49 protein-coding genes, 2 pseudogenes and 1 riboswitch (2 of these 52 cut by a window edge) are annotated in these 55,313 nt (G+C 64.3%); of the genes and pseudogenes, 20 read left to right on the top strand and 31 right to left on the bottom strand.

Annotation, left to right across the window (positions count from 1 at the left end; genetic code table 11):
• A protein-coding gene (locus tag ACFSQT_RS00575; RefSeq protein ID WP_379016517.1) for a 3'(2'),5'-bisphosphate nucleotidase CysQ crosses the window boundary here: on the bottom strand, window positions 1-34 show its 5' end (the start). 776 nt of this gene lie to the left of the window's left edge; 34 of the gene's 810 nt are visible here — the first part of the coding sequence; its start codon is at window positions 32-34; the stop codon falls past the left edge of the window.
• Window positions 21-1,364 carry a TldD/PmbA family protein gene (locus ACFSQT_RS00570; protein WP_379016515.1) on the bottom strand — a complete coding sequence of 448 codons (1,344 nt, stop codon included), beginning with the start codon at window positions 1,362-1,364 and terminating at the stop codon, window positions 21-23. Before ACFSQT_RS00570 ends, ACFSQT_RS00575 begins: the two co-directional genes overlap by 14 nt.
• 189 nt (window positions 1,365-1,553) lie before the next feature.
• On the opposite strand from ACFSQT_RS00570, the pseudogene ACFSQT_RS00565 reads away from it, so the two are divergent.
• Window positions 1,554-1,969: pseudogene (locus tag ACFSQT_RS00565) on the top strand (VOC family protein).
• 27 nt (window positions 1,970-1,996) lie between these two features.
• On the opposite strand, the gene ACFSQT_RS00560 reads toward ACFSQT_RS00565, so the two are convergent.
• Both ACFSQT_RS00560 and ACFSQT_RS00555 read right to left on the bottom strand, forming a co-directional pair.
• Window positions 1,997-3,250 carry an NAD(P)/FAD-dependent oxidoreductase gene (locus ACFSQT_RS00560; RefSeq protein WP_379016514.1) on the bottom strand — a complete coding sequence of 418 codons (1,254 nt, stop codon included), beginning with the start codon at window positions 3,248-3,250 and terminating at the stop codon, window positions 1,997-1,999.
• 10 nt (window positions 3,251-3,260) lie between these two features.
• Window positions 3,261-4,649, bottom strand: coding sequence for an aminotransferase-like domain-containing protein (locus ACFSQT_RS00555; RefSeq protein ID WP_379016513.1), 1,389 nt, complete (start codon window positions 4,647-4,649; stop codon window positions 3,261-3,263).
• A gap of 306 nt (window positions 4,650-4,955) precedes the next feature.
• Between ACFSQT_RS00555 and ACFSQT_RS00550 the strand changes: the two genes are divergently transcribed.
• The 4 genes from ACFSQT_RS00550 to ACFSQT_RS00535 are packed head-to-tail and all read left to right on the top strand — an operon-like array spanning window position 4,956 to window position 9,300.
• Complete coding sequence (locus ACFSQT_RS00550) at window positions 4,956-6,128, top strand: ABC transporter ATP-binding protein (RefSeq protein ID WP_379016512.1); 1,173 nt, start codon at window positions 4,956-4,958, stop codon at window positions 6,126-6,128.
• 6 nt (window positions 6,129-6,134) lie between these two features.
• Window positions 6,135-7,187 carry an ABC transporter substrate-binding protein gene (locus ACFSQT_RS00545; protein ID WP_379016510.1) on the top strand — a complete coding sequence of 351 codons (1,053 nt, stop codon included), beginning with the start codon at window positions 6,135-6,137 and terminating at the stop codon, window positions 7,185-7,187.
• Window positions 7,188-7,189: 2 nt separating this feature from the next.
• Window positions 7,190-8,470 carry an ABC transporter permease gene (locus tag ACFSQT_RS00540; protein WP_379016508.1) on the top strand — a complete coding sequence of 427 codons (1,281 nt, stop codon included), beginning with the start codon at window positions 7,190-7,192 and terminating at the stop codon, window positions 8,468-8,470.
• A gap of 2 nt (window positions 8,471-8,472) precedes the next feature.
• Entirely contained in the window at window positions 8,473-9,300 is an 828-nt protein-coding gene (locus tag ACFSQT_RS00535; protein WP_379016507.1) for an ABC transporter permease, read from the top strand.
• A 21-nt stretch (window positions 9,301-9,321) separates the two neighbouring features.
• On the opposite strand, the gene epmA is transcribed toward ACFSQT_RS00535, so the two are convergent.
• Window positions 9,322-10,374: an EF-P lysine aminoacylase EpmA gene (gene epmA, locus ACFSQT_RS00530; RefSeq protein WP_379016506.1), complete on the bottom strand. Its 1,053-nt coding sequence runs from the start codon at window positions 10,372-10,374 to the stop codon at window positions 9,322-9,324.
• Between the two features lie 113 nt (window positions 10,375-10,487).
• Between epmA and efp the strand changes: the two genes are divergently transcribed.
• Window positions 10,488-11,057: an elongation factor P gene (gene efp / locus ACFSQT_RS00525; protein ID WP_379016505.1), complete on the top strand. Its 570-nt coding sequence runs from the start codon at window positions 10,488-10,490 to the stop codon at window positions 11,055-11,057.
• A gap of 67 nt (window positions 11,058-11,124) precedes the next feature.
• Here the strand turns inward: efp and ACFSQT_RS00520 are convergent.
• A pseudogene (locus ACFSQT_RS00520) lies at window positions 11,125-12,023 on the bottom strand (HNH endonuclease).
• A 219-nt stretch (window positions 12,024-12,242) separates the two neighbouring features.
• Between ACFSQT_RS00520 and ACFSQT_RS00515 the strand changes: the two are divergent.
• A complete protein-coding gene (locus ACFSQT_RS00515) occupies window positions 12,243-12,785 on the top strand; it encodes a dihydrofolate reductase family protein (RefSeq protein WP_379016503.1) in 543 nt (180 codons plus the stop codon).
• Between the two features lie 70 nt (window positions 12,786-12,855).
• Here the strand turns inward: ACFSQT_RS00515 and ACFSQT_RS00510 are convergent, their stop codons facing one another.
• From ACFSQT_RS00510 to ACFSQT_RS00490, 5 genes are all read right to left on the bottom strand, one after another.
• Window positions 12,856-13,737, bottom strand: coding sequence for a patatin-like phospholipase family protein (locus ACFSQT_RS00510; RefSeq protein ID WP_379016502.1), 882 nt, complete (start codon window positions 13,735-13,737; stop codon window positions 12,856-12,858).
• Window positions 13,734-15,143, bottom strand: coding sequence for a M16 family metallopeptidase (locus ACFSQT_RS00505; RefSeq protein ID WP_379016501.1), 1,410 nt, complete (start codon window positions 15,141-15,143; stop codon window positions 13,734-13,736). The genes ACFSQT_RS00510 and ACFSQT_RS00505 overlap by 4 nt, the downstream gene beginning before the upstream one ends.
• Before the next feature lie 149 nt (window positions 15,144-15,292).
• Window positions 15,293-16,681, bottom strand: coding sequence for a M16 family metallopeptidase (locus ACFSQT_RS00500; protein WP_379016500.1), 1,389 nt, complete (start codon window positions 16,679-16,681; stop codon window positions 15,293-15,295).
• Window positions 16,682-16,800: 119 nt separating this feature from the next.
• Complete coding sequence (gene rsmD / locus ACFSQT_RS00495; RefSeq protein ID WP_379016499.1) at window positions 16,801-17,355, bottom strand: 16S rRNA (guanine(966)-N(2))-methyltransferase RsmD; 555 nt, start codon at window positions 17,353-17,355, stop codon at window positions 16,801-16,803.
• 30 nt (window positions 17,356-17,385) lie between these two features.
• On the bottom strand, window positions 17,386-19,521 hold the full coding sequence (locus ACFSQT_RS00490) for a pseudouridine synthase (protein WP_379016498.1): 2,136 nt from the start codon (window positions 19,519-19,521) through the stop codon (window positions 17,386-17,388).
• A gap of 241 nt (window positions 19,522-19,762) precedes the next feature.
• On the opposite strand from ACFSQT_RS00490, the gene ACFSQT_RS00485 reads away from it, so the two are divergent.
• Window positions 19,763-20,212: a nucleoside deaminase gene (locus ACFSQT_RS00485; protein ID WP_379016497.1), complete on the top strand. Its 450-nt coding sequence runs from the start codon at window positions 19,763-19,765 to the stop codon at window positions 20,210-20,212.
• A gap of 49 nt (window positions 20,213-20,261) precedes the next feature.
• Here the strand turns inward: ACFSQT_RS00485 and ACFSQT_RS00480 are convergent, their stop codons facing one another.
• From ACFSQT_RS00480 to ACFSQT_RS00470, 3 genes are all read right to left on the bottom strand, one after another.
• Window positions 20,262-20,942, bottom strand: a complete 681-nt coding sequence (locus ACFSQT_RS00480) for a hypothetical protein (RefSeq protein ID WP_379016496.1) — start codon at window positions 20,940-20,942, stop codon at window positions 20,262-20,264.
• Window positions 20,943-21,158: 216 nt separating this feature from the next.
• Window positions 21,159-24,137: an isoleucine--tRNA ligase gene (gene ileS, locus ACFSQT_RS00475; RefSeq protein ID WP_379016494.1), complete on the bottom strand. Its 2,979-nt coding sequence runs from the start codon at window positions 24,135-24,137 to the stop codon at window positions 21,159-21,161.
• 288 nt (window positions 24,138-24,425) lie between these two features.
• Entirely contained in the window at window positions 24,426-25,232 is an 807-nt protein-coding gene (locus ACFSQT_RS00470) for a MipA/OmpV family protein (protein WP_379016493.1), read from the bottom strand.
• 195 nt (window positions 25,233-25,427) lie between these two features.
• Here ACFSQT_RS00470 and ACFSQT_RS00465 point away from each other — a divergent pair, with 195 nt between their 5' ends.
• Window positions 25,428-25,982 (top strand): HdeD family acid-resistance protein, encoded by a 555-nt coding sequence (locus ACFSQT_RS00465; RefSeq protein ID WP_379016492.1) that lies wholly within the window; start codon window positions 25,428-25,430, stop codon window positions 25,980-25,982.
• 6 nt (window positions 25,983-25,988) lie between these two features.
• Here ACFSQT_RS00465 and ACFSQT_RS00460 read toward each other — a convergent pair whose 3' ends face one another.
• Window positions 25,989-26,969 (bottom strand): bifunctional riboflavin kinase/FAD synthetase, encoded by a 981-nt coding sequence (locus ACFSQT_RS00460; protein WP_379016490.1) that lies wholly within the window; start codon window positions 26,967-26,969, stop codon window positions 25,989-25,991.
• A gap of 6 nt (window positions 26,970-26,975) precedes the next feature.
• The gene (locus tag ACFSQT_RS00455; RefSeq protein ID WP_379016489.1) at window positions 26,976-27,836 is read right to left on the bottom strand and encodes a TIGR01459 family HAD-type hydrolase; all 861 of its coding nucleotides are present in this window, start codon (window positions 27,834-27,836) and stop codon (window positions 26,976-26,978) included.
• Window positions 27,837-28,148: 312 nt separating this feature from the next.
• Between ACFSQT_RS00455 and ACFSQT_RS00450 the strand changes: the two genes are divergently transcribed.
• On the top strand, window positions 28,149-30,134 hold the full coding sequence (locus ACFSQT_RS00450; RefSeq protein ID WP_379016488.1) for a TadE/TadG family type IV pilus assembly protein: 1,986 nt from the start codon (window positions 28,149-28,151) through the stop codon (window positions 30,132-30,134).
• Between the two features lie 117 nt (window positions 30,135-30,251).
• Window positions 30,252-30,884, top strand: a complete 633-nt coding sequence (locus ACFSQT_RS00445; protein WP_379016486.1) for a LysE family translocator — start codon at window positions 30,252-30,254, stop codon at window positions 30,882-30,884.
• Window positions 30,885-30,894: 10 nt separating this feature from the next.
• Here ACFSQT_RS00445 and ACFSQT_RS00440 read toward each other — a convergent pair whose 3' ends face one another.
• On the bottom strand, window positions 30,895-31,719 hold the full coding sequence (locus ACFSQT_RS00440) for a DUF2189 domain-containing protein (protein ID WP_379016485.1): 825 nt from the start codon (window positions 31,717-31,719) through the stop codon (window positions 30,895-30,897).
• Between the two features lie 323 nt (window positions 31,720-32,042).
• Between ACFSQT_RS00440 and ACFSQT_RS00435 the strand changes: the two genes are divergently transcribed.
• The gene (locus ACFSQT_RS00435; protein ID WP_379016484.1) at window positions 32,043-33,266 is read left to right on the top strand and encodes a TadE/TadG family type IV pilus assembly protein; all 1,224 of its coding nucleotides are present in this window, start codon (window positions 32,043-32,045) and stop codon (window positions 33,264-33,266) included.
• A gap of 217 nt (window positions 33,267-33,483) precedes the next feature.
• Window positions 33,484-33,996 (top strand): CAP domain-containing protein, encoded by a 513-nt coding sequence (locus tag ACFSQT_RS00430; RefSeq protein ID WP_379016483.1) that lies wholly within the window; start codon window positions 33,484-33,486, stop codon window positions 33,994-33,996.
• Between the two features lie 67 nt (window positions 33,997-34,063).
• Here ACFSQT_RS00430 and ACFSQT_RS00425 read toward each other — a convergent pair whose 3' ends face one another.
• The 3 genes from ACFSQT_RS00425 to ACFSQT_RS00415 all read right to left on the bottom strand — a co-directional run bounded on the left by ACFSQT_RS00425 (window position 34,064) and on the right by ACFSQT_RS00415 (window position 37,565).
• Window positions 34,064-35,596, bottom strand: a complete 1,533-nt coding sequence (locus ACFSQT_RS00425) for a DHA2 family efflux MFS transporter permease subunit (RefSeq protein WP_379016481.1) — start codon at window positions 35,594-35,596, stop codon at window positions 34,064-34,066.
• 311 nt (window positions 35,597-35,907) lie between these two features.
• Window positions 35,908-37,089: an HlyD family secretion protein gene (locus tag ACFSQT_RS00420; protein WP_379016480.1), complete on the bottom strand. Its 1,182-nt coding sequence runs from the start codon at window positions 37,087-37,089 to the stop codon at window positions 35,908-35,910.
• Window positions 37,086-37,565 (bottom strand): MarR family winged helix-turn-helix transcriptional regulator, encoded by a 480-nt coding sequence (locus ACFSQT_RS00415; protein ID WP_379016539.1) that lies wholly within the window; start codon window positions 37,563-37,565, stop codon window positions 37,086-37,088. Before ACFSQT_RS00415 ends, ACFSQT_RS00420 begins: the two co-directional genes overlap by 4 nt.
• Before the next feature lie 259 nt (window positions 37,566-37,824).
• Between ACFSQT_RS00415 and ACFSQT_RS00410 the strand changes: the two genes are divergently transcribed.
• From ACFSQT_RS00410 to ACFSQT_RS00385, 6 genes are read left to right on the top strand one after another with little or no spacing between them, the layout of a single operon-like run.
• A complete protein-coding gene (locus tag ACFSQT_RS00410) occupies window positions 37,825-38,433 on the top strand; it encodes a CDP-alcohol phosphatidyltransferase family protein (protein WP_379016479.1) in 609 nt (202 codons plus the stop codon).
• Window positions 38,434-38,473: 40 nt separating this feature from the next.
• Window positions 38,474-40,258, top strand: a complete 1,785-nt coding sequence (locus ACFSQT_RS00405; RefSeq protein WP_379016537.1) for a bifunctional alpha/beta hydrolase/class I SAM-dependent methyltransferase — start codon at window positions 38,474-38,476, stop codon at window positions 40,256-40,258.
• 5 nt (window positions 40,259-40,263) lie between these two features.
• On the top strand, window positions 40,264-41,589 hold the full coding sequence (locus ACFSQT_RS00400; RefSeq protein WP_379016535.1) for a phosphatase PAP2/dual specificity phosphatase family protein: 1,326 nt from the start codon (window positions 40,264-40,266) through the stop codon (window positions 41,587-41,589).
• Window positions 41,586-42,029, top strand: a complete 444-nt coding sequence (locus tag ACFSQT_RS00395; protein ID WP_379016478.1) for a hypothetical protein — start codon at window positions 41,586-41,588, stop codon at window positions 42,027-42,029. Before ACFSQT_RS00400 ends, ACFSQT_RS00395 begins: the two co-directional genes overlap by 4 nt.
• Window positions 42,026-42,688 (top strand): lysophospholipid acyltransferase family protein, encoded by a 663-nt coding sequence (locus tag ACFSQT_RS00390; RefSeq protein ID WP_379016477.1) that lies wholly within the window; start codon window positions 42,026-42,028, stop codon window positions 42,686-42,688. The genes ACFSQT_RS00395 and ACFSQT_RS00390 overlap by 4 nt, the downstream gene beginning before the upstream one ends.
• Entirely contained in the window at window positions 42,688-43,623 is a 936-nt protein-coding gene (locus ACFSQT_RS00385; protein ID WP_379016476.1) for a phosphatidate cytidylyltransferase, read from the top strand. The genes ACFSQT_RS00390 and ACFSQT_RS00385 overlap by 1 nt, the downstream gene beginning before the upstream one ends.
• A gap of 186 nt (window positions 43,624-43,809) precedes the next feature.
• Here the strand turns inward: ACFSQT_RS00385 and ACFSQT_RS00380 are convergent, their stop codons facing one another.
• The 8 genes from ACFSQT_RS00380 to ACFSQT_RS00345 all read right to left on the bottom strand — a co-directional run bounded on the left by ACFSQT_RS00380 (window position 43,810) and on the right by ACFSQT_RS00345 (window position 51,816).
• Window positions 43,810-44,856, bottom strand: a complete 1,047-nt coding sequence (locus tag ACFSQT_RS00380; RefSeq protein WP_379016475.1) for a FecCD family ABC transporter permease — start codon at window positions 44,854-44,856, stop codon at window positions 43,810-43,812.
• A 71-nt stretch (window positions 44,857-44,927) separates the two neighbouring features.
• Window positions 44,928-46,097 (bottom strand): ATP-binding cassette domain-containing protein, encoded by a 1,170-nt coding sequence (locus tag ACFSQT_RS00375; protein WP_379016474.1) that lies wholly within the window; start codon window positions 46,095-46,097, stop codon window positions 44,928-44,930.
• 35 nt (window positions 46,098-46,132) lie between these two features.
• The gene (locus tag ACFSQT_RS00370; protein ID WP_379016473.1) at window positions 46,133-46,606 is read right to left on the bottom strand and encodes a DUF1636 family protein; all 474 of its coding nucleotides are present in this window, start codon (window positions 46,604-46,606) and stop codon (window positions 46,133-46,135) included.
• A gap of 24 nt (window positions 46,607-46,630) precedes the next feature.
• Window positions 46,631-46,837: riboswitch (cobalamin riboswitch) on the bottom strand.
• Between the two features lie 238 nt (window positions 46,838-47,075).
• A complete protein-coding gene (locus tag ACFSQT_RS00365; protein WP_379016471.1) occupies window positions 47,076-48,059 on the bottom strand; it encodes a substrate-binding domain-containing protein in 984 nt (327 codons plus the stop codon).
• Window positions 48,060-48,124: 65 nt separating this feature from the next.
• Window positions 48,125-49,174, bottom strand: a complete 1,050-nt coding sequence (locus tag ACFSQT_RS00360; RefSeq protein WP_379016470.1) for an ABC transporter permease — start codon at window positions 49,172-49,174, stop codon at window positions 48,125-48,127.
• A complete protein-coding gene (locus ACFSQT_RS00355; RefSeq protein ID WP_379016468.1) occupies window positions 49,174-50,691 on the bottom strand; it encodes a sugar ABC transporter ATP-binding protein in 1,518 nt (505 codons plus the stop codon). The genes ACFSQT_RS00360 and ACFSQT_RS00355 overlap by 1 nt, the downstream gene beginning before the upstream one ends.
• Complete coding sequence (locus ACFSQT_RS00350) at window positions 50,688-51,686, bottom strand: LacI family DNA-binding transcriptional regulator (protein WP_379016466.1); 999 nt, start codon at window positions 51,684-51,686, stop codon at window positions 50,688-50,690. The genes ACFSQT_RS00355 and ACFSQT_RS00350 overlap by 4 nt, the downstream gene beginning before the upstream one ends.
• On the bottom strand, window positions 51,670-51,816 hold the full coding sequence (locus tag ACFSQT_RS00345; protein WP_379016464.1) for a hypothetical protein: 147 nt from the start codon (window positions 51,814-51,816) through the stop codon (window positions 51,670-51,672). The genes ACFSQT_RS00350 and ACFSQT_RS00345 overlap by 17 nt, the downstream gene beginning before the upstream one ends.
• A gap of 145 nt (window positions 51,817-51,961) precedes the next feature.
• On the opposite strand from ACFSQT_RS00345, the gene ACFSQT_RS00340 reads away from it, so the two are divergent.
• Window positions 51,962-52,795 carry an AraC family transcriptional regulator gene (locus ACFSQT_RS00340; protein WP_379016463.1) on the top strand — a complete coding sequence of 278 codons (834 nt, stop codon included), beginning with the start codon at window positions 51,962-51,964 and terminating at the stop codon, window positions 52,793-52,795.
• 6 nt (window positions 52,796-52,801) lie between these two features.
• On the opposite strand, the gene ACFSQT_RS00335 is transcribed toward ACFSQT_RS00340, so the two are convergent.
• The 3 genes in view from ACFSQT_RS00335 to ACFSQT_RS00325 are tightly spaced (at most 12 nt apart) and all read right to left on the bottom strand, a layout consistent with a single transcriptional unit that may run on beyond the window.
• Window positions 52,802-53,947: an alanine racemase gene (locus ACFSQT_RS00335; protein ID WP_379016461.1), complete on the bottom strand. Its 1,146-nt coding sequence runs from the start codon at window positions 53,945-53,947 to the stop codon at window positions 52,802-52,804.
• Window positions 53,944-55,224, bottom strand: a complete 1,281-nt coding sequence (locus ACFSQT_RS00330; RefSeq protein ID WP_379016460.1) for a D-arabinono-1,4-lactone oxidase — start codon at window positions 55,222-55,224, stop codon at window positions 53,944-53,946. Before ACFSQT_RS00330 ends, ACFSQT_RS00335 begins: the two co-directional genes overlap by 4 nt.
• A 12-nt stretch (window positions 55,225-55,236) precedes the next feature.
• Window positions 55,237-55,313, bottom strand: the final stretch of a protein-coding gene (locus tag ACFSQT_RS00325; RefSeq protein ID WP_379016459.1) for an MFS transporter. Its footprint extends 1,111 nt past the window's final position; only the last 77 of its 1,188 coding nucleotides appear in the window; its start codon lies beyond the right edge, outside the window — the gene reads right to left on this strand; its stop codon occupies window positions 55,237-55,239.

The following is a 55,313-nucleotide window of genomic DNA, read 5'->3' as shown; positions in this document are numbered from 1 at the left end:
TGGAAGGGGCAGAGATCAGGTCAAGCTCCGGCAAGGGTCATGCCTTCGATCAGCAGCGTAGGCGCAGCGGTGCCGAAATTGCGGTCGAGGTCATCAGCCGGCACCATGTTGAGGAACATGGTCTTCAGGTTCGAGGCGATGGTGACCTCCGCGACGGGATAGGCAAGCGCCCCATTCTCGATCCAGAAGCCGGAGGCGCCACGGCTGTATTCGCCGGTAACCATGTCGACGCCCTGGCCGAACACTTCGGTGACGTAGAAGCCGGTCTTGAGCGATTTGATCAGCTCTTCCGGCGACCGGTCGCCTGGCTCGATGGCGAGATTGGTCGAGGACGGCGAGACGGAGGAGCCGCCGCGCGCGCCGCGCCCATTGGTGACGAGACCAAGCTCGCGCGCGGCCGATGTCGACAGGAACCAGTGGTTGAGCACGCCTTTTTCGACCATCAACAGCTTCTCGCCCTCGATGCCTTCGCCGTCGAACGGGCGCGAGGCCTGGCCACGCTGCCTGAGCGGCTCGTCGGTGACGGTGATCGCGGATGCGGCCACCTGCTTGCCCATCATGTCGCGCAGGAACGACGTCTTGCGCGCGACCGAGGCACCATTGATGGCGCCGGCAAGATGGCCGGCGATGCCGCGCGCGACGCGCGGGTCGAACACAACGTCGATCGGCCCCGTCGCCGCCTTGCGGGCGCCGATGCGGCGCACGGCGCGTTCGCCGGCCTTGCGGCCGATGTCCTCGGGCGCATCGAGATCGGCAAAATGCTGGCGCGAGGAGAATTCATAGTCGCGCTCCATGCCGGTGCCCTCGCCGGCAATGACGCTGGCCGAGCGCGAGAAACGCGAGCCGACATAGTGGCCGAGGAAGCCGTGCGAGGTGGCCAGCACCAGGCCCCCCAGGCCGGCACCGGCGCTGGCGCCGGCCGAATTGGTCACGCCCTTGACCGCAAGTGCCGCCGCTTCCGCCGCAAGCGCTGCTTCCTTCAACTGGTCGGCCGATACCTCGGTGGCGTCGAACAGGTCGAGATCGCGCGTCTGCTTGGCGAGCAATGCCGGGTCGGCGAGGCCTTGGTAGGGATCCTGCGGCGATACTTTCGCCATGCCCACGGCACGCTCGGCCAGGGTTTTCGGATCGGATGCGGCGGTTGCCGAAACGCTCGCCACCCGCCCATCGACGAAGACGCGCAGCGAGACGTCCTCGCTTTCCGACGATTCGGTGCCCTCGACCTTGCCGAGCCGCACCGACACACCGGTCGAGCGGCTGCGCACGGCCACCGCGTCGGCGGCATCGGCGCCCGCCTTTTTGGCAGCCTCGACCAAAGCCGCGACGCGGTCAGTCAATTTTGCTGCATCTGATATATCGGTCATGCGCGTGATCCTGCTGATGCGGCCGGCTTCCGGTCGCTGCCACCCATCTATTGTTCCGGTCCGGCTTGTGCAATGGCACGGACTTCAATCAAAATGCCTCGGTTCTCGGTTCGCACCGCGAACCTGAGGTATCGCAACCGCGAACCTGAGGCATGGCAACCCGCCCGCAGCCCGCTCGGAGCATTTTCGATGACGCCTTTCCATCTCGCCTTCCCGGTCCGTGATCTCGATGAAACACGCGTTTTCTATGGCGAAGCGCTGGGCTGCGCGATCGGCCGTTCGTCAACGACCTGGGTCGATTTCGACCTGTTCGGCCACCAGATGTCGGCGCATCTGCGGCCGCAGGCCGCACAGGCTCCTAGCGACGGCAAGGTCGACGGCATCACCGTGCCGATCCCGCATTTCGGCGCCGTGCTTTTGATGGACGACTGGCAGCGGCTGGCGGCGCGGCTGGAGGCGCGCGACGACATCGACTGGCTGGAACGCCAATGGTCCGCTTCAAGGAGGAACCCGGCGAACAGGCAACGCTGTTCATCCGCGACCCCTCGGGCAATGCGCTGGAATTCAAGGGCTTTCGCTCACTGGAACAGGTTTTCGCCCACTAGCAGGAGTCCGCGGCCTGATCCGGTCGATCAGCGACCGAAACGATCCGCCGCAAAGGGCGCAAGGTGCGCCGGGTCGCCGCGTCCGCCGATCAACTCAACGACCAGGCGAGCCGTGATCGGGGCGAGCGTCAGGCCGAGATGGCCATGGCCGAAAGCATGGATCACGCGCGGGCTGTTGCGCGAAGGGCCGATGACCGGCCGGGAATCCGGCAGCGACGGGCGAAAGCCCAGCCATTCCGATGAAGGTGAGCCGAGCTTGGGAAAGAATTGCCTGACGCCGCGATCGAGCAGCGCCAGCCGGCGCGGATTTGGCGGCGCGGCAAGCCCGCCGAGTTCTACGGTTCCGGCGATCCGCAGCCGGCCGGCCATCGGCGTCATGTAGAAACTGAGATCGACAGGACAGACAGGCCGGTTCAACAACGGCGCTTCGGTCCGGAATTCCAAGTGATAGCCGCGCTCGGTCTCGAGCGGGACATCGTTGCCCGCCAGGGCGGCCAGGGTGTGCGACCGTGCCCCGGCGGCGATCACCACCGTACCCGCCTTGATGCTGAAGCCGGGACCGCTGAGCCGGACCGCTCCGGTCTCTACCTGCAATCCGGTAATTGTCGCTTGCGTCACCGATGCACCGCGAGCGGTCGCCGCACCGAGCAGACGCTGCATCACCGCCTTCGGATCGGTGACGTTCGTCGAATCCGGGAAGAACAAGCCACGCGTCCCGGTTGCCGGCAGGCCGGGCTCAAGTGCCGCCACCTCATCTGGCGTCAGAATCTCCTGGTGGACACCAAATCCGGCGCGCATCGCCCGGCCCCCGGCCCCAGCGGCAAAATCGCTTTCGCGGCGATAAAGGTAAAGGCAGCCATTGCGGCGCAGGAGGTCCTCCAGACCGGCTTCCGTCACCATTTCCTCCCAGGCCGGCAAGGCGTCGGCCAGCAGTCCGGCGAGCGCCAGCGCATTGGCGCGGGTGGCCGCCGGCAGCGATTGTCTGACAAAGCTGACGAGCCATGGCGCCAGTTGCAACAGCGCCGGCCAGCGCAGCGAGAACGGGCTATCTGGATCGAGCAGCAGTTTCGGCAGCGCGCGCAGCACGGCCGGATTGCCAACCGGCATGCAGGCGTATTCGGCGATCGTGCCGGCATTGCCGAACGAGGCGCCGGAGCCCGGCTCGTTGGGATCGATGAGCAGGACTTCGCGCCCCTCGGCGGCAAGACGTAACGCCGTCGCCAGCCCGACGACACCAGCGCCGACGATGGCGATTTCGACCGTCTCAGAAGAAGCTGACAATCTCGGGTTCCTAAACAAAGCCCGGCAGTTGCAAATGGCCGGCCGCGAGCAGATCGGCCATCGTGGTCAACGCGGTGCGCAGATCGTCCAGAGAGCGGGCGGCGCCGACATTGATGCGCACCCCATGCTGCACCGGTTCGCGGCCGACCGCAAAGGCATCGCCGGGAAGGACGGCCACGCCGCGCTCCAGGCAGGTGCGGGCGAAGCCGGAGCCGCGCCAGGGCTCAGGAAGGCGTAGCCAGGCATGGGTCGAGGTGGCATGGCTCTGGACATCGTAGCGGTCGAGGATTTCGCTCAGCACCGCCTGGCGCTGGCGCAGCTCCTGCTTCTGGGCCTCGATGATGCGGGCGGCCGTGCCTTCTTCGATCAGCCGCGTGCCGATCAGCGCCGTCAACGGACTGATGCTCCAGCAGTTGATGCGCAAGGCCGCCGCGACCTGGCCGGCTATGGTGCGCGGCGCGATGACGAAGCCAAGCCGCAGACCTGGCGCCAGGCATTTCGACAAGGCGCCGATATGGACGGTCAGTTCGGGCTCGATGCTGGCCAGCGATGGGAGCGGATTGTCCGCCAGCGGGCGATAGACGTCATCCTCGATGATGAGGACGTTGTGGCGCCGGGCGACCGCCACCAGTTCGTGCCGGCGCTGTTCGCTGAGCGTGATCGTGGTCGGATTGTGCAGCGTCGGCACCAGGAACACAGCACGCGGGCGCAGTTGCGCGCAGGCCGCCTCGAATGCGTCGGGCCGCATGCCGCCGCGATCCATGCCGACGCCCCTGAGATCCAGTCCGTGCACGCGGCACAGCGCATTGATGCCCTGATAGGTGACCTCGTCGGCGAGTACGACCTCGCCCTGCCTGGTCACCGCGCCGAGCACGCAGTCCAGCCCATGCTGGGCGCCCGCCGCCAGTACAACGCGCCCGGGATCGCCGTCGCCGGCCACCGGCCGCATCCATTCGGCAATCGCCGCCCTCGCCCATAGCGGCCCTTCGGGCGGATGGTAGTCCTGCAGGGTCGGGTAATAGCGATCCTTCGACAGGCGCGGCATCAGCAGCGCCAGCGCGTCGAGATAGGCGGATGTGGCCGGCCGGTTGACGGAAAGGTCGATGACGCCGGTGTCGTCGCTCGGCGCCGAGACGAAGCCCGGCCTCTCGCCGGCGTCGCGGGCGGCGACCGTAGTGCCGCGACCGGGCCGCGCTTCGAGCAGGCCGCGCTGCTGCAGCGTCGACAGAGCGCGCGTCACCGTGGTGACGTTGATGCCAAGCGCCCGTGCGATCTCGCGCTGCGGCGGCAGCCGGTCGCCGACGGCGAGTGTGCCGGCAGCGATGCGTTCGGCAATCGCATCGGCAAGGCGGCGATAGACCGGACCTTCATCCGAGGCGAGCTGGAGGTCTTGGAGCATGCAGCTTTCGGTGGGTTGATACGATCTGGCTACCGGCGCATCTAGCATAAGACAATGCTCCGGACAATAGCGCTTGTATGACTTCAATTTCAAATCACGAGCGCCTAAAACTCACACAATCACATAAAATGCCGCTTGACGGGCAAACTTGTCTGCATCTATGGTCCGTCAGACATAGATTGTGTGAGCATACAAGTTTGGATAGCCGCCGTTGCGCGGCCAGCGTCATGCGAGACCCGACATGCACGACGAGCAACAGCTCCTCTCGACACGCGCACCTTCCAGCCGCGCAATGGATTCGCGCTGGTGATTGGCAAAGCGTCATCCGCATCGGTCGAAAGCGCCGGTCAGACAGCAACCGCCGATGCCGGCCGCCAGGGATTCGTCGAGTTCGTCGACGTCGAGAAATCCTATGATGGCCGCGCCTTCGCGGTGACGCGGTTGAACCTCGGTGTCGCACGCGGCGAGTTCATCACCCTTCTCGGCCCCTCCGGCTCCGGCAAGACGACGACGCTCAACATGCTTGCCGGTTTCGAGCGGCCGACCAACGGCGTCATCACGCTGGAAGGCCGCTCGGTCGATCGATTGCCGCCCTATGAGCGCAACATCGGCATGGTGTTCCAGAATTACGCGCTGTTTCCGCATATGAGCGTCGAGGAAAACGTCGCTTTCCCGCTCTCGGTGCGCAAGATCGACAAGGCCGACATCGCCTCCCGCGTGGCACGCGCGCTAGACATGGTGCGGCTCAAGCAGTTCGGCGACCGGCGACCGGCGCAGCTTTCCGGCGGCCAGCAGCAGCGCGTGGCGCTGGCGCGCGCGCTGGTGTTCGAGCCGAGCCTGGTGCTGATGGACGAGCCGCTCGGCGCGCTCGACAAGAAGCTGCGCGAACACATGCAGCTCGAGATCAAGCAGCTGCACACGATGCTCGGCGTCACCATCGTCTATGTCACGCACGACCAGAGCGAGGCGCTGACGATGTCGGATCGCGTCGCCGTCTTCAACAATGGCGGCATCGCCCAGCTCGGCTCACCCGACGATCTCTACAACACCCCGCAGAGCTCGTTCGTGGCGAGCTTCATCGGCGAGAACAACACGCTGGCTGGCAAGGTCGAGCGGGTGATCGGCAAGGAATGCCGCATCGCGCTGGATGGCGGCGGCGCAATCACCGCGCAAGCCATCGGCGTCGCGGATGGCGCGGCCTGCCATGTCGCCATCCGCCCCGAGCGGCTCAGCCTCGCAGCCGGCGGACACGCAGAAAACAGGCTGGCGGCGACGGTCGATGGCCGCATCTATCTCGGCGACCACCAAAGGCTGCTGGCCAGGCTCGAAAATGGACAAGTGCTGACCGTCAAGGTCGGCCCGGAAGCGACCATGGCGAATGGGGAGCCTGTGATGGTTTCCTGCGCGCTCGGTGATTGCCGCGCCTTTCCTGCCGATGCCGGAACGGGCGGATCGAAGTCAAAAACAATAGGGGAGTAAGACCTAATGAAAACCACAAGGACCCGGCTGCTCGCGCTCGCGGCGGCCACCGCCTGGATGGCGATAGGACATGCCGCCGTCGCCGACGAGCTGTCGATCATGGCCAGCGGCGGCGCCTGGCAGGACGCGCAACGCAAGGCGTGGTTCGAGCCGTTCAGCAAGGAAACCGGCACCAAGATCGTGGAGCAGGAATATCTCGGCGATCTCGGCAAGGTCAAAGCGATGGTCGACACCGGCAACGTGCCGATCGACCTGGTGACGGTGGAGACCGCGACCGTGCTGCAGGGCTGCGACGCAGGCATTCTCGAGCGGCTCGACTATTCCAAGATCGCGCCGCGCGAAAAGTTCATCGAAGGCTCGGCGCTCGACTGCGGCGTCGGCCTCGACGCCTATGGCGATATCCTGGCGTACGATCCCAGCGTGCTGAAGGAGGCGCCGACCTCTGTGCTTGACCTGTTCGACACGAAGAAGTTTCCGGGCAAGCGCGCCATGCGCAAATTCCCGGCGCAGAATCTCGAATGGGCGCTGATGGCCGATGGCGTCGCACCGGCCGATGTCTACAAGGTGCTGGGCACGCCCGAAGGCGTCGACCGCGCCTTCAAGAAACTCGACACCATCAAGAAGGACATCGTGTGGTGGGATGCCGGCGCGCAGCCGGCACAGCTTCTCGCCTCGCAGGAAGTGGTGATGACGACGGCATGGAACGGCCGCATCCAGAACGCCATCGACACCGACAAGAAGCCGTTCAAGATCGTCTGGAACAACCAGATCCTCGAATACGACATGATCGCAATTCCCAAGGGCGCCAAGAGCCCGGATCTGGCCTACAAATACCTGGCCTATATCAGCCAGCCGGAAAACAACGCCAAGCTCGCCAACTACATCACCTATGGGCCGGTGCGCACCGATGCGGCGTCGTTCGTAGCGGCTGATGCCTTGCCGAAATTGCCGAACGCGCCCGACCATCTGGCCGGCGCCTACCTCGTCGCCGACACCGAGTTCTGGGGCGACTATGGCGAGGACCTGGTCAAGCGCTTCAACGCCTGGCTCGCGCAGTAGCGATGTCGGTGCTCCAGCCCAGCGAACTCGACCGGTCTCCGCTGGCCCGTGGCCGGTCAGCCGCCGACGCCGACTTCAAGTCGGCGTCGGCGGCGCTTCGCCGGGCCGATTTCGGCGACCGGCTTCGCTCGCTGGCGCTGGCCGCGCCGCTGCTGGTGCTTCTGGCGCTGAGCTTCGGCATTCCGATCGTTCTGCTTCTGTCGCGTGCCGTCTATGATCCGACGATTGCCAATGCCTTGCCACAAACGACCCAAGCGCTCAGCGGCTGGAACGGCCAGGGTCTGCCCGACGATGCGGCCTTCGCAGCGCTGGCGGCGGACCTCAGGGGCAGCCAGGCCAAGGGCACGGCCTATGAACTTGCCAAGAGCCTGAACGCCCGCCTGCCCGGCGCACGCAGCCAGGTCCTCAAAACGGTTCGTCAATTGGAAGGCGCCGGCAACAAGCCGCCGCTCGACGTGATGAAATCCGTGCCGTTCTGGTCGCAGCCCGGCACCTGGCCCGCGATTGCCAACGGCACCCACAGCATCACCTCGTTCTATCTCATGAGCGCGCTTGACCTGCGCTGGAACGATGATGGCGGCATCGAGCGCGTGCCGCCCGAACAGGCGATCTTCCTGCAGGTGTTCATGCGGACATTCTTCGTCGCCGCCGCGGTGACGCTGGCGACACTGATCCTGGGCTTTCCGCTGGCCTATCTCATCGCCAGCGTGCCGAAGGGCCTCGCCGCCATCCTCATCGTCGCGGTGCTGCTGCCATTCTGGACATCTATCCTGGTGCGCACCGCCGCCTGGACGGTGCTTTTGCAGAAATTCGGCCTGGTCAACGACCTTTTGTTATCGCTCGGCGTCGCCGAGGTCCGGCTCGACCTGATGTATAGCCGCATCGGCCTGATCATCGCCATGACCCACATCCAGCTGCCGTTCACGCTGCTGCCGATCTACAGCGTCATGCGCACCATCCAGCCGTCGCAGATGAAGGCTGCCTATTCGCTCGGCGCAAAACCCTTCACCGCGTTCATCCGCGTCTACCTTCCGCAGGTTTTCCCCGGCGTCATGGCCGGCTGCCTGCTGACCTTCATCCTGTGCCTCGGCTACTACATCACCCCGGCGCTGATCGGCGGCGCCAGCGACCAGCTGATCAGCAACTTCATCGCCAACTACGTCAATGTCGAGCTGAACTGGGAGATGGCGGCGGCACTCAGCTTCATCCTGCTGGTGTTCACGCTGGCGCTGTTCGGCATCTTCGCCCGCATCCTCGGCCTCGATCGCCTCAAGCTGGTGTAGCCATGCTCCTGTCTCCCTACCCAACGCTTGGAGAACGCATCCGCATCGGGCTGCTATGGCTCTGGTGCGGCCTGGTCATCCTGTTCCTGATCGTGCCGATCCTCATTCCCGTGCCGTTGTCGTTCAACAGCGGCACCTTCTTCATCTTTCCGCTGGAGGGGATTTCGACGCGCTGGTACGAGGTCGTGCTCGGCACGCAGCGCTGGCAGGCGGCAATCGGCAACAGCCTGATCGTCGCCTTCGGCACGACGCTGATCGCAACGGCGCTGGGCACGCTCACCGCGATCGCGCTGTCCGACGCCAAATTCCCCGGCCGCCGCATCGTCATGCCGCTCTTGTTGTCGCCGCTGATCGTGCCGGTGGTGATCACCGCCGTCGGCTCGTATCTGTTCTACGCCCGCGTCGGGCTGGCCAGCACCTATGCCGGCATCATCCTGGCGCACACCGCACTTGCCAGCCCCTTCGTCGTCGTCACCGTGGGCGCGAGCCTGACCGGCTTCGACCGCAATCTGATGCGCGCCGCCGCCATCTCCGGGGCGAAACCGGTGACCTCGTTCTTCCGGGTGATGCTGCCGCTGATCCTGCCCGGCGTGCTTTCGGGTGCTGCGTTTGCCTTCGTCACCTCGTTCGACGAGGTGGTGGTGGTGCAGTTCCTGGCCAGCGCCAACCAGCGCACCATGCCGCTCGAAATGTTCATCGGACTGCGCGAAAAACTGTCCCCGGCGATCACCGCAGCGGCGACCTTGATGATGGGGCTTTCCATCGTGCTTTTGGTCGTCGCCAACCTTCTGGCGCGGCGCAGCCAGCGAAGGCCAGTTGCGAACGCTTAGTCCTGGTCCGAGACCGCCCCCTCAGGCTACAGGCGTCCAGACGACATCCTCGATTTTCCGCGCGCCGGTCGCCAGCATCACCAGCCGGTCGAAGCCGAGCGCGATGCCGCTGGCCTGCGGCATGATGGCAAGGGCGGCCAGAAAATCCTCGTCGAGCGGATAGCGCTCGCCATAGATACGCTGTTTCTCGTCCATCTCGATGATGAAGCGCCGGCGCTGCTCGCCGGCATCGGTCAATTCGCCAAAGCCGTTGGCGAGCTCGACGCCGCAGCAATAGAGCTCGAAGCGCTCGGCGACGCGTGGATCGCGCGGGCGCGGCCGCGCCAGTGCCGCCTCGGCCAGCGGATATTCGCACAGGATGGTCGCCCGCCCCTGCCCGAGCAACGGCTCGACCTTTTCCACCATCACCCGGCTGAACAGATCGGCCCAGCTGTCGTCGGGCGCGGTGCGCAGGCCGGCGCGGACCAGGGCGGCGTACAGCGCGTCACGATCGGTGGCGCCATCGGCGGCGACCGTGGCCAGCAGGTCGATGCCGGAATAGTGGGTGAAGGCATCGGCCACCGTCAGCCGCTCCGGCACGGCAAACGGATCGCAGTCGCGGCCCCTGAAGGAAAAGCGCGTCGCCCCTGCCCTTGTCGCGGCCAGCGCCAGAAAGGCCGCGCAATCCTGCATCAGGCTCTCATAGGCCTCGCCCACCCGGTACCATTCGAGCATGGTGAATTCGGGATGGTGCAAGGGACCGCGCTCGCGGTTGCGGTAAACCGGACCGAAGCTGAAAATGCGCTGCTCGCCGGCGGCGAGCAGTTTCTTGCAGGCGAATTCCGGCGAGGTGTGGAGATAGAGCGGCGAGCGCGCGCCGTCCGGCCCGATCGCTTCGGTGGCAAAGGCCGCCAGATGCGCCTCGTTGCCGGGCGAGACCTGCAGGGCCGCCGTTTCCACCTCGACGAAATCATGGGCAGCGAACCAGTCGCGCAGGCCGGCGGCGATGGCGTTGCGCAGCATCAGCCGCGGGCGGCGGTCGGCGTGGACATGCGGCGTCCACCAGGGCGAGGCAACGGGCGACGTATCGGTCATCGGGCTCAGATCATATGGAATGGGGCTGGCGGTTGCGGCCAAGATGCGCTAGTCCGCAGCGGACGGCTGCTGAAGCCAATTTGTACCAATCAACCAGTTCAGGATAGTAAGCCGTGGTGAAAGTCATCGCCAGTTCGCTCCGCAAAGGCAATGTCGTCGACAAGGACGGCAAGCTTTATGTGATCCTCTTTGCCGAAAACATCCACCCAGGCAAGGGCACGCCAGTGACGCAGCTCGACATGCGCCGCATCGGCGACGGGGTGAAGGTTTCGGAGCGCTACCGCACCACCGAGCAGGTGGAGCGCGCCTATGTCGAGGAGCGCGAGCACACGTTCCTCTACGCCGATGGCGAAGGCTACCATTTCATGAACCCGGAAACCTACGACCAGGTGGCGGTGACGGAAGCCGTGGTCGGTGACGCCGCTCCCTATCTGCAGGAAGGCATGCCGGTGCAGGTCTCGCAGTTCAACGGCATCGCCATTTCACTGGTGCTGCCGCAGCGCGCCACCTTCGAAGTGGTGGAAACCGAGCCGACGACCAAGGGCCAGACGGCGTCGTCCTCCTACAAGCCGGCCGTGCTCTCCAACGGCGTGCGCACGACGGTGCCGCCGCACATCGCCCCAGGCACTCGCGTGGTGGTGATGACGGCGGACGGGGCTTATGTGGAGCGGGCGAAGGACTGAGACGGGCGGCAGCCTTCGCTGCCACTTGTGTCAGGTACCGGTGCGCTGGCGAAGCACAGATTCCACGTCATTGCTTGAAGCAGTTCTCACGATGCCATTGCAAGAAACGAGGATGCGGGCGTTCAAACTGCCGGCCCGCCGGGAGCGCGCGGCGAGACCTGTTTACGAATGCCTGCACGCTATCCGGGTCGTTGACCTGCCGCGAGATCAGGATTTCCAGATCATCGGATAGACTGATCAACCCGCGATCGAACATCCAATGCGCGGTACCGGAGAGTGCGATCCCATTGTTGACGACATCGGGTCCGTTCGCTTCGACCGGTCGAATATGAGCCGCTGAAACCTCTGCTCGGCCGCCACCATTTATCAACTTTAACCCCGTGATCGCGCACCGCTCGTCATAGGCGCGCAAGACGATTCGACGGAAAATGCGGTCCCGCACAATTCGCGATCCGATGTAGCTTACCCGATCACGACTCTGCTCGAATTCAAATGGCGCTTGCTCATCCTGAAAACCGCCAGATGTGCCGACCTCATCAACGCGCGGCAGCAACAGCTCATTCGTGTCCAGGCCCAGATCGATGATGCGGTTGAAGTCACTTGAGCTAAATGGGCGGACCGCAGATTGGGCGCGACCGGAAATCCGTCCCTCATCGTTGAGCAAGCCTCGCTCGACGAGACCATCCGCTCCGCTAAATGGAACAGGGTTGACGAAATCGAGGTAGGTTCCGGGCTCAATCAGAGCGAGGTACATGTCGGGCGTCACAGGATCGGGAATGACCTGCTGGACTTTCGCTACGGCGTAATACCCCTGGTATCGTTTACTTTGCTGGGCTCGTAATAAATGATCCAGTTGTCGACACATGCCTCGACGCGGCGCAGATATGGGCGAGGAAACTGGTACTGCTCCGCGGGGCGGTCATTGTATCGCGAATCCGAGCGGTGAATGAAGACCCCGAATCCCATGATCTTCCTGCAATGCGTTCTTGGGAATAGTTGTTTCAGATGTAACACCAAAATCCGATCCTGGGGATTTAGTCCAGGCCGGTTGCGCTTTTTCCATGGTATCGGTCTTTCGTAAGCTCGCGCCAAAGCCCACACTCTAACGAAGCGCCCCGATTTTTCTCACGAGGCGTGTCGCAAACTCCCCGCCCGGTTCGTCCTCTGACGAAGAAGGAGAACGCCATGCGAAAACTGATCGTCACCGAATTCATCAGCGTCGATGGCATTGCCGAGGTCGAGAAGCTGCCCAGCGTGACCTGGAACGACGAGATGAACAAATTCAAGGAGGACGAGCTTGCCGACAGCGGCGCCATGCTTTTGGGGCGTACGACCTATGAGATATTTGCCGGCTCATGGCCCAAGGAAACCGGAGATTTCGCCGACCGGTTCAACGCGCTGCCGAAATATGTCGCCTCGACAAGTCTCAAGGCGCTCGACTGGAAGCCGGCCGAATTGCTGAAGGGCCCCCTGCCGGAAGCGGTCGGGGCGCTGAAGCAAGGTAGCGGCGGCAACATCTATGTGCATGGCAGCCTCAGCGTCGCGCAGGAATTGCTGCGCCACGGCCTGGTCGACCGCCTGAGGCTGCTCAGCTATCCCGGCACCGTGGGCCAGGGCAAACCGCTGTTCCCGCCCGGCGAGCCAGTGCCGCTCGAGCTGGTCTCGGCCACGCCATTCAGCAACGGCGTGGTGGCGCTGGAGTACGCGCCGGTGACGGCGAAGTCGTAGTTGGCTTCCATGCGCGGATGACAACAGCGCTCGACCTCAGACGATCAATTGCCGACATCGCGCTGCACCCTCACCCTGCCTTCTTGCCCCGCCTCCCCTTGACGGCAGCGGCGGCCCGCGCCTCAACCACCCGCTCCACCTGCCGCTTCAGCTCGTCCTTGATATCGGCCGTCTCGCGCATCAGGGCGTCGATCTTCAGGAAATCGAGCACGCGGAATTTCGAGACCGCAGGGCGGACCAGGATGTCGGGGCGGCTTTGCTTCAGCTTGTTGGCGATGATCGATTGCATCATCAGCTGCGTGGCGCCGAACATCAGGTCGACGGAGGTCGGCTGCTTGCGGTCGGCTTCCTCCGGCGCGCCGACGACGTCGACACCGATGATGATGTCGGCATCGTTCTCGATCAGGTCGAACGGCACGGGGTTGTAGATGCCGCCGTCGATCAGCAGCCTTCCGTCGCGCGTCACCGGGCGAAACACGGCGGGAATGGCGGCCGAGGCGGCAAGCGCCGAGTGCAGGTCGCCGTCTTCGAAGACCGCGAGCTTGTGGCCGAAATAGTCGGTCGCGGTCACCTTGAGCGGGATCTTGAGCTCGGCGAAAGTTTCGGGAATGGCCTCGGGCAGAAACGCCTTCAGGATGCGCTCGACGTTGAACTGGCTGACGCGGATGCCGTTCTGCATGGCCTCGGCGATGGTGCCCGGCCGCGCCCGCCACATGCGGCTCGCCACTTCGGCGCGGCGGCCGAGGATCGAGCGGGCATAGTGGTGGATGTCCTTGCCGGTCATGCCGGCGGCCATGCCGGCACCCATGATGGCGCCGATCGACGAGCCGGCTATGGCCACCGGCCTGATGCCCAATTCGTCCAGCGCCTCGATGACATGGATATGCGCCAGCCCGCGCGCACCGCCGCCACCAAAGGCGATGCCGAAGGTCGGGCTCGGCCTTGGGCTCATCCCTTGCCGGCCCCGGCCAGTTTCGGTCCGATGACCATGATGGTCGGCTCGGCCGACAGCAGCTTTTTCGCCGCCGCCTTGACCTGGTCGAGGGTCACCGCGTTGATGTAGCCGGTGCGGCGCTGCATGTAGTCGATGCCGAGATCGTCGAGCTGCAGCTCGACCAGCGTCGAGGCAATGGAGCTCGAAGAATCCAGATTGTTGATGGCGTAGGCGCCGATCATGTACTTCTTGGTCGCGGCCAGCTCCGCCTCGGTCGGACCCTGCTCGGCCAGTTGCTTGACCACGTCGCGGACGATGCCCAGCGTCTCGGCCGCCCGGTCCGACCGGGTCCCGGTGCTGACGACCAGCGCGTCGGCGTGATCCTGGTTGACCATCGAGGAGTTGACGCTGTAGGCCAGCCCGCGTTTTTCGCGCACCTCCTGGAACAGGCGCGAGGTGAAGGTGCCGCCGCCGAGGATCTCGTTCATCAGCACGGCGGCAAAGAAATCCGGCGCCTTGCGCTTCACGCCGGGATAGGCGAGCTGCAGCGAGGTCTGCGGCAGGTCGTAGTCGACCTCGACATGCTGCGCCAGCTTCGGGTCGATGTCGGCGACGGGAGCGAGCGCCTGGTTTTGCGGCAGGTCGCCGAACACCATGTCGAGCTTCTTCTTCAGCGTCTCGGGGTCGATGGCGCCGACCACGGCGACATGCAGGCCGCCGCGCGCGAACACCGCTCTGTGCAAGGCTTTCAAATCATCCGGCGTGATGGTGGCGATGCTCTGCCTGGTGCCCTGGTCGGAGCGGGAATAGGGATGATCGCCATAGAGGGCGCGCGCCCATTTGTTCTGCGCGACCGTATCGGGGTCGTTCTCGCCGGCGATGATGCCGGACAGGATCTGGGCGCGGATGCGGTCGATCGGCGCCTGGTCGAAGCGCGGCTCGTTGACCGCCAGCCGCAACAGGTCGAACGCCTGGTCGCGCTGCTCGGCCAGCATCCGCATCGAGCCATAGATGCCGTCGCGGCTCTCGTCGAAGCTCATCTCGGCGCCGGCATCGTCGAGCTTGATCTGAAAGGCTTCACTGTCGAGCGGACCCGCACCTTCGTCGAACAGGCCGGTCATCAGATTGGCCAGGCCCTCCTTGCCGACCGGATCCTGCGTCGAGCCGCCGCCGAAGACGAAGCGGATGGCGACGACCGGCACGGAATAGTCCTCGACCAGCCAGGCGGTGATGCCTTTTGGCGAGGTGACGGACTGGATGTCCATGGCGCGCGCGGTGAGTGCCGGCAGGATCAGGAAGAGGAGGGAGAGGAAGAGGGTGATCAGCCGGGCGGCGGCGCGTCGGGACTTGCCTTCTCCCCTTGCGGGAGAAGGTGGATCGGCGCGCAGCGCCGAGACGGTTGAGGGGTGTTGGCCGGAGTGCATTCGGCGCCAAGCTGGAGCACCCCTCATCCGACCGAGCTGCGCTCGGCCACCGCCCGGGGGCGAGCCACTGGTCTCGCCCCGACCTTCGGACCCCACAAGGCGAGACGGCAAGGGCGCGCCCGTGCGCATAGGATTCGCGCTCTTCATCATCAATTCCCCGCCTGTTGCTGCGGCAGCAGATATCCGGTCGTCGACCGGCCGAGCACCAGGTAGCGTGCTGCGGCGGCCTTGACCTCGTCGGCGGTGACCTTGCGGATGCGGTCGGGCCATTGCTGGACGTCCTGGACGTTGCCGCCGGTGGCCAGCGTCGAGCCATAGATGTTGGCCATGGACTCCTGCTTGTCGCGGGCAAATATCATCGACCTGATATAGCGGTCCTTGGCCTTTTCCAGTTCCGCCGGCGTGACGCCGTCCCTGACGATGCGTGCCACCTCGGCATCGACCGCCGCTTCGATGTCGGCGATCTTGGCGTCGCCGCGCGGCGCGCCATAGGCGGTGAAATTGGTGTCGTCGAGCATGGAGCCCTGGAAATAGGCGCCGGCGTTGGACGCGATGCCTTGCTGGACGACGAGCGCCTGGTAGAGCCGGCTGCGGTTGCCGCCGCCGAGGATTTCGGCCAGCAGGTCGAGCGCTTCCGCCTCGCCCGGCTTGCCCGAATGATAGGACGGCACCACCCATTGCGTGGAAAAGCTCGGCACGCTGACGCGGGCATCGGAGAGCGTGACCGTGCGCTTCGTGTTCTGCTCCGGTTCGACCGGGCGGATGCGCGGCGGCAGATCCGGGCCGCGGGCGACCTTGCCATAGGTCTTCTGCGCCAGCGCCTTCACCGTCTCAGGCTCGACATCGCCGGCCACGATCAGTACGGCGTTGTTGGGCCGGTAGTATTTGTCATAGAAGGCGGTGGCGTCGGTGCGGTTCAGCTGTTCCATCTCCTGCATCCAGCCGATGACCGGGATGCGATAGGGCTGGTTCTGCCACAGCGTGGCATCGACTTCCTCGTCCAGCACCGCCTCGGGATTGTTGTCGATGCGCGAGCGGCGCTCCTCGAGGATGACGTCGCGCTCGGTCTTGATGACATCGTCGGTGAGGATGAGGTTGCGCATGCGGTCGGCCTCGAAGCTCATCATCAGTTCGAGCGCCGACGGCGCCACCGTCTCGTGGAAGGCGGTGTAGTCGTAGGAGGTGAAGGCGTTGTTGGAGCCGCCGATGTCGGAGACGGCACGGTCGAACTCGCCGGCGGCATGATGGGTCGTCGCCTTGAACATCAGATGCTCGAAGAAATGGGCGATGCCGGACTTGCCGGGCGGCTCGTCGGCGCTACCGATCTTGTACCAAACCATATGGGTGACGATCGGCGCGCGGTGGTCGGGGATGACGACGACCTCCATGCCGTTCTCGAGCAGGAAGTCCGTCACCTTGAACTCGTCCGGCTTCGTGTTGGCCAACACGGAGCTGTCGGCCAGCGCCGGACCGGTCATGATGAAAGCCAGCGACGTCGCCAGCAGCGTTGCGCGCAGCCATTCAGCCTGAAATGTCATCAATTGCTCCGGTTTCTCGGCAGGACGATAGGCAAGGTGGTGGCGACAAGCAAAGTTAATTGTTGGTCATGTTGCCGGCAAAGGCGGCGGCAAAGAGGCCGGCCATGGACGCAGGGGGATCAGGCGGCCTCGATGAAGCGGATCACCGTCTCGCCATAGTTGCGCTCGTCCAGCACGGCAAAGCCGGGGCCTGGCTCGAAGGGAGCTGCGGCTGCCTCCTCGACCACGCACAGCGCGCCGGGGCGCAGCCAGCCGCCGGCCCTGGCCGACTGCAAGGCGCGCTCGCCAAGGCCCTTGCCGTAAGGCGGATCGGCGAAGACGAGGCCGAACGGCGCCAGCGTGCCGGCCTCGCCGAGACCGGTGGCATCGCGGCGAAAGATCTTGGTGCGGCCGGTCAGGCCGAAGGCCTCGACATTGTCGCGGATCAGGCCACGGCCTTCCGCCGATTCCTCGATGAAGACACCGTAGGACGCACCGCGCGACAGCGCTTCGAGACCGAGCGCGCCGGTGCCGGCGAACAGGTCGAGCACGCGCGCGCCGTCCAGCTGCTCGGCGAAGCGATGCGCCAGCACGTTGAAGACGGCCTCGCGGGTGCGATCGGTCGTCGGACGAATGGCGCTGCTGCGGGGCGTCGCCAGGGGACGCCCGCGGAACTCGCCGCCGACGATTCTCATTTCGCGCCGGGCCTCATTTCAATCCGGGCCTCATCTGGTTCTGGGGCCCCTGGGTCCGCCGCGCGGCCCGTCACCACCTGGGCGCTCGCCACGCGGCTTGCCGAACGGCCTGGCGCCGGCCGGTTTGCCGCCGGCGGGCTTGCCATAAGACGGCTTGAACGATGCCTTGCGCGCCTTGGCGTCAGCCGCCTTGGCCGCGTCGGCCTCCGCCCGGCCCTTGCCGATCGGCCGCGCGCCCGGCGCCATCCAGACATTGGCCTTGCGCTGGCCTGGGGGCTCGATCGGCCGCTGCTCGCGCTCGGACTTCTTGCCGCCGCCCGGCTTGCCGCCGAAGCCACCGCGCGGCTTGTCGCCAAAGCCGCCACGGGGCTTGTCGCCAAAGCTGCGTTCGGGCCTGGGGCCGCGCTCGCCAAAACTCTTTTCCGGCCCGGCGCTTCTGTCGGGACTGGTCGACAATTTGCCCAGTGCCTCGTCGCGGCTGCCTTCGCGGCGCTTGCGGTTCTTGATCAGCCCGCCCTCGCCGATCGGCCGGCGTTCGCCGTCGCGGGTGAATTTCGGCCGTTCCGGCTCCGGCTCGCGGATTTCGGTGCGCCGCACCGGCTTGTTGGAAAACGGCTTTGATATCTCGGCATCGAAATTGGCGCCGGATTCCTCAACCAGACGCTCGCCAAGCTGGTCGCGCAGCACCCGGCCCTTGATCTCCAGCACATGGCCCTCGGCGAGGTCGTCGAGCTGGAACGGCCCGTAGGAAATGCGGATCAGCCGCGTCACATCGAGGCCGATCGCACCCAGGATGTTCTTCACCTCGCGGTTCTTGCCCTCGCGCAGGCCGATGGTCAGCCAGGCGTTGGTGCCTTGCTCGCGGTCGAGCGTCGCTTCGATGGCGCCGTAAAAGACGCCGTCGACGGCAATGCCTTCACGCAGGCCGGCAAGCGCGCTTTCCTCGACCTTGCCGTGGACGCGCACGCGGTAGCGGCGCAGCCAGCCGGTGGCCGGCAGTTCGAGCACGCGCGCCAGGCCGCCGTCATTGGTGAGCAGCAGCAGGCCTTCGGTGTTGATGTCGAGGCGGCCGATGGTCATCAGCCGCGGCAATTCAGCCGGCAGCACGTCGAAGACGGTCTTGCGGCCCTCGGGATCGCGGTTGGTGGTGACGACGCCGGCCGGCTTGTGGAACAGGAACAGGCGTGTGCGCTCGATCGGCGGGATTTCCATGCCGTCGAGATGGATGATGTCGTCGGGCATGACGTTGAAAGCCGGCGAGGTCAGCGCCCGGCCATTGACCTTGACGCGGCCGGCGGCGATCAGTTCCTCGGCATCGCGGCGCGAAGCAAGGCCGGCGCGCGCCAGCCGCTTGGCGATGCGCTCGCCTGCCTCTTCGGTCACTTCGGCGGAACGCGGACGCGGCTTAAAGCCAGCGCCCGATGCCCCTTGCGGCCGATCACTGAAGTCGCGCTTGGGACGATCGCCACCGAAGTCACGTTTCGGGCGATCGGCGAAATCGCGCTTGGGGCGGTCGAAGCGCCTTTCGCCGCCCTCCGCTGCCGCCGGACGATCGCCGCGCGGTGCATAAGGCTTGCGCGGTCCTTCGCGCTTTTCATAGGGCTTGCGCTCGCCTTCGGCTGCCATCGGGCGGTCGCCGCGCGGCGCATAGGGCTTGCGCGGCCCTTCGCGCTTTTCATACGGCTTGCGCTCGCCTTCGGCCGCCATCGGGCGATCGCCGCGCGGCGCATAGGGCTTGCGCGGCCCCTCGCGCTTTTCATACGGCTTGCGCTCGCCTTCAGCCGCCATCGGGCGGTCGCCGCGCGGCGCATAGGGTTTGCGCGGTCCTTCGCGCTTTTCATACGGCTTGCGCTCGCCTTCGGCCGCCATCGGGCGATCGCCGCGCGGCGCATAGGGTTTGCGCGGTCCTTCGCGTTTCTCAAAAGGCTTGCCTTCGGGACGCGCCCCCTTGCTGAACGGCTTGTCGCCGCCCTTGAAGTCGCGCTTCGGCCGCTCGCCCTCAGTGGCCATCGGCCGGTCGCCGCGCGGTGCGTAAGGTTTCTTGGCGCCAAAGGACGGCTTGCCACCTTTGCCGGCGGCGGCATCACGGCTACGCGGTCCAGCAGCTTTCGAGCCGCTCCGGACCGCACCCTTTTTGGGTCGGAATTTCTTGTCGTTGTCGTCCATGTGGCCTTTGTCCGTTTGCGCTGCTACAGCGTGGCGCATCCTTTTGGGCGCGCAACGAACGCTGTAGCACTTTTGATTTGGCGCATGATCATTTCCGAAAACCGAGTCCGATTTTCGAGGTTATGCGCTCAATAACAGGATCACCAGAGTTTGTCAGGGAAAAGTGGAGGCCGGTTTTTCCGAGAAGACAAACGAAACCAAAAGCCTGGAGTGGCGAGGAGACAATCGGAATGGAGATCGCGTGAAGCGGCCGGATTTCATGGCGCTGGCGCTGAAAGAGGCTGAAGCCGCCGCCGCGCGCGGCGAAGTGCCGGTCGGCGCCGTCATCGCCAGCGGCAGCGCGGTCGTTGCCAGTGCCGGCAACCGCACCCGCGAGCTTGCCGACCCGACGGCCCATGCCGAGATGCTGGTCATCCGCGAAGCCTGCCGCAAACTCTCGAGCGAGCGGCTCACCGGCCATGATCTCTATGTGACGCTGGAGCCTTGCGCCATGTGCGCCGGCGCCATTTCCTTTGCCCGGCTGCGCCGGCTCTATTTCGGCGCCGCCGACGACAAGGGCGGCGCGGTGGTCAATGGCGCGCGGTTCTTCGCCTCGCCGACCTGCCACCACGCGCCCGACGTCTATCCGGGCATGGGCGAGACCGAGGCGGCCCTGCTGCTCAAAGCATTTTTCCGGGAGAAGCGCGACTGAACCGGGCGCAGCGCCCGGCAACGCAAAAGCAACGAAGCGTAGCCCGCCTTTACAGGGACGGCAGCCAGTCGAACCAGCCGCCGCTCTTCTTGCCTTGCGCCTCTTTCTTGAGGCGGCGTTCCTTCTTGTACTCGTCCTCGCCAAGCTCGTTCTGCGGCGCCGTGTCGGAGGCGACGCGATACTGCACCGGCGGTTCGCTCAGATATTTGCGGACGTTCGGGTCACCCTGCTTGCTTTCGGCAAGACGGCGTTGAATTTCCGCGGCGCGGCCCTTGTCCGAATCCGCAGGAGTCCAGCGCGGCGGGTGGCTCGATCCCGAATCCGCCATCGCCTTTCTGACCGATTCGGGGTCGCTCTGCACGTCGTCGACGATTTCCGACTGGTAAGCCGGGTCGTTCTGATGGGCGGTTGCGTCGGCGCGCAGGCGGGCGCGGCGCTGCTCTGGCGATTCGGGCCATTCGGCGCTCGCCGTCTCGATGCTGTCCTGCGGCGCCGGCAGCGCTTCCTTCTGGCCTGGCGCCGGCTTGACCAGCGTCGGACGCGGCTTGTAGTCGATCTGTTCCCTGCGCTTGGGCGCAAACGAAAAGGCACCGGAAATATCACCGGCCAGCTGCTCGCCGGCGGTCTTGTCGGTGCCATAGGTCGGAGAGCCCACGCAGCCGGACAAAGCCAGGCCCGATGCGACAAGCGGCGCCAGCAGCGCAAGGCGCGCGTTATATCTATCGGTCATGCCAAAAAGTCCCACTCTAGACAGCCTCTCGATTGCCACCGGCCTTGTGTCCGGTCCCCATCATCCAAGCACTTGCGACGGAAATCCGGCGACATTTTGTCTTCCGGAGTTTCGCGTGTTTACCTCAACCACTCGTTAAGGGCAACGCGCGGGCGGTTATCGTCCGCCCGGCGTGGCATTTGTGCACCGATAGAGCCTTTCCGATCGGCCGGCCTGTCACAGCCGGCCAAGCGCCTTCAACTCGTGCAGCACCGCCGCATCCCTAGCCGAAACGTCTGGAAACGCAGCGTCCTGTCCGACATCGGCGGTGTAGCGCCAGGACCGTGCGCATTTCACCAGGCCGCGGTCCTCGGCCTTCTCGACCACCACGGCGACACCCCTGACGTCGTCGAGCGTGAAGGCACCTGCCGGTGCTTCGCCATGAGCGATGACCAGATCGCTGGTGATCGCCATCTCGGCCATATCGACATCGGATATCGCCGCTTCGAGCGTCGCATCGTTGATTGTGACGACCGGCACCGCTTCCAGCGACGAACCGATCACCTTCTGGGCGCGTGCGATCTCCAGCGCGCCGGTGACGACGCGTCGCACCTGCCGCACCTTGCGCCACTTTTCCGCCAGCGCTTCGTTCTTCCAGTCCGCCGGGATTGGCGGAAACTGGTCGAGATGCACCGAGACGGCGTCCGGATGACGGTCGAGCCAAGCTTCTTCCATGGTGAAGGGCAGCATCGGCGCCAGCCATTTCACCAAGCAGTCGAAGAGATGGCGCACCACCTGCACCGAGGCCTTGCGCTTAACGCTCGATGGCGCGTCGCAGTAGAGGGCATCCTTGCGGATGTCGAAATAGAAGGCCGACAGCTCGACCACCATGAAATCGAGCAGCGTGCGCGTGATGCGCTTGAACTCGAAGGCGTCATAGCCCGAGCGCACGACCTCATCCAACTCGGCCAGCCGGTGCAGCATCAGCCGCTCCAGCTCCGGCATCTTGTCCAGCGGCATCTCTTCGCCATCGTCATGGGCAAGCGTGCCCAGCATCCAGCGGATGGTGTTGCGCAGCTTGCGATAGGCGTCGATGTTGGTCTGCAGCACATTCTTGCCGAGCCGCTGGTCTTCCCAATAGTCTGTCGTCACCACCCATAGACGCAGGATGTCGGCGCCCGACTGTTTGATGACGTCCTGCGGCACGACGGTGTTGCCGAGCGACTTCGACATCTTGCGGCCATCCTCGTCCATGGTGAAGCCATGGGTGACGACGGTGTCGTAAGGCGCCCTGCCCCTGGTGCCGCAGCTTTCCAGCAGCGAGGAGTGGAACCAGCCGCGATGCTGGTCGGAGCCTTCGAGATAGACGTCGGCCGGCCATTTGAGATCCGGACGATCCTCCAGCGTGAAGGCGTGCGTCGAGCCCGAATCGAACCAGACGTCGAGGATGTCCATCACCTGCTTCCACCTGGATGCATCGTGATTGCCGAGAAAACGTTCCTTGGCGCCGGCGGCGAACCAGGCGTCGGCGCCCTCCTGCTCGAAGGCGTCCATGATGCGCTGGTTGACCGCCTCGTCCTTCAGCACATTGCCGTCGGCATCGGCGAAGACGGCGATCGGCACGCCCCAGGCGCGCTGGCGCGACAGCACCCAGTCGGGCCGCTCCTCGATCATGGCGCGGATGCGGTTCTGGCCGGCGGCGGGCACGAAACGGGTGTCGTCGATCGCCTTCAGCGCGCGGCTGCGCAACGTCGAGCCGTCGCCGAGGTCCTTGTCCATGTAGACGAACCACTGCGGCGTGTTGCGGAAGATGATCGGCTTCTTCGACCGCCAGGAATGCGGATAGGAATGTTTCAGCCGGCCGCGTGCGAACAGCGCGTTGCGTTTGATCAACTCGTCGATGACGGCCTGGTTGGCATTGCCCTTCTTGCCGTTGTCGTCGATGACGCGTGCGGCTCCACTCTCGCGGTCGGGGCCGAAACCCGGCGCGTCCTTGGTGAAGAAGCCGCCATCGTCGACGGTGAACGGGATGGCGCTGTCGATGCCGCGGGCGCGCAAGTCGGCGGCGGCATCCATCCAGGCGTCGAAGTCCTCGCGGCCGTGGCCGGGCGCGGTGTGGACGAAGCCGGTGCCGGCATCGTCGGTGACATGGTCGCCGGCGAGCATCGGCACGGGAAATTCGTAGCCGCCGCCAAAGCCCTTGAAGGGATGCGAAAGCGTAAGGCTGCCAAGCTCTTGTGCCGAAACGCTGTGAAGCCGGTTCAAGGTGACCTTGGCCTTGGTGGCGGAGTCTTCCGCCAGCGCATCGGCGAAGATCAGCTTTTCGCCCGGCTGCGGGCCGAACGCGTTCTCGGCCGCCGTGACCTCGTAGAGGCCATAGCCGATACGCGGCGAATAGTTGACGGCGCGGTTGCCGGGGATGGTCCAGGGCGTCGTCGTCCAGATGACGACATGAGCTTCCAGCAGGTCAAGCGACGTCTCGCTCAGCCTTGCCGGCTCTTCAGCATTGGCGACCTGTCGAGCAAGGCTGGCGACCGGAAACTTAACCCAGATCGTGTCGGACTCGTAGTCCTGATACTCGACCTCGGCCTCGGCCAGTGCCGTGCGCTCGACCACGCTCCACATCACCGGCTTGGAGCCGCGATAGAGCTGGCCCGACATGGCGAACTTCAGCAGCTCGCCGGCGATGCGTGCCTCGGCATGGAAAGCCATTGTCGTGTAGGGGTTCTTGAAGTCGCCGATGACGCCGAGCCGCTGGAACTCGCCGCCCTGCACCGTGATCCAGTGCGCGGCGAACTCGCGGCATTCCTTGCGGAACTCGTTGACCGGCACCTCGTCCTTGTTCTTGCCCTTGGCGCGATACTGCTCCTCGATCTTCCATTCGATCGGCAGACCATGGCAGTCCCAGCCCGGCACGTAGTTCGAATCATAACCACGCATCTGGAACGAGCGGGTGATGACGTCCTTGAGGATCTTGTTCAGCGCATGGCCGATATGGATGTTGCCGTTGGCGTAGGGGGGACCGTCATGCAGCACGTATTTGGTGCGGCCGGCCGCGCTCTCGCGCAGCTTGCGATAGAGGTCCATGTCCTGCCAGCGCTTGACCAGCAGCGGCTCCTTCTCGGGCAAGCCGGCGCGCATCGGGAAATTCGTCTGCGGCAAATAAAGCGTCTTGGAATAGTCGAGCGTTGAATTGTTGGGCGTTTCGTCGGTCATTGGTCTGCCATGTGCGTGCCCGGCCAGACGGCCTGCGGCGTTGAAGTCTTCGCTTTGACGCATATCGTTTCCCAAAACCGGAGCCACTTTTGGGCGATCTGCGTTGATGATCTGGAAAAGCGCGAGAGGCCGCGCGCAAGATTCCCGGCGGCTCCGGCGACCCTCAGGCCGCCCGGAACACCGGGCCGGTAATTCGTATCGTCAGCGCGTGAAGGCGCGAAAAGCTCGTCATTGGTGGGCTTTTAGCGGAGATAGGCGCAGGAATAAAGCGTCTCTCGTTCGATTCCGTTACATCGTAAAATCGAAGCGGTAGGTGGTCGACACGCCGATCATGAACTGGTTGCGGTCGCCGCGTTCCCTGACCAGGCTGGAATCGGCCGCCGGTCCCATCAGACGCGAATATTCACCGAACAGGCTGGCGGTCATCGGCTCGGTCACCTTCCAGGTTATGGCGCCACCGAGGCCGGTCGATTTCAGGCCGCCGCCGGGATGGTATTCGCTGAGGCCCGAGGCCACCGCTTCCTGCGCGTCGACGCCGTAATAGGCGTCGAAATACTTGGCCGAGGCGAACGACACACGCGGGCCGCCCGAAATCCTGATTGTTGGCGTCACATCGTAGAAGGCGTCGGCGGCGATGTCGACGACAAAGCCGTTATGGGCGCGAATGCCGTGGCGCAGTTCGGCGCGGGCGCGCAGCCAGTCGGTCGGATAGAACTCGAAGAAGCCGCCGACCTCCCCGCCCCAGCGCACCGGATCGAGGCCCTTCAGTTCATCGGCATTGTCATCGTCACGGGAAAACAGGAATTTGCCGGTCAGACCGGCGCGAACGCCGCCATCGTCGACCAGCGCCAGCGAGATGTTGTCGTTGCGCGAGGTGAAGCGGGCCGCCGGTCCGGCCTTGCCCAGCGAGATGATCGGCGAGCCGCTGAGCAGGTACTTCTTGCCGCCCTCGAAGTTCGGCGCGATCATGCCGGTGGCGCCGACGGTCAGATACCAGTCGCCGGACAGCCAACTGCCCTCGCCCGCATTGGCGGCGCCCGCGCCACCCAGCAACGCAGCGGCCAACACCATAGAGATTCTTCCGACCGGACTCATGGCCACTCCACTAACACAACGCACGCGGTTGCCGATGACAGCTTTTGACGGTCGTTTGGTAAAATTTGATTTAAACCCGAGACATCCGATCGCGGTTTGCTGTGCTGCCGCTGTCGGCCATCGGCTGGACGTTGGCAGGCGCCGGGACTAACCTCCATTTGGCAGTATCCCGCAGCCTTGATGGAGACCGCGACAATGACCCTGCATGGCGACGCCTTGAAAACCGCGATCGAACAGACACGGACAAAATGGGGATGGTTCGTCGCGCTCGGCGTGCTGCTGCTTATCTTCGGCGGCATTGCCTTCGGCAATCTGTTCATCGCCACCGTGGCTTCGGTCTATGTCGTGGGATGGCTGATGCTGATGGCCGGCGTCATCGAGATCGTGCATGCCTTCGGCGTCAAGACCTGGAGCCGCTTCTTCTACTGGCTGCTCAGCGGGCTGCTCTATGCCGTCGCCGGATTTTTTGCCTTCGACAATCCGCTGCTTGCCTCGGCGGTTTTGACCTTCCTGTTGGCGATCGCGCTTGTCGCTTCCGGGGTCCTGCGGGCCTGGGTCGGCTTCAGCCACCGGCCCGAACGCGGCTGGGGCTGGATCGTCGCGGCCGGTGTCATCAGCGCGCTTGCCGGTCTGATCATCGCCATGGGCTGGCCGGTCAACAGCCTGTGGGTGCTCGGCCTGTTTCTGGCGATCGACCTGATCTTCCAGGGCTGGACCTTCATCGCCGTCGGCCTGGCGCTGAAAAAGTAGCCTAATTTAAAACGCCATGGCCGCGTCGAGATCGGAGAGCGGCTTGACGCCGGCGAGCAGCGCGCGCGCCTCGGCTTCATCGCGCTTCATCTGCGCGACCAGCGCATCCAGCCCTTCGAACTTCACCTCCGGGCGCAGGAAACCGAAGAAGGAAACCTGGCAGACCTCGCCATAGAGGTCGCCCGAGAAATCGAAGACAAAGGTTTCCAGCAGCGGCGCGCCATTGTCGTCGACGGTCGGGCGACGGCCGAAGCTGGCGACACCGTCGTGAAGCGTGCCGTCGGCGCGACGAAAACGGACGGCATAGATGCCCTCCTTGAGCGCAGCTTCCGCGGAAAGCCTCATATTCGCGGTTGGAAAGCCAAGCGTGCGGCCGAGTTGCTGGCCGCCCACAACCTCGCTTTCGACGGTAAAGCGATAGCCGAGCAGTCCTGCGGCCTCGGCAACCTCGCCCTTGCTCAGCAACCCGCGGATGCGGCTCGACGACACCACCTCGGCGCCCTCGTCACGAAAGGCGTCGACGAGCGTGACGCCGAAGCCGTGGCGCTCGCCTGCCGCCATCAGGTAGGCCGGGCCGCCTTGACGGTCCTTGCCGAAATGGAAATCGAACCCGGTCACGGCATGGGTGATGCCAAGGTTCTTTTCCAGCACATCGGTCACGAATGCTTCCGCCGATAGCGAGGCGAAGTCGCGCGTGAACGGCTGTTCGACGAGCGCGGCAAAACCCAGCAACGACAGGAGCCGCGCCTTCATCGGCGGCGGCGTCAGCACGAACAACGGCATATCCGGCCTGAAGATCTTTCGCGGATGCGGTTCGAATGTCAGCACCAGGGCCGGCACACCGCGCCGCCCGGCCTCGGCCAGGGCCCGCTCGAGCACCGCCTGATGGCCGCGATGGACACCGTCGAAATTGCCGATCGCCACCACGCCGCCACGCAATTCGGCGGGCAGCGGCGTGGTTGCCAAAATGTGCTGGAAGGCTGCCATCGTTACCTACCGCAGTCTGGGAATGACAGCCACCGGACGATACCCATGCTTTTCCAGGAAGATCGCCAGCCTTGCCAGATCCGGTTGCAATGCATCGCCATAGTCGCGTGCATGGATGCCGCCGGACACATAGAGAACGTCGAAGCCATTGTCGACCGCACCCTTCACGTCGGTCATCATGCCATCGCCGATGGCCAGCACTTGTGAACGCTCGACCGGCCGGCCAAGAATCTCCGCAACCTCCTTCATCGCGACGTTATAGACCGGCGCGTAGGGCTTTCCGGCGATCAATGTGCGGCCGCCGAGGTGGGCATAGTCGCGGGCCAGCGCCCCGGCACACCAGATGATGCGTTCGCCGCGCTCGACCACGATATCGGGATTTGCGCAGATGAAGGGCAGGTTTCTGGCGCGCAACCGCCGCAGAAGCTCGGCGTAATCCTCGGGCTTTTCGACCTCGTCATCGAACAGACCGGTGCAGACGACGCCAGACGCCTCGAATTCCTCGACAAGCTCGACGTCTAGACCGTCATAGAGGGTGAAATCGCGGTCGGCGCCGATATGGAAAATCCTGGCGGGGCCCTCAGCGATCAGGTCGCGGGTCACATCGCCTGACGTGACGACACGGTCGTAGGCCGATGGTGGAACGCCGATCGCGTTCATCTGCGCCACGACGTCGGCACTTCTGCGCGGCGAATTGGTGATCAGGACAACCGGGATTTCTGCCTCTCGAGCCCTCGCCAGCGCCGAGGCCGCGACGGGAAAGTGCCTCTCGCCATTGTGCACCACACCCCAGACATCGCATAGGATTGCCGAATAGGCCTTCGACACGTCTTCGAGCGAGCCGATGATTTCAGGCGAATCCGCCATGCCGTTTCCTTCAGTCATCTTCATTGCGAGCGCCGCGGCCGACGGTTCGCCGCAGCCGGTTCGGAATTAACCGAACCGCTCCGACCTGTCACCAGCTTTCGCCCGGGCCGCTGCGTATCGTCGGTTGAGCGGCACTTTCTCGATGCGAGATGTCCCACCGGCCGGCGAGGATGATGAACGAGGTCGCCGGATTGGTTAGCGGTTGGTGAAGTGCTGACCAAGCAATCGAGCGGTTTCCCAAACCCGTCCTTCAGCGTTTTGTGGAAAGTTGGCGTTTGATCCAGAATTCGCCGGCGGGGGCCGCTGCAAGACATGCATGAACTTTGGCGCCGGTTCCGCCGCGATAAACGCGGCAACTATGCTCTTATGACGGTCGTTGCGATGATTCCGCTGATGGGCGGCCTGGCGATGGCGGTCGACTTCACCGAGATGAATCGTGAAAAGCAGGCGGTGGCGAATGCGCTCGACGCCGCCAACTTCGCCACGGCGCGCCGACTGACGGAAGGCGCGACCGACGACCAGCTGAGAGCCTATGCGCTCAACTTCTTCAACGCCAACCTCAACGACGTCAATCCCGCCAACGCGACGCTTAGCGTCACCTTGCCAAGCAACGCCAGCGGCGGCGGCCTGCTCAAGATGAGCGCACGGCTTGACTACAATCCCTATTTCTACCCTGTCTTCGGCCAACTCATCGGCAAATCCGAAACCGACGCGAACCAGAAGCTAAGCTTCAACGTCACCTCGGAAGTGCGGCTGAAGAACACTCTGGAAGTTGCCCTGGTGCTCGACAATTCCGGATCGATGACCAAGACCGGCACGGGCTCCGGGCAAAAGCGCATCGATCTTCTCAAGAGTGCGGCCAAACAGCTGGTCGACACGCTCGCCCAGCAAGCGGCAATGATCAAGCAGATCGACAAGCCGGTGCAGTTCGGCCTCGTGCCGTTTGCCGCATCGGTCAATGTCGGCCCCGGCAACGGCAACGCGTCCTGGATGGACACCGAAGGCCTTTCGCCGGTATCGAACGAGAACTTCGACTGGTCGACGCTGAGCACGGCCGACAAATACGCCCAGCAGACCAACGGCATCTGGTACAAGCGCGGCTTCGGATGGGGTGCCGAGGAAGGCCAGATGCTGACGCGGTTTTCGCTCTACCGCGACATGAAGGTCGTCACCAACCACGAGCGCGTCGTCAGCAGCAAGCGCGTGGTTTGCGACGAGTACAACTCGAACAGCACCTGCAAACGCAGCCATGACGAGTATGACTACATCGATTCCTATGGTCCGTTCGCCAGTTGGCAAGGCTGCGTCGAGGCCCGGCCCTATCCCTACAATGTCAACGACGCTACGCCGTCCGGCGGCTCGGCGAACACCGGCATAGGGGTCGGCGATCCGGCAACGATGTTCGTGCCGATGTTCGCCCCGGACGAACCCGGCAATCATTGGAAGCTCACCCAGGATCCCGATGAGGCCATGCCGACAACCTATGGTGCCGTGAACAGCTGGTGGAATGACGACCCGACGAGCAGCACCGGCCAATCCCGGCTGCGCAACATGGCCAAATATTTCCAGCCGCGGCCGATCAATGCGCCGGCATTGCCGGCCGGCAATGGCCCGAACTACAGTTGCACCACCACCCCAATCACGCCACTGACCGATGTCAGCGTCGATGCAGGGCTCACTGCGGTCAAGGCCGCGATCGACCTGATGCAGCCGAATGGCGGCACCAATGTTCCCGAGGGCATGGCCTGGGGCTGGCGGGTGGTTTCGAGCAGCGAGCCGTTCACGCAAGGTCGCCCGGAAGCAGAGAGGGGCAACGACAAGGTCCTGATCGTGCTGACCGACGGCGCCAACACCTACTACACGCCTTCGTCGCTGAGCTATTCCGACCCTGCCGACTCGAAATCGACCTATGCGTCCTATGGCTATCTCCAGCCCGGCTACAACGGCACTTCGGTCGGCCGCCTGTTTCTGGGCACATCGAACGCCATTGGCCAGTTCGACTATTCGAACGGCAACTACACGAGCGCGCTCAACGAGCAAATGGCGACGCTTTGCAACAACGCCAAGGCAGCCAACATCATGGTGATGACGGTGGCGCTCGACCTGTCCACGACCAACACCGGCGATCAGGCGGCGATCGCGGCGCTGAAATCATGCTCGTCGAACTCGCGCTTTCGCAAGGATCCGACGGACGCGAGCAAGCCGGCCAAACTGTTCTGGAATGCGACCGGCGCCACCTTGTCGAACGATTTCAAGGAAATCGGCAACGAACTGTCGAATCTGCGCGTCGTCGGCTGACCGAAGGCACTGGCGCAATGGCTGGCGTCGCCATGCCCTTGCGCGCGCCTGCCGGGACAGGCACATGTCGGCAGCTCGCGGGATCGCGTCCACTCGCGGCGCATGGGGAACGAACATATGCCCGAAACCGCCAACCATCTCGCCTTCGCGCTGGTCTGCCTCGGCATGGTGCTGACGCCAGGCCCGAACATGATCTACCTGATCTCGCGTTCGCTGTCGCAAGGGCCAAAGGCCGGGCTGATCTCGCTTGGTGGCGTCGCGCTCGGCTTTCTCTTCTATGTGCTGGCAGCGGCGTTCGGCATCACCGCGCTGCTGCTCGCCGTGCCCTATGCCTATGACGCGCTGCGCTTTGCCGGCGTACTCTATCTCTTGTGGCTCGCCTGGCAAGCGGTGAAGCCGGGTGGGCGCTCGCCCTTCCAAGTGCGTGACCTGCCGAGGGACCGGCCGCGCAAGCTGTTCGCCATGGGCCTGATGACCAATCTGCTCAATCCGAAGGTGGCCGTGCTCTATCTGTCGCTGCTGCCGCAGTTCATCAGTCCCGGCAAGGGCCATGTCCTGTCGCAGCTTCTGGTGCTCGGCGCGACACAGATATCGATCAGCCTCAGCGTCAATGCCGTCATCGCGGTGACGGCGGGCTCGATAGCCGCCTTCCTCGCCGGCCGACCCCTATGGCTGGTCATCCAGCGCTGGATGATGGGGACCGTGCTGACGGCGCTCGCGCTGAAGATGGCGACCGACGCACAGCGCTGAGCGCGGATCCTTACATCGGCCGCCGGATTTGCTGCGCGCGCTCCGGCTCGACCACCTTGCGGTAGAGATGCCAGGTGGCATGGCCGAGCACCGGCATGACCACGGCGAGCCCGGCAAACAGCGGGATCGAGCCGATCACCAGCAACACGGCGACCGTCAGCCCCCACAGTGCCATCTGCAGCGGGTTTGCCATCACCGCGCGCGCCGAGGTCTCGATGGCCGAAACGGCGCCGACATCGCGGTCGAGCAGCAGTGGAAAGGCAACCACCGTGGTGGCGAGCACAACCGCGGCGAAGACGAAACCGGCGGCGTTGCCGGCGACGATCAGCGTCCAGCCCTTGCCGGTGGTCAGCACTTCGCGGACAAAGCCGCCGATCGATGCCGGCGGCTTGTCGCCGAACAGAGCAGTGTAGATCGACTGCGCGGTGTAGAGCCACAACAGGAACAGCGCCACCAGCATGATACCGATCACCACGATCGACGGAATCGCCGGCGAGCGGCGCACGTCGAGGGCATGCCGCCAGGAGGTGTTCATGCCGAGCTCGCGCCGGCGGCTGATCTCGTAGAGGCCGATGGCGGCAAACGGGCCGACGAGTGCGAAACCCGACATCAGGGGATAGATGAGCTGGATGGCGTTGGCGCCAGACGTCCATCGCGTCAGGATCAGGCCGACAATGGGATAGATCAGGCACAGGAACACGTAGTGCGATGGTTTTGCCCAGAAATCCTCGGCGCCGAGGCGCAGCGCATCCCTGAGATCCGCCGTGGTGATGCGACGCACCGTGGGCTGCACATGCATTCCGCGTGCGTCCGCCATGACATGAAAGCCGGCCATCACCTTCCTCCCGTGTGTCGGAGGCGGCCCACCGCCTGGGTGGCCGCCCGCAGCTGCCACTAGTAGATGCAGCACCATAGCCGATTTGCCAGGGATTGTCGCCGCGTCAATAGCTTGAAGCAGCTCCTCGTTGTGCTCATCCCTCCCAGTTCTCCCAGTCGCCTCTCATGTGGGTCGCCTCTCACATGGCCGTGCCTTGGCAGGCTTTCGTTCTGGTCACCCATTGTGCTGCATTTTAGCATTACGCATTTTAGTATTTCCTGAAATGGCGCGTTGAGACCCCTGGCGTATCACTGGGGCTTTACGGGTTTTGGCGAGGGGCGATGTTCGCATTGAAAGGCTTCTGCTCTTCGGAGCGCGGCAACTTTGCCATCGCGACCGCCGTGGCGATGCTGCCGATGATGATTGGCGTGGCCGGTGCCATCGATCTGGTCGGCACCAGCCATGACGCCGTGCAACTACAGAACTCCCTGGACGCGGCGGGGCTGGCCATCGGCACGAAGTTCTCTCCGGCGATGGCGGCTGGCGATGTTCAGCAGCTTGGGCTGCAATTCTTCGCCGCCAATATGAGCGCGGCCGACCAGCAGGAATATTCGGGCAGCGTCTCCGCTTTCACGGCAACGGCCAGCGGCAGCCCAAGCGCCTACTTTATCTCGCTGTCATCCAGCATAACCCGCCCGAGCTTCATCGGCGACTCGGCCCCCTGGCACGCCTACCGCACGGCCTCGGTCAAGATAAAACCTGGCGCGCAGGCCTGCGTGCTGGCGCTCGATCCACACGCGTCCGCTGCAGTGAACCTGCAGGGCTCGACCAATATCTCGATGGACAATTGCGTGATCGCGGCGAACTCGGACGCGCCCGATTCCGTCAACAGGGGCGGCTCCGCACTGGTTTCTGCAGGCTGCGTCTCAACTGTTGGCGGCACCAGCGGACTTTTGCCACCCAGCGCCAGTCTCACGTGCGGAACGCCGCACGAACATCAATACGCGTCTTTTGATCCACTGGCCGACGTCATTCCTCCCCCCTACACAATGTGTTTGCAGGTCCCGAACGGCAAAACCTACACGCTGTCGCCCGGCACTTATTGCGACAAGACATTGTCGGGAAATATCACGCTTGATCCGGGCGTCTACATCATGCGCGGCACCACCATCAAGCCCGGGGGGAACGGCAGCCTGACTGGCCAGGGCGTGACCATATTCCTCATGGAAAGCTCGCAGATCTACATAAATGCCAATGAGAATGTGAACCTATCCCCGCCCACCAGCGGCACGTATGCCGGCATCACCATTTTTCAGGATCACGGGAATACGTCTGCCTTGACGCTGAATGGCGGTGCAAATTCCTCGCTCAGCGGTTTCATCTACGCGCCCGACGCGCCCATTTCCTACGCCGGCAACTCTGACATGAGCGGCCAGGGCGACTGTCTCAGGCTTGTCGGCATGACCGTGCAGATGACCGGAAACTCATCCGTCAAGTCGGACTGCGCGGCGGCGCTTGGAAATCGCGCAATGTATGCCGACCGGATGATCACTCTGGTGAAATGAGAGACGCCTCCCAACGTTTGACCTGACGTCTCGGCGGCGCCGGCGGTGTTGAGCGTGCCGGCCCGTCTCGATCGACACATCGGCTGTGAAAACAGTGGCCGATCGGTTTGACGCCAGCATGATCGAGGCCGCGGCACGCAGGAAAAAGGCGTCGATTGCATATCCGCGGCATCGCCTTGCCCGGCAAAAGCCATGATCGCGACTATGTCAGGCGGGCATGAGCGTTGCAAAAATCGAGAATCAACAAGCAAATTTGAACAGGCGCGTGCTGCTCAAGGCTGCCGGCCTCGTCGCGCTGGCTGGGCTGGCCGCTTGCGCCACCAGGGTGCTGCCGACAGGCGAAGGCGCCGGCGTCTCCTCCTCCGCCACCGGCACGCTGGCCAGCATTCGCGCCTCGGCGGGGCTCGCGCCGCTGGTTGCCGACCCGCAGCTCGAGCAGGCCGCCCTGCAGCAGGCCGGCTACATGGCGCAGCGCCGTCGCATGAGCCACACCACCGGCTGGGGCAAGGATTTCGCCTCGCGCGTCAAGGGCAATGGCATTGCGGGAGCGGCTGCCGAGAACATCGCCGAAGGCCGTTTCGACCTGCAGAAGCTGTTCGATATCTGGGTGCATTCGCCCGGCCACCGGCGCAACATGCTCGACCCGCGCTTCACCCGCTTTGGCCTCGCCTATGTGCGCGACGGCAGCGACGACGCTCTGCGCTACTGGAGCCTTGTACTCGGGAAATAAAGTTCTGCTCGCGGCCTATTTGGTCGTCGCCTTGAATTTTCCCATCAGGCAAGGGTCGGACAACACCTCAATCCATATGCGCGGCTGGTGCGCCACCGGCGGGCGCCTGCTTTGGCTTGCGCAGCAGGAAAACAAACGGGATGGCAATCAGCGTCATCACCATGAGCATTTTGAAGTCATTGACGTAAGAGATCATCATCGCCTGCATGTTGACCAAGCGATCCACCTGCGAAAGGGCCATCGGGTCGCCGCTTGCGGCCGCCGGCGAGACCGCCCACAGATTGGGGTTGAACGGATTGATGAAGGCGGAAAGCTCGGTGTGATTGACCTGCGTGTTGCGCACCAGCAGAACCGTCACCACCGATACACCGATCGACGAGCCAAGATTGCGCACCAGGCTGAACAAAGCCGTGGCATCGGTGCGGAAGCGCACATCGAGCGTGGCGAAGGCCACGGTCGACAGCGGCACGAACACCATTCCCATTCCCAGGCCCTGGATGACGCCAGAGCTGATGATCAGCCAGTTGTCCATCTGCGGCGTGAAGCTGGACATGGTGTAGAGCGATTGCGCGGTGAGGAGAAAGCCGATGACGACGAGGATCCTGGCGTCGATCTTGCTCATGAGCCGCCCGACGACGAGCATCGAAATCATGGTGCCGACACCACGTGGTCCTATGACAATGCCGATGGTGATGGTCGGATAGCCGAAGATGGTCGACAGCATTGGCGGCAGCAGCGACATGCTCGCCAGGATGAGCACACCCATGACGAAGATGAATGCCAGGCCGGTCACGAAATTGCGGTCGAGGAATATCTTGGGATCGATGAAGGGATGTTCCGCCGTCATCGTGTGGATGATGAACACCCAGAAGCCGGTCAGCGAAAGACCGAGCTCGATCCAGATCTCGATCGAGGAAAACCAGTCGACCTCGCCGCCGCGATCGAGCAGCAGCTGCAGCGCGCCGACGCCGAGCGATATCATGGCGAAGCCGAAGAAATCGAAACTGCGCACACGCCGGGCAACGGCCGGCAAATAGGCGGCCATGCCGAGGAAGGCAACGATGCCGACTGGCAAGTTGATGAAGAACACCCAGCGCCAGTTGAAATTCTCGGTCAGCCAGCCACCGAGCGTCGGGCCCAGAATTGGCCCCAGCATGATGCCGGCGCCCCAGATGGCCATCGCCTGGCCGTGGCGTTCCCTGGGATTGATGTCGAGCAGGAAGGTCTGAGACAACGGCACGATCGCGGCGCCGAACACGCCTTGCATCAGCCGGAAGAAGACTATGCTCTCCAGGCTCCACGCGATGCCGCACAGCATCGAGAACACGGTGAAGCCGACCACCGTCGTCAGGAACAGTTCCTTGCGGCCGAAGCGGTCAGCCAGCCAACCGGTGACCGGCGTCATGATGGCGGCGGCAACGATGTAGGAGGTCAGCACCCAGTTGATGTTGTCCGGGGAAGCGCCGAGATCGCCGGTCATCGTCGGCAGCGCGACGTTGGCGATCGTCGTGTCGAGCGCCTGCATGACTGTCGCCAGCATGAGCGCGACCGTGATCAGGCCACGATGCGGCACTTCTTTGAACGGTTCGGGCGTGCTCATGGCGTAGAACTTCCAGCAGGTAACAAAAACGTGTACAACGGGTTTCCGGGCGGCAGAGCCTTCCGTTGAGAGACCCTCATCGCGGTGGGACGCGATTTATCGATGTGGGGGTTACATCGACCGAAAGTCTCTGATGAGCGGATGCCTGCCGCCCGGAAACATGAGGACCGACGGGTCCGTGTCGAAGATTTCAGATCTCGGTCAAGTCGCGATGCGGCTCGGCCCAAACGCTGATCCTTCTCACCCCTCCCATCAGACCAATCCCTGCTACTCGCTTGCGCCCACTTGGTCCCCGTGGGCTTCTGTCGACTTTACTTCTCCGCCTCGCCAGCTGTGGCATGACCGAAAATGGCGGGAAACCCGCGGGCGACGCCGGTGTCGACGGTAACGCTCGCGCTCATACCGGTGCGCAACGCCATCTTGGCGTCGGCATCGGTTAGTTCCAGGCGCACCGGAATGCGCTGCGTGACCTTGACCCAGTTGCCCGTGGCATTCTGTGCCGGCAGCAGCGAGAACTCGGCTCCCGTGCCGGCGCCGATCGCCTTGACCGTCGCCTCGAAGGTGCGCCCCGGATAGGTATCGACCACGATCTCGGCCTTCTGACCCGGCTTCATGTGGGTGAGCTGGGTTTCCTTGAAATTGGCCTCGATCCACGTGTCGCCGGTCTCGACCAGCGAAAACAGCGGCGTGCCGGAACCGACATACTGACCGACCTTGAACGACGAAGCCTGGCTGACGACGCCGTCGGCCGGCGCCTTGACCGTGGTCTGCGCCAGGTCGTAGGCCGCCTTGTCGCGCGCGGCGAGCGCGGCCATCACGGTCGGGTGCTTGTCGGTCTCGATGTCGGGATTGCCGCCAAGTGCTGCCTTAGCGCTGATGATGCCTTGCTCGGCAACGGCCAGCTGCTGCTTGGCCTTGTCGAGATCGTTCTTGGCCTGGTCGAGCGACGACTTGGCGTTGATGCCCTTCTGGGCAAGGTCGGCGGCACGGTCGAACTGCGACTGGGCGAAGTCGACCTCACTGGCATCGGACTTTTGCTGAGCCATCGACTGGCCATAAGCCGCGCGCAGCTGCTCGACATTGAGACGCGCGCCTGCCACCGCCGCGTCGGCCTGGGCCAGTGCGATCCTGTAGGGCTCGGGGTCGATGGCAAACAGCAAGTCGCCCTGCTTGACCAGCTGGTTGTCGCTGATGTCGACCTTAACGATGCGGCCCGCCGTGTCGGATGCGATCGACACCTTGGCCTGTTGCAGATTGGCGTTTTCCGTCTCCTGGTAGCGGCCGCCAGTGACCCAGACGTAACCACCACCGACAGCCAGCGCCGCAGGCAGCGCAAACATCAGCAGGGAGCGGCCGAGCTGGCGCTTTTTCTTCACCGGCGCCGGGGCCGGCTGCACCGGGGGAGCAACCGCCGCCGGGGCCGCGGCCGGCTGCGCCGGCGCTTCCATTTCCAGTTCGGTCACCTTCTCGTCTATCTTGGCTACCGCGTTCATGCTGCTGTGCCTTCTGTATTCTTCACTTTTTCAACGGACGGCGTCTCGTCGTCAGTCAGGTTCCGGACCATCGCCTCAAGCCCCTCGATGAGGACGCGACGGGCTTCCGGCTTCACGCCGACCAGCGAATCCTCATAGACTTCGCCGGCAATGCTCTTGATCACGGCGTAGGCGTCGCTCGCCTTGGGCGTCAGGAAGATCATGCGGACGCGGCGATCGGCGGCGTCGGAACGGCGCTCGATCCAGCCACCCTCCTCCATGCGGTCGACCAGGCGCGAAACGCTGATCGGCTCGATTTCGAGCAGTTCGGCCAGCCGCGCCTGCGCGACACCATCTTCCTTGGCAACGCGGACCAGAAGCCGCCATTGCGCCGAAGAAAGTCCCAAGCCGCTGGCTCTCGCCTCGAAGCGCTTGCGCATCAGGCGCTGCACGTCGTGGATCAAGAAGCCCAATCTGTCTATGCCGTCGGAAACCATGAGCGGCATATATAATAAGCGTGCTTACTATTCAAGATGCCGCGTTGCACCAGAAGCAGGCAAATGTGCATGACAGCCGTGCTTCGCAATCATGGTTAGCGATTGGTGAACGTCTGGCCGGTGGCCACGCCAGTCGGCATGACCACATGCAGCGCATCAGGTGCGCGCATGGGCGAGGCGCCGCTTCGGGCGACCAAGGCGCTGGTCGAGTATGACAGATTGATGTACAGCCGCAGGACAGGATCGGGGGATCAACGAAATGCCGACGCTTTACGCTCTCAAGCCGGCTTTCCAGGGAAGACTACGGCCGCTGGTCAATCGGCTGGCGGCATCAGGCGTTACCGCAAACAGCATAACCATCCTGGCGGCCGTGATGTCGATCGCGGCCGGAACGGCCATCGCGATCCTGCATGAACGGCGTTCGCTGCTGCTGCTCATTCCCGTAGTGATGTTCGTGCGCATGGCGCTGAATGCCGTGGATGGCATGCTGGCGCGGGAACACGGGCAGGCCTCGACGCTCGGCATGTATCTGAACGAATTTTGCGACGTCGTTTCGGACCCTGCACTGATCTTGCCGTTCGCCGCCTTCGCACAATTCAATCCATGGGGTGTCATCGCCTTCGCCCTCACCGCCGTGCTGACCGAGTTCGCGGGCGTGCTCGGCATCGCCGCCGGGATCGGGCGAAACTATGCCGGGCCGTTCGGCAAGAGCGACAGGGCGCTGGCGCTGGGCGTGGTCGCCGTGCTGTGCGCCACCGGGCTCTGGCCGCAGTCCATCGCGCCGCTTGTGTTTCCGGCCATGGCAACGCTTTCGCTGTTGACCGCCATAAACCGGATACGCGCCGGCCTTAATGGCAGCGCCAGCTAAGCATCGAGGCTTCGCGATGACGCCAGAGGGAAAGACCATGATGCACGAACCGATCGCCGCCACGGCTGCGGAAAGCCTTGAGCGACAAGCGCAAGAGCGTGTTTTCCGCAGCCATGACGGGACGGAGATCTTCTACCGGTTCTGGCCGGCAGCTTCCGCCAATGCCAAGGGCGCGGTGGTGCTCTTCCACCGCGGCCACGAGCATGGCGGCCGCATGGCCCATCTCGTCGACGAACTGCGGATGCCGGACCACGCCTTCTATGCCTGGGATGCCCGCGGCAATGGCCGCTCGTCCGGCGAGCGCGGCTATGCCCCTTCCTTCTCGGCCCTGGTGCGCGACATCGACTGCTTCATGCGCGAGATCGCCGCCAGGGACGGCTTCGCCACGCAGGATATTGCGCTGATCGCGCAATCCTTCGGCGCCGTGCTCACTGCGGCCTGGGTGCATGACTATGCGCCCAAGCTGCGTGCCATGGTGCTGGCCTCTCCGGCCTTCTCGGTCAAGCTCTACGTGCCCTTCGCCAAGGAAGGCATCGCGTTCTGGCAGAAGGTCAAGGGCCGCTTCTTCGTCAATTCCTACGTCAAGGCGAAGTTCCTGACCCATGATCCCGTGCGCATCGCCTCCTTCGAGAGCGATCCGCTGATCACGCGACCGATCGCCTCCAACATCCTGGTCGAGCTCTACCAGCACGCGGCGCGCATCGTTGCGGACGCCCGCGCCATCACCGTGCCGACGCAGCTTCTGCTTTCGGGCAGCGACTGGGTGGTGCGCCACGGCCCGCAGCACGCGTTTTTCGTCAATCTCGGCAGCCGTACCAAGGAACGCCATGTGTTGCCGGGGTTCTTCCATGACACGCTGGGCGAGCGCGACCGGGCGCAGGCCCTCGACCTGATCCGGCCGTTCCTGGCAAAGCAGTTCGCCTCACCGGATGCGCCGGTCGACCTGAAGCAGGCGGATATCGCCGGCTACACGCGCGACGAGGCCGACAGGCTTGGCTCGCCGCTCGACCTTTTGTCGCCCAAGTGCCTTTACTGGGCATTCAGCCGTGCCTCCATCCGCATGGGCGCCTGGGTCTCGTCGGGCATGAAGGCGGGCATTACCACCGGCTTCGATTCCGGCTCGACGCTGGATTACGTCTACGAGAACGACGCGCGGGGTTTTACACCGCTTGGCCGCTTCGTCGACCGTATCTTCCTGGAAGCCATCGGCTGGCGCGGCATCCGCCAGCGCAAGCTGCATCTCGAAGAGCTGATCCGCTCGTGCCTGGCGACACTCAAGGCCGCTGGCCGGCCAGCGCACATTCTCGACATCGCCGCCGGCCATGGCCGCTATGTTCTCGATGCCATCGCGAAGAGCCCCGACCAGCGGGCGAGCGTGCGCCTGCAGGACTATTCCGACCTCAATGTCCAGCTTGGCCGCAAGCTGATCGCCGAGCGGCAATTGCCGGCCAGCGTCTCGTTCCAGCGCGCCGACGCTTTCGATGCCGACATGCTCGCCTCGATCGATCCGGCGCCCGACCTCGCCATCGTTTCCGGGCTCTACGAGTTGTTCTCCGACAACGCCATGATCGCCCGCTCGCTCGGTGGGCTTGCCCGCGCCATGCAATCGGGCAGCCTGTTGCTCTACACCAACCAGCCCTGGCACCCGCAGCTCGAGATGATCGCCCGCAGCCTGACCTCGCATCGCGGCGGCCAGGCCTGGGTGATGCGCCGGCGCACGCAAGGCGAGATGGACCAGCTCGTCGAAGCCGCCGGTTTCGAGAAGCTCGACCAGCGCATCGACCAATGGGGCATCTTCACCGTCTCGGTCGCACGGCGCCGCTGAACAGGATGGTGTCATCGTCTGCACCCACTCTGCGCACTGAGCCCTATGGCCGGGTGGTCGTCAGGGCAGCCCTTTGGCTGGCCTTCCTGGCACCGTTATTCTACCTCAGCTACGGCTTCGCCAACTGGCTGGCGTCGCGGCGCGACGACGTCGGCAGCATCGTGTTCTCCTGGGAGCACAGCATCCCCTTCCTCGCCTGGACCATCGTGCCTTACTGGTCGATCAACCTGTTCTACGGGCTGTCGCTGCTGCTCAACGACAACAGGCAAGGGGTCGACCGCCTGGCCGGGCGCTATCTCACCGCGCAGATCGTCGCCGTCGCCTGTTTCATCCTGTTCCCGCTGACACTGACGTTCGTGCAGCCTGCAACGACTGGCCTGCCGGGCTTCCTGTTTGCCGTGCTTGGCGGTTTCGACAAGCCGTTCAACCAGGCTCCCTCGCTGCACATCGCCCTTTTGGTGATCATCTGGGACCACTGGCGCCACCGGCTCGGCGGCCTCCTGCTGCCGCTCTGGCATGGCTGGTGCTTTCTGATCGGCGCTTCGGTTCTGACGACCTGGCAACATCATTTCATCGACATCCCGACCGGCGCGCTGCTCGGGTTCTTCGCCCTGTGGCTGTTTCCGCGCAAAGGCGAGTTGCCGTTTTCAGGCGCCCGGCTGACCAGCGATGCGAAAGCGCGCCGGCTGGCGCTGTTCTATGCGCTGGGCGCCGCCCTTGCGCTGGCCGGCGCCGCGCTCGGCTGCTTCTTTTTCGCCACAGCACTCATCCTGCTATGGCCGGCGCTCGCGCTGGCCATCGTCGCCTTCGCCTATGCCGGGGCCGGTGCAAAGGTGTTCCAGAAGAGCGCGGAAGGCCATGTGTCCCTGGCAAGCCACGTCCTGCTTTGGCCCTACCGGCTGGCCGCCAGGGTCAATGTCGCGATGTGGACGCGCAAGCTCCCGCCGCTCGTGGCCGTCAGCGACGGCGTCTTTCTCGGCCGTTTTCCCTCAGCAAGCGAAGCCACCGGCTTCGGCACGGTCATCGATCTTGCCGCCGAACTTGAAAAGCCGGCGGGAACGGATTGCCGCTGGATCAGCTTTCCGATGATCGATCTGTTGCCGCCGCCAGCGACGACACTGCAAGAGGCAGCCAGCGCGCTGGAGAGCGCGCGCCGCAACGCTACGGTGCTGGTCTGCTGCGCGCTCGGCTTCCAGCGCAGCGCCGGCGTTGTCGCCGAATGGCTGGTGGCCACCGGCAGAGCCAGGACGCCGACGCTTGCGCGCGAGATGCTGATGGCCACCGGGCGGCCTGCCCATCTTGCCGAGGTCACGGAGCGGGCGGCGTCATGACCGACAATGCCTACCAGGAAAGCGCCGATCGCTTCGCCCGCATGCTGATGAAGCAGGCCGCATGGCCAGCCGCGGTTGTGGTGGCCGCCACTGTTCTGGCGCCGCTGGCTGCGTCTGGACGCGGCGCCTTCGAGACCTTGCGTGCGAGCACCGCATTGTCAGTTTCAGCCGCAGGCGCGGCTGCCGTGTTGGCGCTATCGGCGCTTCTGGCGTTCGATGCGTTTTTGTTCCGCTTGATGGCCAGCTACGATGACGAGGCTTCCGGTGGTGCCGCTGTGGATGACATATTGGCGCGCATGCGCCTGAAGTCGTCCCCCTCCACGACACGCTCGCTCCAGGACCGCATGGCCGGTACAAGCCGCTTGTTGTTCAAGCAGCGCGCCGCGCTCGCTTTGTTTGCCGCTGCGTTGCTGACGGCGGGGTTTTGGGCGCCGCGATGAACAAGCTTTCGCTCAAGACCTTCACCTTGCTGCAGACAGTAACCTCCGTCGGTCTTTCGGCGCTGGCCTGGGTGGTGACCGGGGTGCGTCCGATCTGGAATGGCAGCCTGCCGTCCGACCGGCAGCGCATCTATTTCGCCAATCACACCAGCCATGGCGACTTCATCCTGCTATCGGCCTGCCTGAGCGAAAAGGAGCGCGCGATCACCCACGCGGTTGCTGCCGGCGAATACTGGGGAAAGTCGTGGCTGCGCCGCTTCATCGCCGAGGACATGCTGTCGTCGGTGCTCATCAACCGGCAATGGACCAGGCCGGAGGAAAACCCGATCGAGATCATGCTGTCGGTTCTCGACCAGGGCCACTCGCTGATCCTGTTTCCCGAGGGCACCCGCAACATGACCGAGGAGCCGCTGCTGGCCTTCCGCTCCGGGCTCTACAATCTGTCGATGGCGCGGCCTGAGGTCGAGCTGATCCCGTGCTGGATCGAGAACATGTCGCGCGTGCTGCCCAAGGGCCAGTTCCTGCCGGTGCCGCTGCTGTGTCGCGTCGTTTTCGGCGCGCCGGTGGCGGTGGCCCCGGGCGAAGAACGCCGCGCCTTTCTCGAGCGCGCCCACGCCACGCTTCTGGTGCTCAACCCGCGCCCCGAGCGAGACGATTGATGCGCCACGAGATCTCCATTCTGATCGTCGGCCTGCTGGCCGTGCTGACGACCGCCAGCATCGTCGCCGCCATACTTTCGGCGCGGGCGCCAAAGCCGCTCAGTTCAACGCTGGTCAATCTCACCCAGCGCATCAACGCCTGGTGGGTGATGGTGGCACTGATGACGGTCGCCTTCTTCTTCGGCCGCTACGGCATGACCATCCTGTTCGCGCTGATTTCGTTTGCGGCCCTGCGCGAATTCGTGACGCTGACACACACTCGCCGCAGCGACCATTGGGTGCTGCTTGGCATGTTCGGCATCATCATCCCGTTTCAATACTGGCTGGTGTGGACTGCCTGGTACGGGCTCTTCGTCATCTTCATTCCGGTCTACTGCTTCCTGCTGATGCCGGCCATCACCGCGCTGCATGGCGACACCGAGCGCTTCCTCGAGCGTATCGCCGCGCAGCAATGGGCGGTGATGATTTCGGTCTATTGCGTCAGCCATGTTCCGGCGCTGCTGACACTCAATGTACCGGGCTTTGAAGGCCGCACCCTGTTGCTGATCGCCTTCCTGATCATCGTCGTGCAAGGCAGCGACGTGCTGCAGTACATCTTCGGCAAGCTGTTTGGAAAACACCGATTTTCGCCGAACGTCTCGCCATCGAAAACCTGGGAAGGCCTGATCGGCGGACTGGTGTCGGCGAGCCTGCTCGGTGCGCTGTTGTCGTTCGTGACGCCGTTCTCGCCGCTGCAGGCGGCGGCCGTGGCCTTTGTCGCCTGCTCAATGGGTTTTCTGGGCGGGCTGGTCGCCTCGGCCATCAAGCGCGACCAGGGCGTCAAGGATTGGGGCCATCTGATCGAAGGCCATGGCGGCATGATGGACCGCACCGACAGCCTGGTCTTCGCTGCCCCGGTCTTCTTTCACATTGTGCGCTATTTCTGGACGGTCTGAGAGCCTGTTTGGAAACTCTACTCCGGCGGCCATCTGATGGTGGTTTCTGCGCTTCCGGTGCTCACGGACCCAAATGTCCGCTCCGCTCCGGTTCTCGAAACCACCATCATATGGCTCGCCAGAGTGACTTTCGAAACAAGCTCCGAACCGGCGAACTCTTGCCCACTACGACTAGGCTGACCCCGATCAGAGCCGGTTGCGGACGAGCATGGTGACGACGAAGAACGCGCCGACCGAGCTGGTGATGATACCGATCGGCAATTCCTGCGGCGGCAGCAAGGTTCGCGCGAGAAGGTCGCTTGCCAATAACAGCACCGCGCCGAAGACAGCGCAGCTGGCAACCAGGCGCAGATGCAGCGGACCGGAGAGCGGCTGCGACAGATGCGGGATCATCAGCCCGACGAAGCCGATGACGCCGGCGACCGAGACCAGGACCGCCGTCGAGAACGCGGCGACGAGAAAGGTCATCGTGCGCATCCGCGCCACCGGCACGCCAAGGCTTTCGGCCGCATTTTCGCCGGCCAGGAAAGCATCGAGCCGGCGGTGGTTCCACAGCGCATAGGCCAGAATGGTTCCGGCACCCAGCGCGCCGAGCCAGACATTGTCCCAGCGCGCCAAGCCAAGACCGCCCATCGTCCAGAACAGCACCGAATGGGCAGCGCGCTGGTCGCCGGCAAAGACCAGATAGTTGGTCAAGGCGGTAAACATGAACGAGACGGCAAGGCCGGCGAGGATCAGCCGCTCCGGGCCTTGCCCCCTCACCCGCGCGACCAACAGCAGGACGACGCCCGCAGCCAGTATGCCGCCGGTGAAGGCCGCGACCGGCAGCGTCCAGATACCAAAACTGTCGCCGAAGACGGTGATGACGGACACCGCGCCGGCAGCGGCTCCCGACGACAGGCCGAACAGGAATGGATCGGCAAGGTCGTTGCGGGTTACCGTCTGCAGCAGCGCACCGACAATGCCCAGGCCGGCACCGACACAGATGGCCAGGATCGTGCGCGGCAGCCGCAGATCGACGACGATCTTGCCGACCGGCCCGGACACGTCGTGCCCGCCGAGCCCAATCGCATGGCCGAGCGCAGCAACGACGTCCGTCAACGGGATCAGCGTCGAGCCATAGGCGATCGACAGCAAGGCGAGAGCGGCGATCGCCGCCGCTCCCAGCATCATGGCCAGTGCGAATGTCTTATGTCGCAAGCCTGGAAGTGCGTCGCATTCATCTGGACTCATGCGACGCACTTCAGGACCTTTTCATGCAGGTCGTTGCCCCAAAACCGCTGCGCACTTTTGGGCGACATGCGTCAAAACGCTTCCGGATGCATCGCCTTGGCGATCTTGTCGATGGCTTCGATGTTGGCGGGTCCAGGCGTCAGCTCGGCATAGCGCAGGGCGACGAAACGCTCGTTCTTGACGGCGTCCGTTTCTTTCATGGCCGGATGCGCTATCAGGAAGTCGAGCAGTTTCTTGTAGCCGCCGCCGTCCTGGTAATCGAGCAGGATGAGGAATTGCGGATTGCGCGACGCCACGGTTTCCCAATCCGTATTGCCCCAGCTGGTGTCCATGTCGGCCATGATGTTGTCGCCGCCGGCGGCTGATATCATGGCGCTCGGAATGGCGAACCTGCCCGCGGTGAACGGCTTGTCCTCGCCGGAATCATAGAGGAACACCCGCGTGCCCTTGCGGTCGCCGACCTTGACGGTGATGTCTGCGAGCTCAGTCTTCCAGGATGGCGGCGCGGCGCGGTTCGGAACCTCGAACACCGTCAATTCGCGGTCTTCGGTCGGATGGCGCAAACGAAAGACGTCGACGCCGAAAATCTGGTGGATCAGCTGTTGGGTCAGCGCTTCGCGCGGCGCGGCGAACGCTTGCAGGCGGGCATTGTTCATCACCGCGACCCTGGTGGCGAAGGGTGCCACCAGGGCAAGATCGTGCAGCACCGCGATCACGGTCATGCCGAAGCCGGCCACGAGTTCGAGCAGTTCGCCGCGAGCGCGCGGGTCGAGATGATTGGTCGGCTCGTCGAGGAACAGGATCCTCGGCTCCTGCGCGATGGCGCGCGCCAGCTGGGCACGCTGGCGCTCACCTCCCGACAACGAACCGATGGTTCGCCCAAGCAGCGGCAGCAGACCGGTCCTGCGCAGTGCGTCGACGACAATATCGCGTTCGTCGCTCCTGCGCCTGCGGCCGGCGTGCGGAACCCGGCCAAGCTCGACATAGTCGATCACCGCCAGCCGCGGATCGGGCTGGTCGGTCTGACCGACCACGGCGATATGCAGCGCCCGCTCGGCGGCCGAAATCCTCTCCAGCCGGCGCCCGCCAAGCTTCACCTCCCCGGAACTTGGCCGCAGCATGCCCGACAGCATGCGCAGCAGCGTCGTCTTGCCGGCGCCGTTGGGACCGATGATGGCAAGGCGATCACCCACGGCCACCGAGAGGCTGACCTCATGGACCAGATCTCGGCCATTCGCCACGGCGCTCAGGTCACGCGCTTCGAGAACCGGCGCTGTTATCGGCAGTTGCCCGCCGGATCGCCCGGACCCGGGATGCGCGCCAGCGTCTTGCCGGCCAAGCCCGCCGGACGCTGTCCCGAATTGCACCAGCCATCGGCGAGCGAAGCATGGAGTCTGGCAAATCGCACGAGATCGCCGACATCGGCCTGCGCATCGATAGAGCCGAAGAGATAGGCGGCCTTGCCCGATGCCTGGAAGGCCACCGTCAAGGGCCGCGCGCAGCCGGCCATGCAAGCCACGCCCTCGACAGTGAAGCCATGCGCCGCCGCGGGTTCATGGTGGGCCGAGAGCCGGGAACGCAAATCGGCGCACAGGCTTTCACCCGACCTGATCCCTGTCGGAACGTCGCGGCAAAGCGTGCAGACAATGATGCGGTGAATACGATCGGTGTCGCCGTCCAACTTTCCGTCACTTTCCAAAACTGGCGACGGAAGGAAGCTGGCGAATCGGCCGACAAGACCGATGTCCATGTCTCCTCCCGGCACACCCCGTCCGGTTAACTCATGCTGATGGCAGGTCTCCTGGCTCGCGGGTCGTTGCGCCATCCTGCCTTCCCAGCCTTGCCGGCCAGTGGCATTTGTGGATTTTGCTCGCCGCTTACAGTTGCGGGGGCAGCCACGGCTTCGACCCGAACAGGCCTCACCGTGTTCCCTTTTCACCCCTTGCCTTTCAGCTTGGGGACCATCACCGGCCACCGTAGATTTCCGTCGATCGGGTCGCAACGATTCTTTTTCGACCAGACCTGCTACCGTCGAAGCAGGAGCCGGCGGCCTCGTCAGAAAACGCGCATATGCAACGCCCTCTTGTTATGTAATAACAGAACTCTTAGAGAGATACATCATGTCGCTGTCTGTCGTGATCATTTCGACTTGCCGGTGAGGGTTGCGAACGCGCGCAGGGCGGGGTCTGGAACCCCGCCCTGGATCGGACAATCTGAGCTTACTTGCCGGAGAGCTGTTTGGCGTTCTCGGGCGTGATCGCGGTGGTGTCGACTGTGACCGTCGAATCCACCGAGGTCGCACAATCGAGCAGAATCTTCTTCGACATCTCGATCGCTTCCTTGGCGCCAGTTGGATAGGTGAAGGTCGCCGCCCAGTCGCCTTTCGCCACCGCCTCGATGCCACCGGCCGGGCCTGGCAAGCCATCTGTGCCGATGATCTTGACGTCCTTGCCGGCGCCCTTGGCGGCTAGCAGCGCGCCGGCCGCCATCATGTCGTTCGAGGCATAAAGCACCTTGATGTCGGGGTGCGCCTGCAGCATAGCCGAAAAGGCGGTCTGGGCTTTGTCCGGCACCCAGTCGGCGGCCTGCTCGGCGACGACCTGGATCTTGGCATTCTCCTTGACGCCATCCTTGAAGCCGTTCAGCCGTTCGACTGCGGGCGTAGAGCTTGGCAGTCCTTCGAGTACGGCTGCTTCGCCACCATCGGGCAGCAGGGTCTTGGCAGTATATTTACCCGCCTCGAGCGCGATCTTGTAATTGTCGCCGCCGATGAAAGCGGTGTAGTCCTTGCCGGGATCGCCGACCGTCTTGCGATCGAGTTCGATGACCGGAATGCCGGCATCCATGGCGCGTTTGACCGCCGGCGTCAGCGGTGCCGCCTCGAAGGGCGAGATCAGCAGCAGATCGACCTTCTGGGTGATGAAATTGTCGACCTGCGAGGTCTGCGTGTTGACGTTGCCGGCGCCGTCGGCGATCTGCAGCGTGAAGCCCGGCACTTCCTTGGCCGCCGCGGTCAACTCGTCATTGACGTGCTGGCGATAGGGTTCGGCATTGTTGGCTTGCGAAAAGCCGATGATGAACTGGCCGTCCTTGGCGCAGGCCTTGACCATCGGGTCGGCAGCCTGGGCGGCTCCCGCGATGCACAGGCCAGCGCCTGCCAGAAGCGCGGCCCTGAGGGCACGCCTTTGTCTTGTGGTTTTCATACTCTCTCCTCCTCGTCGGGCCGGAGCCAGACCTTGGTTGACTTCCACTTGCTGCCGCCAACCTCCTAACGACCCAAACCCTCACGGCGGCGAACGAGGGATTGAAGCACTGCCGCCAGCACGATGATCGCGGCAGTCGCGAGCAGCTGCATGGCGGGGGTGATGTTGTTGAGCTGAAGGATGTTGGCGAGCGCGCCGAGCATAATGGTGCCGGCGACGGTGCCGACCATCGAGCCGGCGCCACCGAACAGGCTGGTGCCGCCGATGACCACGGCGGCAATCGCGGTAAGCTCGTAGCCCATGCCGTCATTGGCACTGCCAAAATTGAACTGGCCAGCATGCACTATGCCGGCAAGTGCGGCGGCAAAGCCGGTGATGGCGTAGACCGATATCTTGACCATCGACACCGGCACGCCGGAAATACGCGCCGCGCGCTCGTTGCCGCCGACGGCAAAGACATAGCGGCCGAAACGCGTCGTGTTGAGCACGATCGTGGCGATCGCGGCAAAGACGATGAACACGATCGTCGCCACAGGCACGGTGTTGTTGAACAGCCGCTCACCCAGCACCGCGAACACCGGTGGCGCCAGCCCCGGTCCGTCGCCATAGGAAATGTTGATGTACTGATTGCCCGACACGACCAGCGCCAGTCCGCGCGCCGCCTGCAGGCCAGCGAGCGTCACGATGAACGGCTCGAGCCGGAAGCGGCTGGATATGGTGCCCTGGATGACGCCGAAGGCGATGCCCATGACGAGCACCGCAAGGATGGTGGGGATGAGCCCGAAGCCGCCCGAGATCATCATCGATGCGGTGACGACGCTGGAGAGCCCGAGCACCGCGCCGACAGAAAGGTCGATGCCGGCGGTGATGATGACGAAGGTCATGCCAATGGCGATGATGCCGGTCTCAGACACGGCGCGAACGATATTGGCGATGTTGTCGGGGTTGAGGAACAGGATTTCGCCATGCCGGCGCGGCGAGAAGATGACGCCGCCGATCGCCACGACGACGAGGCCGATCAAGCTCTGGAAGCGCACCACCAAGGCTAGCGGATCGCGATGCACCCGTGCTGCGGCCACCAGGCCGCTTGCCTCCGAAATCTTCTGCTCAGACATCAGGCCTCCCTGCCATTTGCCGCGTTAAGCACTGTGTGCTCGTCGACGCCGCCGATGAATTCCGCCACGTTGCGCCCTTGGCGCAGCACCACGATGCGGTCGCACAGGCCGATCAGCTCCGGCATCTCGCTGGAAGCGACCAGAATGCCGAGGCCCTGAGCCGCCAGTTGCCGCAGCCGCGTGTAGATCTCACCCTTGGCGCCGACATCGACGCCGCGCGTCGGTTCGTCGAGCAGCAGCAGCCGGGGATTGCCGAGGATCTCCTTGGCGAGCACCACCTTTTGCTGATTGCCGCCCGAAAGCGCGCCGACCGCGATGTCGGGGTTTTTCGGCCTGATATCGAACTGGCCGAAGGACTGCTTCACCGCGTCCGCCTGCCGGCGCGCCGACATCAGCCCGAAGGGTGAGATGCGCCGGATCACCGACATGACAAGATTGAGGCTCACCGCCATCCTCAGCATCAGGCCGCTGCCGCGCCGATCGTCGGTGACGAAGGCGATGCCGGCGTCGCGTGCGGCCTTGATCGAATCGAGCTTCACCTGGCGGCCGTCGACCGCGACATCACCCTCCCAGCGACCTGCAAGGCCGGTCCCGTAGAGCGCGCTCAAGAGCTCGGTACGCCCTGCCCCCATGATGCCGGCCAGCCCGACGATCTCACCCGCCTTGACGTCGAGTGAGATGCCTGTCGGCGGCTGCCATCCAGCGCTTTCATGGGCGAGCCTGAAGCTCGCATTGCGCAGGCTGAGCAGCGTCTTGCCAGCCTCCCTGGTGCGTTCGGGATAAAGCTCATTCAGCGGTCGCCCGACCAGAAGGCGCACCAGCTTCGCCTGCGGAGCATGCGGCTCGGTGACGCCGGCGACGCGACCGTCGCGCATCACCGTAACCCGGTCGGCGATCTGCGGCACCTCTTCCAGGCGATGCGAGATATAGACGATGCCGACGCCGCTGGCGGCGAGCTTGCGCATGATGTCGAACAGCCTTTCGACCTCGCCCACCGTCAGTGCCGCCGTCGGCTCGTCCATGATCAGCACGCGCGAGGCGTAGGACAGCGCCTTGACGATCGCCACGACCTGGCGCTGGCCGATCGACAGGTTCGCCACCATGCTGGCGGGATCGATGGCAAGCTCTATGGCTTCGAGCCGCTTGCGGGCCTCGCTGCGCATCGCCGGCACGTCGAGGAAGCCGCCCGGCCGCATCAGTTCGCGGCCGAGGAAGAGGTTGGCCGCCACGTCGAGCGTCGGCACCAGGTCGAGCTCCTGGAAAATGGTGGCGATGCCGGCCGCCTGCGCTTCACGCGGGTTGTTGAAGCGCACTGGCTTGCCGTCGATCTGGATGGTGCCCTCGTCTGGCGCATAGACACCCGACAACAGGTTCATGAGGGTCGACTTGCCAGCGCCGTTTTCACCGAGCAGCGCGTGGATCTCGCCGGGATTGAGGTCGAAATCGACACGACGCAGCGCCTGGACGCCGCCAAAGCGCTTGACCGCGCCGGTGACCGACAGCAGCGGCGCACTCATGCCGGCCTCGCGCAGGATTGACGGACCTGCAGCGTGGCCCGCAGCCGCACCGCCTGCGGCTCCAAACCGGTGGATGCGATGCGGGCGCAGAGCAAGGCAGCCGCCTGTCGTCCGATCTCGGTACAGGGCTGCGCGACAAGCGTCAGGCGCGGCTCGAAGCAGTCTGCCCATTCGAAATCGTCGAAGCCGGCAAGCGAAAGGTCCGCCGGTATCGAAAGGCCTCGTTCGCGGATCGCCCGCACTGCTCCGATCGTCGTCATGTTGTTGCCGGTGACCAATGCCGTAGGCGGCGAAGGCAATGACAGGATGGCGTGGGTCGATGCCGTTGCGCTCGCCGTGTCGACGTTGTCCGGCGAGACATAGTGCGGCAGGCACTCAAGTCCATTGGCTGCCAGCGACAGGCGAAAAGCGTCGATGCGTTCGCGCGTCGTCGCCAGATCCGGCTGGCCGGCGATGTAGCCGATGCGTTTGTGGCCGAAGGAGGCGACGTGATCGATCAGCGCGCGCATCGACGACTGGTTCTCGACGCCGATCTGGTCGAAGCGGTCGTCGGCGAAGCGGTCGATGAGCACGCAGGGCAGCTTCTTCTCCGCCAGATAGTCAATGGCCCGCTGCGGCGCGCCCGACGGCGCCAGGATGACGCCGTCGACCCGCCGCTGATGGAAGGCGCGCACCACCGAAAGCTCGCGGTCGGGATCCTCCTGCGTGTCAGAGAGGAAGACCATGAGGCCAAGGCGCGCGCATTCAGCCTCCACCGCGCAGATAATGTCGGTGAAATAGGGGTTGGAGATCGCCGAGATCGCCAGGCCCACGCTGTTGGTCGAGGCCACTTTCAACGACCGCGCCAGCTCGTTGGGCTGATAGCCCATGGCGGCGATCGCATCATTGATGAGCTTTGCCTTCTGCGGCGAGACAAAGCGGGTGTGGTTTATAACATGCGAAACGGTCGAAACCGACACGCCGGCGCGGCGCGCGACCTCAGCCATTGTCGGCATGGTGACTCAAACGGAGTGCTGGCAAGCGCTCCTCCCTGATGATGCGTTCCAGTCCGCTCTCATTGGTCTCGGCGGATTTTGGGAAACCATAGTGCCATCGAAACGTTTGCGCAATCGCTTCGATGGCCATCTCCGCCAAATATCGTCGCTTATGAAAGATGGCCACCTTGCTGGATCCGCCAACTGCCTTCGTTCCGATTTGCGCTCAGCGCAATTTCGATCAAACTGACCGCACCGGGAGGCGACAACATGATCCGGCCAACGCGAGGAGAAAAATGAACCCGACCGAGAAAGCGCTGTGGTTCGTCGAGAGCCATCTGCCGGAGGCGGTCTCGCTCGACGATGTGGCGCAAAGCAGCGGCGTGTCGCGCTTTCAGGTAACGCGGGCTTTCGGCGCCGCAACCGGCCGCTCGGTGATGGGCTACATGCGCTCACGCCGGCTGACCGAGGCGGCGCGCAAGCTGGCTGGCGGGGCGCCCGACATCCTGTCGCTCGCGCTCGAGGCCGGCTACAATTCGCATGAGGCGTTCACCCGCGCCTTCCGCGACCAGTTCGGCACCACGCCGGAACTGGTGCGCGCGCAAGGCACGCTCGACAACCTCGATCTCGTGGAGCCGATCCTGATGGACCAGTCCTTTCTTGCCAACCTCGAACCACCGCGCTTCGAGACCAGCCGGCCGTTCCTGATCGCCGGCCTCGGCGAACGCTACAGCTGCGAAACCAGCGCCGCCATCCCGATGCAGTGGCAGCGCTTCGGCCCCTATATCGGCAACATTCCGGGCGAGACGGGCGACGTCGCCTACGGCGTCTGCGTCAACGGCGACGATGCCGGCAATTTCGACTACATTGCCGGTGTCGAGGTGACCGACTTTTCAGGCCTTCCCAAGGAATTTAGCCGCGTGCGGGTGCCGGCGCAGAAATATGCCGTCTTTGCCCACCGCGAGCACATCTCGACCATCCGACGGACCGTCAACACGATCTGGAACAAGTGGCTGCCGGCATCCGGTCACGAGATATCAGACGCTCCCGAATTCGAGCGTTATGGCCCCGAATTCGATCCGCGAAGCGGCAATGGCGGGCTGGAGATCTGGATACCGGTGAAGGCGTAATCGGGATCACGCCATCGGCAGCGCAGGCCAGCGATCGGTGATCCTGCCGCCGGAAAACACCGCGATCGACCCGAACTGCTGCAGCACGGCCTCGCTCTGCGTCGGGCGCAGGAAGGCGTAGTCGCCGGGCTTCGCGGTCGCATCTGCCGGCAGGCCCATGAATTGCTGGTTCGAGGAGAACCCAAGCAGGCCGTTCGCCTTCATGCCTTGGGGAAATACCGGCTCGGCCATCCACTTGCCGCCGTAGAGATAGCAGCCCTTGCGCGGAAAGCGGCCGAGCGCCCGCAGCAGGCGGGTGACGGCCGGCGGGCCGGGCAGCATCGGCTCGACCACTTTCAGGATCGACGTGGCGATAAAGGCCGCTGGCTGGAAGCCATCAAGGCCGGGCGTATCGAAATCGCTCGGCAGCACAAAGGCCGAGCCCATCGACACATCGTTGGCGGCGCTGCCATGATGAAGCAGCGCGGTCTTGCTGCCGCCGATGTTGAGGATACGCCGCTGGTCGGCACCGAGGCACGCGACGAAGGCGGCAGCCCGTTCCGAGGCTTGTCCCAGCGCCTTTACCGGCCCGCCGAACAGGCCGGGAATGTGCGGCGCATGCGCCTCGTAGGCCATGACGCCTTCGCAGCGCAGCCGCTTATGAGCCGGCAAAATACCCAATGCCTGCGACAAGGCCTCCGGGCTGGCAAACCCGCCGCGATGCAGCCCGACATCGATCTCGAAGGCGATGCGCAACTCGATGTCGAGTTCGTCCGCAAGCACGCCATACTCGGCCAGCCTCTCCTTCGTATCGATCAGCCAGCAGACACGCGACCACCCGGCATCACCTTTCGCCAGTACAGCCCTTGCCGCCCCGATCGGCATCGGCTTGCCATACAGCATGTCGGCGTCGGGAAACGCTTTCAGCACGGCTTGCGTGATCGGCGGATGGAAAGTCATGAAGCGATTGCCGCCGAGCGCCTTGGCGATGTGCGACAGCAGCGGCAGGCAGGCGAGCGACTTGTCGACCAAGCGTACCGCAAGGCCGGGATCAAGCCTCTCTTTCACCAGGACAATGTTGCGGTCCAGCCGGTCGCGATCGAGCAGCAGGCAGGGCTGGAAGATACCGGCGTCCTTCAACGCGTCCGACAGAGCGGCGAAATAGGCGCTCATCGTTCGATGCCGAACAGGCCGGCCATGTAAGGCGAGACGAAGCGGTTCTGCGGATCGATGTCGCGGCGCACCGCCATGGCGTCGTCCCAGCGCGGATAGAGCTTTTTCAAATCCGCCGCCTGCAGGCTGTGCATCTTGCCCCAATGCGGCCTGCCGCCATATCTGCGGAAGATCGGCTCGGCCGCCCGCATGAACGGCAACGGATCGTTTGCCGCGTCATGGTGGATGGCGATCGAGCAGGTCAGCCTGTTGTAGAATGGCGAAAGCCAGAACCGGTCCGGGGCGACCGAGCGCACCTCCATCGGGAAATAGACCTCGGGAAAGCGCTTCTCGGTCAGTTCGATGATTTCGACCAGCGCCTTCGGCCCCTCCTCGAACGGCAGGTGATATTCCATCTCGTTGAATTTGGTCTGCCGGTCGCTGGCATAGACGTTGAGCCAGTCCTGCACATAATCCTCGGCCGGCACTTTCGCGACGGCGTCGCGGATCAGCCTGCGGCGGAGCGCCGGCAGCCAGGCGAGCCCGGCACGCAACCGGCGCAGCGTCCTCAATCCTGCCTCGTCCTCTTCTGGTGGTCGCGGGGTCGGTGTTGCTGTGCTGAAGTCGCTGGCGATGAACTGCGCGTAGCCGGAAAACGGAATGTAGTAGAATTCGGCCGAGCGATGCGCGGCCATCATCGTTTCGAAATCGCGCAGCATGTCGGCGATCGGCAGCACCCATTTGCGGCGGCGCAACCGGTAGGTCGCAATGTTGTTCATCGTCACTTCGCTCAGAACGCCGAAGGCGCCAAGCGCGACGCCGATGGCATGCATCATCTCCTGATCCCCTGCCCGCTTGAAGTCGCGGAGTTTGCCAAGCCCGTCGACGATCTGCACCGTTTCAAGCTGCGTGTGGTAGGCGCCGAGCGTCGGTCCCGAGCCGTGGGTGGCGGTGCCGAGCGCGCCACCGATCGCCTGGCGGTCGATGTCGCCCATATTGGGCAAGCCCTGGCCGATGCCTTGCAGGATGTGCATCAGCGAGCCGAGCCGGGTCCCTGCCCGTACGCGCGCCTGATGTTTTTCGGCGTCGTGCGAGACCAGCCCTTCCAGTCTCTCCAGGGACAGGATCGTGCCCTCGGATTTCACCAGCGGCGTAAAGGAATGACCGGCGCCGACGACGCGGACCGGGCCAGGTGCGGTGCGAACGAGATCCCCGAGTTCGCCGGCATCGGTAGGAGTGGCGATCAGCTTCGGCTCGGCGCTTACATAGCCCGACCAGTTGCTCCAGGATTTCGACATGTTGTCCTCCGCTCAGGCGACGGCGCGGCGACGCCGCGACACGAGGATGAACAGGCCGAGCAACGCGACACTGGCAGCGGCGCTGGCGG

The sequence above is a fragment of the Mesorhizobium calcicola genome, from assembly GCF_042682105.1.
Lineage (GTDB): Bacteria > Pseudomonadota > Alphaproteobacteria > Rhizobiales > Rhizobiaceae > Mesorhizobium > Mesorhizobium calcicola.
The sequence above is the reverse complement of the archived record's forward strand: the minus strand, read 5'-3'. Positions and strand labels throughout refer to the sequence as shown.

What these genes read in the sequence shown, in the direction of transcription:
- ACFSQT_RS00570 (WP_379016515.1), bottom strand. Translation starts at nt 1,364, where the DNA reads ATGACCGATATATCAGATGCAGCAAAATTGACTGACCGCGTCGCGGCT.
- ACFSQT_RS00555 (WP_379016513.1), bottom strand. Translation starts at nt 4,649, where the DNA reads ATGCTCCAAGACCTCCAGCTCGCCTCGGATGAAGGTCCGGTCTATCGC.
- ACFSQT_RS00545 (WP_379016510.1), top strand. Translation starts at nt 6,135, where the DNA reads ATGAAAACCACAAGGACCCGGCTGCTCGCGCTCGCGGCGGCCACCGCC.
- ACFSQT_RS00540 (WP_379016508.1), top strand. Translation starts at nt 7,190, where the DNA reads ATGTCGGTGCTCCAGCCCAGCGAACTCGACCGGTCTCCGCTGGCCCGT.
- ACFSQT_RS00535 (WP_379016507.1), top strand. Translation starts at nt 8,473, where the DNA reads ATGCTCCTGTCTCCCTACCCAACGCTTGGAGAACGCATCCGCATCGGG.
- epmA (WP_379016506.1), bottom strand. Translation starts at nt 10,374, where the DNA reads ATGACCGATACGTCGCCCGTTGCCTCGCCCTGGTGGACGCCGCATGTC.
- ACFSQT_RS00515 (WP_379016503.1), top strand. Translation starts at nt 12,243, where the DNA reads ATGCGAAAACTGATCGTCACCGAATTCATCAGCGTCGATGGCATTGCC.
- ACFSQT_RS00510 (WP_379016502.1), bottom strand. Translation starts at nt 13,737, where the DNA reads ATGAGCCCAAGGCCGAGCCCGACCTTCGGCATCGCCTTTGGTGGCGGC.
- ACFSQT_RS00505 (WP_379016501.1), bottom strand. Translation starts at nt 15,143, where the DNA reads ATGCACTCCGGCCAACACCCCTCAACCGTCTCGGCGCTGCGCGCCGAT.
- ACFSQT_RS00500 (WP_379016500.1), bottom strand. Translation starts at nt 16,681, where the DNA reads ATGACATTTCAGGCTGAATGGCTGCGCGCAACGCTGCTGGCGACGTCG.
- rsmD (WP_379016499.1), bottom strand. Translation starts at nt 17,355, where the DNA reads ATGAGAATCGTCGGCGGCGAGTTCCGCGGGCGTCCCCTGGCGACGCCC.
- ACFSQT_RS00490 (WP_379016498.1), bottom strand. Translation starts at nt 19,521, where the DNA reads ATGGACGACAACGACAAGAAATTCCGACCCAAAAAGGGTGCGGTCCGG.
- ACFSQT_RS00480 (WP_379016496.1), bottom strand. Translation starts at nt 20,942, where the DNA reads ATGACCGATAGATATAACGCGCGCCTTGCGCTGCTGGCGCCGCTTGTC.
- ileS (WP_379016494.1), bottom strand. Translation starts at nt 24,137, where the DNA reads ATGACCGACGAAACGCCCAACAATTCAACGCTCGACTATTCCAAGACG.
- ACFSQT_RS00470 (WP_379016493.1), bottom strand. Translation starts at nt 25,232, where the DNA reads ATGAGTCCGGTCGGAAGAATCTCTATGGTGTTGGCCGCTGCGTTGCTG.
- ACFSQT_RS00465 (WP_379016492.1), top strand. Translation starts at nt 25,428, where the DNA reads ATGACCCTGCATGGCGACGCCTTGAAAACCGCGATCGAACAGACACGG.
- ACFSQT_RS00460 (WP_379016490.1), bottom strand. Translation starts at nt 26,969, where the DNA reads ATGGCAGCCTTCCAGCACATTTTGGCAACCACGCCGCTGCCCGCCGAA.
- ACFSQT_RS00455 (WP_379016489.1), bottom strand. Translation starts at nt 27,836, where the DNA reads ATGGCGGATTCGCCTGAAATCATCGGCTCGCTCGAAGACGTGTCGAAG.
- ACFSQT_RS00450 (WP_379016488.1), top strand. Translation starts at nt 28,149, where the DNA reads ATGCATGAACTTTGGCGCCGGTTCCGCCGCGATAAACGCGGCAACTAT.
- ACFSQT_RS00445 (WP_379016486.1), top strand. Translation starts at nt 30,252, where the DNA reads ATGCCCGAAACCGCCAACCATCTCGCCTTCGCGCTGGTCTGCCTCGGC.
- ACFSQT_RS00440 (WP_379016485.1), bottom strand. Translation starts at nt 31,719, where the DNA reads ATGGCCGGCTTTCATGTCATGGCGGACGCACGCGGAATGCATGTGCAG.
- ACFSQT_RS00435 (WP_379016484.1), top strand. Translation starts at nt 32,043, where the DNA reads ATGTTCGCATTGAAAGGCTTCTGCTCTTCGGAGCGCGGCAACTTTGCC.
- ACFSQT_RS00430 (WP_379016483.1), top strand. Translation starts at nt 33,484, where the DNA reads ATGAGCGTTGCAAAAATCGAGAATCAACAAGCAAATTTGAACAGGCGC.
- ACFSQT_RS00425 (WP_379016481.1), bottom strand. Translation starts at nt 35,596, where the DNA reads ATGAGCACGCCCGAACCGTTCAAAGAAGTGCCGCATCGTGGCCTGATC.
- ACFSQT_RS00420 (WP_379016480.1), bottom strand. Translation starts at nt 37,089, where the DNA reads ATGAACGCGGTAGCCAAGATAGACGAGAAGGTGACCGAACTGGAAATG.
- ACFSQT_RS00415 (WP_379016539.1), bottom strand. Translation starts at nt 37,565, where the DNA reads ATGGTTTCCGACGGCATAGACAGATTGGGCTTCTTGATCCACGACGTG.
- ACFSQT_RS00410 (WP_379016479.1), top strand. Translation starts at nt 37,825, where the DNA reads ATGCCGACGCTTTACGCTCTCAAGCCGGCTTTCCAGGGAAGACTACGG.
- ACFSQT_RS00405 (WP_379016537.1), top strand. Translation starts at nt 38,474, where the DNA reads ATGCACGAACCGATCGCCGCCACGGCTGCGGAAAGCCTTGAGCGACAA.
- ACFSQT_RS00400 (WP_379016535.1), top strand. Translation starts at nt 40,264, where the DNA reads ATGGTGTCATCGTCTGCACCCACTCTGCGCACTGAGCCCTATGGCCGG.
- ACFSQT_RS00395 (WP_379016478.1), top strand. Translation starts at nt 41,586, where the DNA reads ATGACCGACAATGCCTACCAGGAAAGCGCCGATCGCTTCGCCCGCATG.
- ACFSQT_RS00390 (WP_379016477.1), top strand. Translation starts at nt 42,026, where the DNA reads ATGAACAAGCTTTCGCTCAAGACCTTCACCTTGCTGCAGACAGTAACC.
- ACFSQT_RS00385 (WP_379016476.1), top strand. Translation starts at nt 42,688, where the DNA reads ATGCGCCACGAGATCTCCATTCTGATCGTCGGCCTGCTGGCCGTGCTG.
- ACFSQT_RS00380 (WP_379016475.1), bottom strand. Translation starts at nt 44,856, where the DNA reads ATGAGTCCAGATGAATGCGACGCACTTCCAGGCTTGCGACATAAGACA.
- ACFSQT_RS00370 (WP_379016473.1), bottom strand. Translation starts at nt 46,606, where the DNA reads ATGGACATCGGTCTTGTCGGCCGATTCGCCAGCTTCCTTCCGTCGCCA.
- ACFSQT_RS00365 (WP_379016471.1), bottom strand. Translation starts at nt 48,059, where the DNA reads ATGAAAACCACAAGACAAAGGCGTGCCCTCAGGGCCGCGCTTCTGGCA.
- ACFSQT_RS00360 (WP_379016470.1), bottom strand. Translation starts at nt 49,174, where the DNA reads ATGTCTGAGCAGAAGATTTCGGAGGCAAGCGGCCTGGTGGCCGCAGCA.
- ACFSQT_RS00355 (WP_379016468.1), bottom strand. Translation starts at nt 50,691, where the DNA reads ATGAGTGCGCCGCTGCTGTCGGTCACCGGCGCGGTCAAGCGCTTTGGC.
- ACFSQT_RS00350 (WP_379016466.1), bottom strand. Translation starts at nt 51,686, where the DNA reads ATGCCGACAATGGCTGAGGTCGCGCGCCGCGCCGGCGTGTCGGTTTCG.
- ACFSQT_RS00345 (WP_379016464.1), bottom strand. Translation starts at nt 51,816, where the DNA reads ATGGCCATCGAAGCGATTGCGCAAACGTTTCGATGGCACTATGGTTTC.
- ACFSQT_RS00340 (WP_379016463.1), top strand. Translation starts at nt 51,962, where the DNA reads ATGAACCCGACCGAGAAAGCGCTGTGGTTCGTCGAGAGCCATCTGCCG.
- ACFSQT_RS00335 (WP_379016461.1), bottom strand. Translation starts at nt 53,947, where the DNA reads ATGAGCGCCTATTTCGCCGCTCTGTCGGACGCGTTGAAGGACGCCGGT.
- ACFSQT_RS00330 (WP_379016460.1), bottom strand. Translation starts at nt 55,224, where the DNA reads ATGTCGAAATCCTGGAGCAACTGGTCGGGCTATGTAAGCGCCGAGCCG.